The sequence below is a fragment of the Agrobacterium sp. B1(2019) genome (genome assembly GCF_008274755.1).
Taxonomy (GTDB): Bacteria; Pseudomonadota; Alphaproteobacteria; order Rhizobiales; family Rhizobiaceae; genus Agrobacterium; species Agrobacterium salinitolerans.
In genome coordinates, this window is sequence record NZ_VTPB01000001.1 from 792,806 (window position 1) to 847,072 (window position 54,267).

Consider the following 54,267-nt stretch of genomic DNA (forward strand, 5'->3'; position numbering starts at 1 on the left):
AGAAGTTTGCTATTCTTCACTTGGCTGCTAGCCGAGGTCGGCGTAGGCGTGCTGACGCACTATTTCGTCTGTTTCGGCCGGTCGACGATGTATTCGGCTGGGAGTTGATTGCGGTATTTTCTGGCCAGTCTCGCAGCCATCGGACGTAGGATCGAAGATATGATGACACGCTATGTTGGCCACATCGCCAGATTCGCCTGGAAACTGAATCCGATGCGAAAACCCTCTGCCGTTGGCGATTGTAGCGTGATCCTCACCTTGTCAGGCCAGCCACTGCACGGCCCTATGAGCCCGTACCAACGCCGCCAGGTCGTCACAACGTGACAGCTTTCACACGAGATTCAAAACTCGAATAATTCGTTTCTGTTTTATGGAGTAATGGGGGGAGTGCTCTTCAAGCGGCTTCGTCATCGTAGTCCTCATCGGCATAGGCATATGGTTGATCGTCGGGCTCCTCAATCAGGTGGATATCAGGCGCATCATCCCAATCGAGAGGGTCCGCGCCATAGGGCGCAGGTCCTATTAGGAAGCGCCTACGGTCGCCCTCAGTGGCGTCCGGATGTCTCTGAATCATCTGCAGGTAATAGATACGATTGGCGACCCTGCGCTGCGCTGCGGCCTCCACAGTAGCCCGATCAAGGACCCTGTTAACAGCCTTAGCGTCGTCTATAGACTTCCTAACCAGTCCCTGCACCGCCATACCTTCCAAGGTCGCAGCAACGAGCTGCCCTTCCTTGGTGCCAGTATCCAGAGACGCCTCGATATACCGGCTCAAAGCCGCTGACAGTGCAGTGTCGACGGCATCCGTCTCCTGCTCGCCTTTTTCTGCTAGTCGAGCACGATACTCGATCATGCGATGACGCTGCGCTTCGCAATTTCCTGAAATTGGTCTCGGCATTTCTGTCTCCATGTGTCACTACGTGAATTATGTCGTCACTACGTGCGGCGCTGAGATGAGCGTAAGCAACGTCTATGCAAGAAACCCACAGTTTCCCGTCGGACAATTCGAAATAACCGGCAAAACAGGTATGTTAATTTGTTTTAGTTTATTTTAACCTGGGTTAAGCACGCCGGAAAACGGCAAACATCAAGCAAATCAATGTCTTTGACAATGTTGAAATTATGGAAATTTACTGCCGGTGACGCAAACAGGAGCATTTGATGAACGAGATATTGGATGTCCGTTGGGAAGATCAGGAAATCGAACCGATCTCCGGCGGCGGTACTGACAAGCTCCTGGACCTCGGCAGCAGCATTCCCGTGGAAGGTGCTTGGTTGGTTTCTACCCTGGACGAACTGGTCGCATTCGGTGAGTACAAGGGCGTCACCATGACTGCGGTAGAAGCCATTCTGCTGGTCGCTGATAAGATCGAACAGAACGGCGTTGCCCCTGAAGGCCAGAAAGCTGTTGCCGACCTGCTGAGGTATCTGAGCCAGTTTGCACTGCATCGTCCGATCCCGATGAGCTGAGACGATAATGACAACCTGAGTCAGCACGCCTATCATTAACAGCTGACTATTTCGGCTTCTATAGGTACCGGCCTTACGTATTAGATGCCTGATCCATGTATTAGGTAGCGGCCCTGTAACGGAATCGGACTTCACCAGTTCTCGGATCACCGACCAGGCTATGTCTGTTGCCTCTCAATAAGCCAGCCAGTGAAGTTGAGCCAGAGGCTAGATACTCATTCGTAGACCGCGTCGAAACGTGATAATCATCTGAGCATGAATAATAATGTAAGACAAGAGTTTGGGGCTAAGGCCTAGATACTCATTCGTAAACCGCGTCGAAACGTGATAATCATTATCGAAGGTTACTGGCTTCTTTGAGAGCCTTATGCATCTGACCATACGATACCTGGTACTTCACTGCCAGTTCGTGGATCGACATCCCATCTTTGATGCGCAGGTACGCAGCTTCTCGACCGATACGTAGTCTTTCAGCTCTCTGCTCATCACGATCCTTACCGCCAGCTCTAATCCGAGACTTCTTCTTCCGGACGCGTTTGCGGTCGGCCTGAATGTCTTTAGTTACCAGGACGCGCAGATCGGCACCGATCATTTCATCACGGGTGATCCCAAGCCACTCGACGATAGTGGCTGCTCTAAACATGTAGCGTGGATCGACCTTCTTCTTACCGAAATTTACAGTCTTCTTCTCAAGCGCCATCCGTGCACGCTTCACCGCCGCTGAGCAGGACGACCTCATCTCCCGTTCGTTGAAGCCGGTTGCCTCCATCAGCAACCCTTCAACCTCTCTTTCGATGGCCTCGGGCGTCGTCAGCCAGCTGACTGCGCATGCCGCTAGGAATACCCACACATTCCGCTGGCCCTTTGGTATAGCCCCTGTAGACCAGCGATGAGCCTTCAACAGTTGCAGGTCCGTGAGGATCGTCTCGTAATAGCTTTCCTTTGTAAGGACACGGGCGGGTTTAGGACCGCATTCCTGATCGCCCTGAGCAGCCTTCCGGGCAGCTTTATCAGCTCGCTTCTTTGCCCTCTCGACACGTAGGCTTTTGATCTCGGCTTGGGTAAACGGGAGGACTTCCTCGGCAATAGTATCGAATGAATGCCTGGTCGGGTTGGAAACCGAGCCCTGACACCAGATCATCCTCACCTGTCTGCCGCTTTTCGAATTCGTTGACCCGCAAAGTCGGAAAAGCCGGGCAGCATCGACTGCATTACGGTCAGAACCGAATTCCGTCAGCATGCCACCAATGTGGCGTTGCACTGCCATCCATCGTGGTAGCGCTTGCCGGGGCAGCAAATCGTGAAGCCAGATACAGAGCATGCCTTGGCCGGTGGAGATTATGCAAGAAGGGAACGGAATCCGCAGATCGTCCATCCGTTCCAGAACTGCCTGCTCGACCATCTCTATCGGTTTATCAAACCAGTCCGGTGCCTTTTTCTTATCGTGATAATCTATGTCGCAATGTACGGCTCCTAGAGAAACAAGGTTGGCAACGCATCGATGCCCCTTGAACGTCTGCTGACTGATGAACAGATCGACAGCAGACCCCGAAGCAAGTGCCGTCTTAGCGGCCGAAGGACCTTTGGTTGCTAAGACTGACCATTCGTCCCAACCGCCCTCGGTCGGAGTTGCGAAGGAGAACACCCCGACACGATGGGAGGGGTGAAGAACTGTAACGTGAGCAACAGCGTCAAACTCGGTATAATCGAAAGATTTATCTGTTAAATATAACTTGTGAAGGGCTCCGCCAATGGCCATAATAACAACATCCTTGATAGACCGGCGGTAGGGATTGCAGTCCCCATGATCCGTCGGTCTTTTCATGTTTGCTGTCGGCTATTACGACATCAAGACGCCGAGAAATGTTGACTCTACAATTCCGTTGACGAGCCGTTAACTTTACTAATCCTTCTGAGGAAAAATTTATTTTCAGGAGTCGGTACCACTTGCGGTACCCATTAGGTACCGCTACATTCTGATCAACGCCAACCGCTCACTGGAGCAATTCAATGAAGGCCTTCACGATCAATCTATGACGCAACCGCGTTGTCCATCCGTTCGCACACGGGTGGCTGGGATTTATCGTGTCTGGAAAGGACCTTCAGGTGGCGTTCACCCAGCAATATTTCACGGCCGACCAGCATTTCGGGCACGCTCGCATGCTCGAATTCAGGCCCTTCGTATCCACCGATGAGATGGATCGTTTAATCATAGAAGCACACAACAGCGTCGTGAAGGATCACGATATCGTCTGGATGTTAGGCGATTTTTCAGCGCACCAAGACAGCCGTACCGCCCAGATTTTCAGTCAGCTCCGTGGTCGTAAAAGGCTGATCCTGGGTAATCACGACCTGGACCATTCCGGCAACGTACGCAAAGGCATTGCTGCCCTGGCATGGGATCAACCTCCGACACACTATGCCGAGTGCAAAATCAACGGCGAGCGCATCATCTTGCATCATTACGCCATGCGCACTTGGTCGGCATCGGTGCATGGGTCCTGGCACTTTTATGGCCATAGCCACGGTCGCCTCCCGGCTTATGGGCGGTCGCGTGACTGCGGTGTCGATTGCTATGACATCAGTTATGCGCCTCAGACATTTCAGGCACTGACGGCCTTGATGAGGGATGCGGAGGTCGTATCGTGAAGAGGGAAATCGTCGACCAATTGATGGCGGATTTTCCGTTTTACGCCGACCTCAAGCTGCTAGCATTGCCGGACGGCTGGACCGACATCGTGAGCGATCTGCTCCATGATCTCTACGATCTCCAAAAGCTTTCTCCTGGCTTTATGGAGTGTGATCTGCCCATTCAAATAGTCGCCATCACCTGGCACCTCTACCCCTCAACGGGATACGTCCTCTATGCGCGTCCTCTGGCACATCATCGCCACTGGACTGGAGAAATGGCGCTGCGGCTGGTGCAGATCGTCAGTCGCTTCAATGACTCCTCCCGACACACTTGCGAAGTGTGCGGTGACCAGTCTGTCGGCACCCTGAAGTACCAGGATCACCGTCGCCAAGAGCTGTTGTGCCAGCAGCACATGGACGAAAGGAAGTGGTCGTGAGCCCGGATCAGATCAATTTCCTCAAAGATACCTATCCGCGTTTTTGGCATGAGGTGCTGCTCCAGGTGCCAGCGGGTCACTGGAATCTTGTCGCAAGCCTCTTTCATCAGTGCTACCTGATCGCCGCTGATCAAGGTGATACGTCGCCTTGGGTCACCCTTCATTTTGAGCGGCTGGACGATGGGCTTTTCCGCGCATACGCCGCGCCCCTGGTCGATTTCGAGAAATGGACGGATGGTAACTCTCTCGCAGTAATAATCGCTCTCCAGTTTTTCAACGAGAGACAAAAAATCATCTGCGAAGTCTGTGGGCTGCCGGGTGGTCGATATTGCATCTCGCCGGAATTTTGCAGTCGCAAAAAGGAGAAGTGGCATGGCGATTGATGGTCTCCGCGCACGTCAGCGCCAAGCTCTGGAAAAGGCCGGACACCGCACCCTGTGGCTGGCACTCTCTGAATCCATGTCGATGCAGCAGGATAACTTCCATCGCCTGGAGGCACTGCATAGCCGGTATTGCCACGGCACTGTCGCAACTCTGCCCGATGGCTGGACTTATATTGTCGGTCTATTCCTGGGAATGATAGACGATCTCGGTGACCTTGCCGACGCTGTGTCTCTGCGCTTCGAGCGTTGCCCGGACGGCGCAAGGGCGTTTGCGTTTCCAGAAATGTCGCGGTGGCATCCGCACCAGATGAATAGCCTACGCATCGCACAGCGTGGACTGTTGCACGCTTCTCGCGAAACCTGTGAGGCCTGCGGAAAGGACAATGCTGTCCCTATGTCCGTCGGCGATGGTAGCTTCTTCTTGTGCCAGGAACATCAAGCATCGGTCCAGGAGAAGCTGGACAAGCTGACCGAGGATATGGACGAACGCGCGCAATTCCGTGAACAGGTTTCCGACATTCTGCCTCCGACGACCGCGCTCCTCTTGCCTATGACCGACTACAACACGCGGATCATGCGCAAGGCACTGCTGGATATTAAAGCAATTGCCGAAGCCCAAGCTCTGACGGGACATGTGATCGTGACCAAAGTCATTGAATCTGACGGCCAACTTTTTTTGAACGTCCGGTGCGGGCCTCAGGTCGATCCTGCAACGCAATTTGAGATCGCCGACATCGTCAAACATGCGGAGTGGGAGAGCGATCAATCTGAAATCGGGGAAGGAGAACGGCGATGACGCATGACGAAGAAATGACGCGGAAGGTCGCTATCCTGGAAGCCGCTCGCAGGCGCATTGAAGCCGCCCGCGCTACCGTGCACCCTCACGATGATGTTTTCGCTGAATTCAGGCCCGGATTCTTTGCCGACAAGGACGTCGGATGGATCGAAACATTTCATGCGATCCAACGCGAGCACAAAGGTAATATCGACGCTTGGGCGAGAGCCTTTCTTGATTTTCATCCCGTCGGGGATCAGCGCACGGTAGAGGCTGTTCGAGCATGGGCCGATCAACTTCCGTGGCCGGATGATCGGGCTGGCATCGAGCAGGCACGTATGAGCGTCCGGATCGCGATAGCAATGAGGATGGCATATTCGACAGTTGATGAGATCAAGCGCGACGCCATACGCAACGAGATCGAAATGGTAATGAATGGAGAGCAGTTATGATCGCTAACGACAACCGGATCGACGGTCGTACCGTCGATTACACGCGCACCTTAGAGTTCCTGGCTCACCATTTAATGGCACCGGGTTGTAGGGTTGTGCTCGATGAACAGCAGTTCGAGGTCCTCAAAGCCTATCTGACCCACATTGAAACTGTTGGCGACGATACCAATTTTCAACTTGAAATTTGCGTCGATTATCGGGACTCCGAAAACACTGGCGGATACAGCGTCAGCTGGGACAACGATGGCACAGCATATCAAGACGACCTTATCGACGCGATCATGGTTGATATGGTCCAAAATCTGGGCTTTGTGGCGGGCTCGATCTTTCGCGAAGGCCACATCACCAACCTCGAAGATATCGATGCCAGGATCGCTGACATCCGCACTAGGGTAGCCGCGAAACACAATATCTGACTTTGATAGCTAAGCCGTTTTCAGTTCAACTGCTTCACCCAAGATGCGGGTTTCCTGAGGGTTTCCGGCACCTCTTTGCCGTCCAGTATCAGCCGCATCATCTCTATCTGTCGGATTTCCTCGACAGGATCGGGCTCCGGCTTTTCAACATCGTATGCGATCAGCATCTCGTAAAAGGTGCCGACGTAGTCGATCCCGAGACCGGTCATCACATCGTCGCGGTCGACGTCAGGACTCGCATAATAGCGCTCGATCCAATCGATAATGATCTCGTCGCCATACCGGTCCCGAATAGCTTGGATGTCAGCTTTGTAGTCGTCGCGGACCCGGTCCGGATGGAAATCCGACATAGGACAAAATTCCTTTTACGGCCGACGAGAATGGACCGCACACTGATCAAAAAGATTGGTGTGAGACTACCATGGGACGGCTGACAGAGACAGAAAAATGGACAAATGAGGAAACGCAGAAGCTAATTGATCTGGCTAAAGCCGGACACACGGCATCTGAGATTTGCAAGGAGCTTGGCAGGACCTACGGCGCTATTGCTACCAAAGCGACCCGCATCAAGCTCCAGTACAGAAACGCCAAGTCACCTCCAGACTTCGACCCATCAAAGCAAAAGGACATGCCTTGCATGACGTGCCGGTCGCCAATGATTTCGGAGTGGATTGGCAATCGGATTTGCGAGGAGTGTAAAGATAGTAACGCCTTTCGTGAGATCGCGAGTTCAGCAGTAGGCGGCAGCACAGGTGGACGCCGAACGCCCGTCAGTGGCGCACCTTGATCTATACAAGTTTCCAGGACCATGTATAGCTCAAGCGATTTCAATAAGTTCAGCAATCCCGATGATTCAGAACCAGAAGTGCTGAAAGATTATCCAGCCTTGTAGGCACCCTGCAGACAGCTGATGCATATCCGCTGTTTAGCCGACAGCGACGGATCAGGCTCGTCGCAGCTAAAACATAACTGCTTATCTCGCCGTTTGCCCGTTTCAACATCAGCATTGTCAACAACGAGTACAGGCCTCGCAGTTACCTTCTGCGCGTCGGCAATACCCTTGGCCTGATACTCCGCCCGTTTGACAGGATCGGTCAGGCCTTCGCAGTACATGCGGTAGCCTTCCATAAGATAGTCCTGCCACTCTTTCAGCAGGATTTCCTTGACATCCAGAGCTTGGCTGCGGTCGTAGATCAAAGATGCCGTGCCTTCTTTACCTTCGTTCGCATGCGTGATGATTTCGATATCTTTGAAAGCCAGACGACGACCATCGATGACGAAGCGATGCATCTGATTGCCCATGCGTGTGATAAATGCGTATCGGAGATCATGAGATGACGGGGGATTGGGGTGTCCATGGAAAACCCCACCTTCTTCGCGCATCCTTTCAATGGCAGCCGACAGGGTGCGCTTGTTCACGTGACCCTGAACAGGGTCACCATCCTCACCCGATTTTTTTGACACTGGAAAGAGATAGACATTTCCATAGTCTTTATACCGGTCGAGGGTCTCGTATACCCGTGCCGCAGCTTCTTCAGTCAGTGGTATCAGTCGCCAGTGTCCGACTTTATCTTTCAGTCGCCACACCAGGCCGTAGTGAGGGTTTTTCTGGAAACTTGAACGGATGGCAGCACAAGCCGTAAAGCGACGCTGTCCGTGGCTTAGCTGGAGCCAGAGAGCCGATTTAATAATTGGGTTCCCAATCTGCTCCAGACCATAGATGTATGCACCCAGATCATACTGGGTCATGGCGGCAGATGCTGCTCCGGAATTTGCTTCAAGAGTGTTATTCGGGGGCCGGTCCTGGGTGTTCTCTAACTTTTCGGCGACATTGGATTTTAGTCCATAAATTTCCGGGTGCATTTTAAAGTGTTTGAAGGCGGATGAGAGCGGCGGTGGAAAAGTCGGCCACGGTAGCGGCGGAATAGTCCGTCCGCGGGCGGAGTAAAATCCGGCCACCTATTTCCTTTCTGCAATGATCGCAGGAGGGACAGGGGATCTACACCGTGGAACTTTATTTGAGGGTTCGCCTGGCTGTTTCCGAAGGGATGACGCAGCGTCAGGCAGCAAAGCATTTCAACGTATCGCGCGACAGCGTGGCCAAGATGCTGTCGTATTCGACACCGCCCGGCTATCAGCGACGTTCGCCGATCCGGCGTCCGAAGCTGGATGCATTCGTTTCGACGATCGAGCAGTGGCTGGAAGCTGACATGGTGATGCCGCGCAAGCAGCGGCATACTGCCAAACGGGTGTTCGACCGGCTTCGTGACGAGTGCGGCTTCACCGGCGGCTACACGATCATCAAGGATTATATGCGCGAGCGGGATCAACGCCGCCAGGAGGTGTTTGTGCCGCTGTCGCATCCACCGGGCCATGCGCAGGCCGATTTCGGCGAGGCGACGGTGGTGATCGGCGGCGTCGAGCAGAAAGCTCGCTTCTTTGTGCTGGATCTTCCTCAGAGCGACGGATGTTATGTGCGTGCCTATCCGGCGGCAGTGGCCGAAGCCTGGGTGGATGGTCATGTCCACGCCTTTGCGTTCTTCGGGGCCGTGCCGCAGTCGATCGTCTATGACAACGACCGTTGCCTTGTCGCAAAGATCCTGCCCGACGGCACACGCAAGCGGGCAGCGCTGTTCAGCGGCTTCCTGTCCCACTACCTGATCCGGGATCGCTATGGGCGGCCGGGAAAGGGCAACGACAAGGGGAATGTCGAGGGTCTTGTCGGATATGCCCGACGCAACTTCATGGTGCCGATCCCGCGGTTTGCGACATGGGATGCGTTCAATGCTTTTCTGGAAGAGCAGTGCCGCAAACGCCAGCGCGACAAGCTGCGGGGCGAGAGCGAGACGATTGGCGAACGGCTGCAGCGCGATCTTGCGGCCATGCGTCCCTTGCCGGCGTCGCCGTTTGATGCCTGCGACCAGGCCAGCGCTGTTGTGACAGCCCAGTCGCTGGTGCGCTACAAGACGAACGACTATTCCGTACCGGTCGCCTACGGCCATCAGGACGTCTGGGTCCGGGGCTATGTCGATCAGGTGGTGATCGGCTGCCGCGGCGAGATCATCGCGCGTCATCCGCGATGCTGGGAACGGGAAGACGTCGTCTTCGATCCCGTCCATTACCTGCCGCTGATCGAGCGGAAGATCAATTCTCTGGATCAGGCGGCTCCATTGCAGGGCTGGGATCTGCCAGACGAGTTCGCGACGCTGCGCCGGCTGATGGAAGGCCGCATGGCCAAACATGGGCGGCGAGAATACGTGCAGGTTCTGCGCCTGCTGGAAAGCTTCGACCTTGCCGATCTACATGCAGCGGTGAAGCAGGCGATACAGCTCGGCGCGATCGGCTTCGATGCGGTCAAGCATCTGATCCTGTGCCGGGTCGAGCGCCGGCCGCCGCGGTTGGATCTGGCGATCTATCCCTACCTGCCGACGGCGACTGTCGAGAAGACGTCAGCAAAGGCGTATATGCGCCTCCTGTCATCTGATGCGGGAGAAGCGGCATGAGCAGCGACGCGCCAGAGATCCTGCTTGGCCACTATCTCAAAACCCTCAAGCTGCCGACCTTCCAGCGCGAGCACCAGAAGCTGGCCCGGCTATGCGCCACCGAAGGCGTCGATCATGTCGGCTACCTGTTCCGGCTTGCTGAACGGGAGATGATCGAGCGGGACCGCCGCAAGGTCGAACGTCGGATCAAGGCGGCCAAGTTCCCGGTCGTCAAAAGCCTCGACAGCTTCGACTTCACAGCCATCCCCAAGCTGAACAAGATGCAGGTGCTAGAGCTTTCCCGTTGCGAATGGATCGAGCGCCGCGAGAACGTCATTGCGCTGGGCCCGAGCGGCACGGGAAAGACGCATGTCGCACTCGGTCTCGGCCTGGCCGCCTGCCAGAAGGGCCTGTCCGTCGGCTTCACCACGGCGGCGGCCCTGGTCAGCGAGATGATGGAGGCGCGTGACGAGCGGCGTCTGCTCCGGTTCCAGAAGCAGATGGCCGCCTACAAGCTGCTGATCATCGATGAGCTGGGATTTGTGCCACTATCAAAGACCGGGGCGGAATTGCTGTTCGAGCTGATCTCGCAACGCTACGAGCGTGGTGCCACCCTGATCACCAGCAATCTGCCTTTCGACGAATGGACGGAAACACTGGGGTCCGAACGTCTCACCGGCGCACTGCTCGATCGCATCACCCACCACGTCAACATCCTCGAGATGAACGGCGAAAGCTATCGTCTCGCTCAAAGTCGCGCCCGAAAGGCCTGCTAAAACTCCCCTCAAAAAATCGCCGCGCCGGCCTAAGACCCCCGCTCGGGCTACGCCCTCCCGGCCGTCTCAGGCCGGCGCCATAGTGGCCGACTTTTGCTCCGCCCCATGGCCGGTTTTTACTCCGCCGTTGACAGGCGGATCGAAGTGCCGCCACAGTCAGGTTTGCAGCTCGGAGACCGTACTCATTGCCGATTACGACTTCCTTCTTTGCCTTTTTTGCAGCCGCGATCTTCTCCTCAACCCGCTGCTTGCAACGAGCGACAATGTTATTTCGGATCGTGTCCAGGTCGCCTTCGACGATATTTACCAGTGCCTTACCGGCTATTGGTGCGAAGTCGTTAGCCAAAGCCGAATTTTTCACCGCTCCCAGAGCTGACCGATATCCTTCCCATGTTGCGTGACGACGGTTCTTGAAACACCAGGCGAGATACTGATCGCGAGCAATTTCCCAAGTCATGATCTGAGGGTCGACACGACCATGCCACGCCATGGCTACCGACAGGTCTTTGTGCTCGCGGAACATTGCGAAGAATTGGTCAGGCTTTCCGCCACTCGCTACGATTGTGCGGGCAAAGTCGACGGCTTCACGCAGTGTTGGAATTCGGTCGGCGGTATTGAAGTCTTCGAAGTCTGCGATCCGCGCATTACAGTCGCGGGTACGCATGTGCCAGCTAGCCTTTTTCACTCCCACAGTGATCGTGAGCCCCTGACAAATGGTGTCTCTCCATACCGCCTGGGTCGGTTTTCCACGCGAATAAAGATTGTTGATTTTTCGGATTGTGTTTCCGTCGAAAAACTCGTTCGACATGCGTAACTGCCTGCATTTTCTAGCCTCGTTAACAAAATGGTGAGTCGAAAAAACAGAGTTGTAAAGGGACCCTCTGACAGAATCTTTTCACTGAGGCGTCGAAAATGGGCGTGATCGATTTTGAAAATATCGGTCACGAGGCAGAAAGTTTGGTAGGTTTGGAAAATGCTGATCCAGTCAACAAAATTGGCAAGTTTTTGATTTTCCAAATTTGTTGACGAGATTTGAAAAAATCAGGTGAAACCCCCATTCACAACTCTTGATTTGTAATCAGGGGGTCGCGGGTTCGAACCCTGCCGGGGGCACCAGTAAAATCAATCCCTTAATCTTGAAATCTATTTGCTTGAATGCGCCGCGTGACGGGCGGGCTTTACGTCTGTCGTTGATGGTGCTTGAACCTTGATGAAACTGAAATTCGCCGCTTCCCTCCTGCCAGTCCCGGGGGGGGGCTTTCGCTTCAGGAAACCGGTCCTTCCCACTATAAGGCGAGATCGGCAGGGGCGGGGCGTCCGCCAGAGTTGTAACGCCTGAAGGTTTAAGCATATTGTTCGGCGGATAAGTTGAGCAACAGCGGGCGCTTTCAATGGATGCATATGGTCATTTGCGGATATTGGTAAGCCTCATCCTCGGTCTGGCCATTACCAGGGTGTTGTCCGGCCTTTCCAGAAGGCTGCAGGAGCCGCAGAAAACCGACCGTATGCATGCGCAGATCGTATGGTCGATTGCCCTTCTTCTTGGAGCTGTCCATTTCTGGTGGTGGGAGTTTGCCCTGCGGCTCATCCACAACTGGAATTTCTGGATTTACATCTTTGTTCTGGTCTACACGTCGCTTTTCTTTTTGATGTCGACGCTGCTTTATCCCGATCACATTCAGGAATTGTCCGAACGGGAAAGTTTTTTCGTGCGCAGGCGACATGCGTTCTTTGCCCTGTTTGCGGCCTCGTTCGTCTTCGATCTGGTAGACACCTACATCAAGGGCAGGGAACACTTCGAACAGCTTGGGCCATGGTATCTGGCAAGGATAGTCGGCGGTCTGCTTGTCGCGATTGTGGCGATGAGAACCGATAGCAGCCGCAAAATCATGTGGCTCGGTGTTATCTGGCTCTTCTTTAACGCCCTCTGGATAACGGCGATCTACAGCGACCTGTTCTAGTTCTTTCAGCGGCAGAATAACCGGATCGCGAGCCAGTGCGGCGAGTGGAATGCGCAAGCGCACAATGCGGGGTGGCGGTTTCGATGATCGCCTACGGCTTTATGTGATAGAGCTTGTGCACGATAAACCAGTTGCCGTCGCGTTCCAGCAGGGAGAGATATTCGTAAAAATCCGTACCGTCGAAACGGGTCGTCAGCTTCACAGAAGCGCTGTCGCCTTCCTTGTCGATGCCCATGATTTCAAAAGCGGGATCTTGATCGGGCAGGCCGCGTTCGCTTTTGCGCAACTGGTCGACAAAATCCTCCAGGGACAACCATTCGATTTCGCCTTCGAAGGTTCCGACGATGCTGGCGCGCGGGTCGAAAACGTCGCGCATCAGGCTCTCATCCGCATAGGCCATGGCATGGACATAGTCCGTGACGGTCTGGGTAATCGTTTGCGGCATCGGATCGTCCTCCCTTCCAATCCAAAAGCCAAGCTTACACCCGTTGGCGTCTTTCCACCATAACCCCCTGAAAACGCGCCTGTTACGCTTCTGCCCATGGTGTTTTTCGGCCGGTTGCGGCAGGCGCGGTGCGGAACCGTGCGGCATGTTTTGCGCCGCTTTCCACAATTTTGTCCCGCCTGTCATTATAGTCGCCTTGGGTCCGACAAATTTCGGCATCAAGGGCTTTTTCGCCCGCTGCGATGCGGCGCGCCGCGAGGCTTTGTGTGGGCTTTGCCGGTTTAACCGCAGGGGCGGGGTGCCGCGCCGGGGAGAATTGGCCTATGATCCGCCCGCGTGCCAGACGGTAGCGGTGTTGGGCATGCGGGTAACAGTTTGCGTTTGAAGGTGTTTTTGTGATTGATCCCTATGTTTTGCTTGGCGTGGAGCGCGATGCCGACGAGGCGGCGATCAAGTCGGCCTACCGCAAGGTGGCCAAAGCCGCGCATCCCGATAGCGGCGGCGATGCCGAGCAATTCGCGCGCCTGCAGACGGCCTATGAGCTGCTGAAGGATCCGGTGCGCCGTAAGGTATTCGACGATACCGGCTACGATCCGCAGCTTGCCGACGCCAAGGACCTCAAGGGCCTGCTGATGCTGGAAACGCTGGTGAACGAATTCATTCTGGATGAACGCGAACCCGGCAGTTTCGACCCCGTGGCCGCCATGCGCCGCAAGCTCACCGACGATATTCTGAAAAGCCGTTTCCATATTCTCGAGCTGGAACGGCACCGCACCCGGGTTCGCAAACATATGGACCGTCTCGGCCGCAAGCCGGAAACCGATGTGCTGAGTTCCATGCTGCGCGCCCGCAGCCAGTCCATCGCCGAAGCCATCCGCAATGCCGAAACCCAGATCGAGGCGATCGAGCAGGCCTATACGATGCTGGAGGGTTATTCCTACGAGTTGGAGACCGTGACGCTGGCCGAGCCCCTGCTGAAAGGCGAGGCGGCGGAATAGGCGGCGGCCATTCAGGGGCCGTTGACGAGGGCGAGGATGAGCTGGTGGACCCGCCCGCCGGGAGAAAGCTCGTCCCGGTCGAAATCGCGGCCGCGCTGGCGCTGCTCGTTGGAAAGCTCACCCAGACGCTGTTGCAGAACGGCGCGCACCTTCTGGCATTTGGCGTCGTTCTCCGCCCTCAGCCCGGTGCTGAAGGCTTCGATCTTTTTCACCATGTCGAGAATATGGTCACCATGGACGCGTTCATGGGTTTCCACGCCGGAAATGAAAGTCCTCCAGCTGGCGGCGACGGCGGGCGGCAGGTTGGCGGGCGCTTTCGGCCAAGTGTAGATGATGGTGAGATTGGGCCTTGCGGTGGCCAGCACGCAGGCGCCATCCGGCTGCGGGCGATAATCCCGCCGCCATGTGAGCTTGAAGGTGGTGTGGGCAATCGCCTGCACACCGGCGGTCGGGCCGCGTTCGCCAATCGATTGATAAAGCGCACCGCCGGTATTGCCGCTGATGGCATAAGTTTTTATCTGCTCGGCCGGTTTCCAGTCGGCCGCCTGCGCTGAAAGCGGCAGGGCGCTGAGCGTGATGGCGGTGCTGATGGCAAAGGAAAAGAGGCTATTGGCGGACACGCAGCGATCCTTGGTGATTTGCGCGTCGAAGATAGGCGAGAGGCGCGCCGTCAGGCAAGTGCCCTCCGGCGGGGAGCGCGGGTTTTCCGATAGCTTGCCACATATGAAAACCCCCGCGACAGGGCGCGGGGGACAAGCTTGCGGACTGCAGGGGTAATCAGTCGTCCAGCTTGTCGTAATCGAGCTTCGGGGCGTTCTGAAGCGATTCCTTGGTGGTATCGACATAGGCCTTCCAGGTGCCGTTGTCGTTGTGGACCGCGACGGAAGCCGGGTCGAGTACCACATAGCTCTTGTCGATGCCGAGGAAGCCGCCGACGCTGGCCACAAGGCCGATCACCGACTTGCCGTCGCCGATGACGACATCCTCGATTTCGCCGATGTTTTCGTTCTGCGCGTTATAGATGTCCATGCCATCGAGCTGGGAGGCGGTAAGGTCGGTCTTCTGGACATTGACGAACTTCAGCGGGGCGCTGGCCTTGGTGCCCATGGTGATACCGGGGCCGGACAAAGCGGCGTCCGCGCCGGCAGCAGGAGCAGTCGTGGCCGTCTGGGCAAAAGCCACGGAAGAGGAGAGCGCTGCTGCCGCAGCGAGAGCGATGACATTGATTTTCATGATGTTTCTTCCCTTTGTATGCTGAACGTTGCGTTCGGGGAGGAAACGTTGGGGGGCGGATTTTGTTCCTCATGGGAGGACAGGAAAATTTCGTCTATGCTGAAAGCCGGAACAGAGGCGCAGCAGGTCGGGAGTGGCCTCGCGGCGAAATAAGGAGGGCATCATGGCAAAAAAGGTTACGGAAAAAAACGCGGTGGAGATCGCGGCCTCCGACCTCATTGACCGAAAAATTGCGGAACTGGCCGACTGGCGCGGCGATATACTCTCACGCATCCGTGCGGTGATCCTGAAGGCTGATCCGGAGGTGATTGAGGAAGTGAAATGGCGCGGCGTGCCGGTCTGGTCACATGCCGGAATCCTCTGCACGGGTGAAACTTACAAGAGCGCCGTGAAGATGACATTTATGAAGGGCGCTTCGCTTGAAGACCCGGCGAGCCTGTTCAATTCCAGCCTGGAAGGCAATACGCGGCGGGCGATTGATTTTCACGACGGGGATGTCGTGAATGAGGAGGCGTTGGCGGGGTTGATCCGGGCTGCGGTGGCGTTGAACCTTGCGGAAAAGAGCGGGAAGAAGCGGCCCGTGAGATGATCGATCCGTCTCGATGGCGCTTGCTTCTATGAGCTTGTTCGATATTGCCGAGATCACGCCAGCCGTTTTCGGGCGGCGTGCCGTCCGGCCGGTAGATGTTGACGGGAAGCGGCGCGTTGAGGGCGGCGCTGTGGAAGGTGGCGTCTTCGATCTGTCCGGAGAAGGCCGAACCGGAGGACATGAACAGACAGAAGGCCATAAGGTTTTTCGATACATATGGGTCTCCCGTCATCATTCCCGAAAACGATCAACGTTCCCGGGGGCCCTGATTTCATAATGTTGCGGCAATGTGGTTCGCGCAAGTTTGTGTGCGGCTTGGCGACTTCGACGCCGCAAACGTTGTTTGGCAAGCCCCTTTCACTGCGCTGCTTTTTTCAGGTTCCAATATGATGACATTGCAATTATCGCGTTTTGCCTGCCTGTCTGTTTTTCTCCTCTTCCTCGCCGGTTGCATGACCGTACCGATTTCCAGCATTCCCAAGCTGATGCGGCAGGATTTTCTGACGATGGATTTCGAGCATGTGCGGGTCGGATTGCAACTGCCAGCCAATCTTTCCCTCCGGTCCGGTGATGCCGTGATGATCACCCGCAGCAAGACGGACGGCGCGACCGAGGAAACTGTTGAGACCTACGCGCTGGTAGCGGATACGGATGCGGCCGCGCTCGCGAAATTCCGGCCGGAAAAACGGGATGGTATGTTGGCGAGCGTATGGCGGGTTAAACCCGAAGACGTCGGAAGGCTCGCGGAGCTACAGGAGCGCGTGCGACGTTCCCGCGCTCAGGGTCCACGTATCAGGGGCAGTACCGCGATCAAGATCGTGAAAGCCTGCTTCAAAGGCACGTTTCCCGCCGGCCCGATCTATTCCTCGATCTATATGAAACCTGCGGAAAACGAAGACTATATTCCCACATCACTTGATGCGGATCTGGTCAAGCTGTTCGGGCCAACCGCGGTCAGGTCGCTGATCACGCCTTGTGAAGGCTGATAGGTGCCGCCGGCATGCGCAGACGGCGCTGACGTGAACGATGGGGTGCCTTAGCTGCTGTTCATGTCAGGCGGGCCTTGCACAGAGCGCATCAGCGACCCGGACGGCCGGTCTTGCCCTTGGTTCGGCTTTTGCGCTTCTGCTCGCCGGCATCCTCATAGGAACCCGCGCCAATCTTGCCGCGGACCAACGGTCTCGGATCGTCCGTCGCACGCTCCGCCTGGCCCTCCAGCAACGGTGAGAAGCGTTTTCCGGCCTCGGTTTCGGGCCTGTCGGGCACCGCGCCGCGTACGGGCTTTTCGGTTCTTCCCACCGTCATCTCGTCCAGCGTGTTCCTGCGGAACAACGGCTTTCCGGCGTCCGAGCCGGGGCCCATTTCGTCCAGAGAGGGTTTGGCGAAGAGGGAGTTGAAAGTTGCCGGGTGCGGCTCACCCCCCTCTGTCCTGCCGGACATCTCCCCCTCAGGGGGGGAGATCGATTCGTGGCGGGCGCTCGTTCCACTTTTCCTGGTCTTGCCGCCACTCTCAAGAGATTTTGCCTCTTCCTTGGCCATGGGGTCATCCATGGTGGCGAGTTCGGCGGCCTTGAGGCGCTTGATTTCGTCGCGCAGGCGGGCAGCCTTTTCGAAGTCGAGGTCGGCGGCGGCGTCGCGCATGGATTTTTCCAGCGCGTTGAGATGTGCCTGCAGATTGTTGCCGACCAGATGGCCGCCATCGGCGAAGCCCTTGCCGGAAACGCCAGAAATATCGGCTCTTACGTGGTCGCGCTCATAAACCGAATCAAGAATATCGGAAATCTTCGCCTTGACCGATTCGGGCGTGATGCCGTGTTCTTTGTTATAGGCCATCTGCTTTTCGCGGCGGCGGGAGGTTTCCTCCATCGCCCGCTTCATCGAGCCGGTGATATTGTCGGCATAGAGAATGACCTTGCCGTCGACGTTACGGGCGGCGCGGCCTATGGTCTGGATCAGCGAGGTTTCCGAGCGCAGGAAACCTTCCTTGTCGGCATCGAGGATCGCGACGAAACCGCACTCGGGAATATCGAGGCCTTCGCGCAGTAGGTTGATGCCGACGAGAACATCGAAAGCGCCGAGGCGCAGGTCGCGGATGATCTCGATGCGCTCCAGCGTGTCGATGTCCGAGTGCATGTAACGGACGCGCACGCCCTGTTCGTGCAGATATTCGGTCAGGTCCTCGGCCATGCGTTTGGTCAGCACGGTGCAGAGCGTGCGGTAGCCCTTGGCGGCGGTTTCGCGGATTTCGCCGAGAACATCGTCCACCTGGCTGCGGGCGGAGCGCACTTCCACTGGTGGATCGATGAGGCCGGTCGGGCGGATGACCTGTTCGGCGAAGACGCCGCCGGACTGCTCCATTTCCCACGCGCCGGGGGTGGCCGAAACCGCCACGGTGAGCGGGCGCATCGCGTCCCATTCCTCGAAACGCAGTGGACGGTTGTCCATGCAGGAGGGCAGGCGGAAGCCATATTCGGCCAGCGTCGCCTTGCGCCTGAAGTCGCCGCGATACATGCCGCCGATCTGGCTGACGGAGACATGGCTTTCGTCGATGAACAGCAGAGCGTTGTCAGGGATATATTCGAACAGCGTCGGCGGCGGCTCGCCGGGATTGCGGCCGGTGAGATAACGCGAATAGTTTTCGATACCGGCGCAGGAGCCGGTGGCCTCCAGCATTTCGATATCGTAGCGGGTGCGCTGCTCCAGCCGCTGGGCTTCCAGCAGGCGTCCGGCCTTCTCAAGCTCGGCGAGGCGGCCCTTCAACTCTTCCTTGATCGACTTGATCGCGCCGTTCAGGGTCGGGCGCGGGGTGACATAGTGCGAGTTGGCGTAAATCTTGACCGATTGCAAATCGCCTGTTTTCTGGCCCGTCAGTGGGTCGAATTCCGTGATCGAATCGATCTCGTCGCCGAACATCGAGATGCGCCATGCGGCATCCTCAAGGTGGGCGGGGAAGATTTCGATGGTATCGCCGCGCACGCGGAACGAACCGCGCTGGAAATCCATGTCGCGGCGTTTGTATTGCTGGGCCACGAGGTCGGCGAGAAGCTGGCGCTGGTCCAGCCGATCGCCCACCTGCATCTGGAAGGTCATGGCGGTGTAGGTTTCCACCGAGCCGATACCGTAGATGCACGACACGGAGGCGACGATGATGCAGTCGTCACGCTCCAGCAGCGAGCGCGTGGCGGAGTGGCGCATCCGGTCGATCTGCTCGTTGATTGAGGATTCCTTCTCGATGAAGGTATCGGAGCGCGGCACATAGGCCTCCGGCTGATAATAATCGTAGTAGGAGACGAAATATTCCACCGCATTGTCGGGGAAGAAGTTCTTGAACTCAGAATAGAGCTGCGCGGCCAGCGTCTTGTTGGGGGCGAGGATGACAGCCGGGCGCTGCGTCGCCTCGATCACCTTGGCCATGGTGAAGGTCTTGCCGGAGCCGGTGACGCCGAGCAGGACCTGGCTGCGCTCACCGGAATTGATGCCCTCCACAAGGTCGGCAATGGCCGTCGGCTGGTCGCCGGCGGGCTTGTAGTCCGAAGCCATGCGGATGGCGACGCCGCCTTCGGATTTCGGCGGGCGGGCAGGGCGGTGGGGCGTCCACAGCTTGCCGTCCTTGAACAGCGGATTGCCGCTCTCGATCAGCTTCGACAAGGCATCCACGGTTGCGGTGACGGCGCCCGGCGCGAGGTTGGCCGCGTCCTCCAGCGATACGTCCAAGCCGGCGACCGGATTGAGACCGGCGGCGGCGCGGGTTTTCGGATCGCTCGATGCGCCGATCGATACGCCGCGGGCTGTCTTGGAGGCCGTGGTCTTCTTGGCCGTCTTCGGCGCGGCTTTCTGCGCTTCCTTGCGCGCCTCGATCTCGATCTTTTTGCGGTGCTTGCCCGCTTTCGAAGCGATTTCGCGCTGGGTTTCCACCGAGCCCGCCTCGGCTTCAGCCTCGAGCTGCTTCACCCAATCGGCGACGCTGCCGCTGAGCGGCGCACCTTCGAATGACGATTGCGGAGCTTCCTCGAAGCCCGAGGGCGAGGAGGTGGAGTTTTTCGGTGATCTGGCCATGGGCGAAATATGGAGGGAGTCCTTCGCAAAGTGAAGGGGAGACGATGAAAAAATGAGTACAAAAAGGAAACGAAGCGCGCGGAACAAAATTCGACCGGATACGTTGCGTAGCGGCTGAAGACGGTTCTGCTAAAATCCGTAGAAAATCGATTTCGGTTTTCTGGCGGATAAGCTAGAGCAAATCCATACGGGCGGAATGAGGGTTCCCTTCTGACTGCCTTCTCCTGCCACATTTCATAACATCCCTCCCTTTTTCCCAGGACCCATCATGCCGTTTTCGATCAGCCCCGCCCATATCTGGCCTGTCCTGATGCTCATCGCCTCCAATGTTTTCATGACCTTCGCCTGGTACGGCCACCTCAAGCACAAGGGCAGCGCGCTTTTCCTGGCGATTGTCGCCAGCTGGGGTATCGCCTTCTTTGAATATATGCTGGCCGTTCCCGCCAACCGCATAGGGTCGGAGGTCTATTCCACCGCGCAGCTCAAGACCATTCAGGAGGTCATCACGCTCGCGGTCTTCGCGCTGTTTTCGATCTTCTGGCTGAAGGAAAGCATCACCATCAATCACGTGATCGGTTTCGCTCTGATCGCTTTCGGTGCGTCCTTCATATTCCGCTCCTGAAAGCGAACGAATGGACCGGCGTCCCTGCAGGCCCGGAACCGACCGCAACGAATATGAGATGATGTATCGATGAAAATACGGTCTGCACAAGTTGACGATGCAATGGCGATGGCGGCGGTTCAGAACGAGATATTCTCGGCCGGCCTGCGCAAAGCGCCGACGGACGTCACGGCGGTGCTGGCGAATTACATCCAGCACGCTGACCGTATCGAATGCTCGGTTGCCGAGGACGATGACGGGCGTATTCTGGGCTTCCAGTCGCTGCGTTATGCGCGCAGGGACAATGCCTATGGCGTGGCGGAAGGCTGGGGCATCATCGGCACCCATGTGAGCCCGCAGGCGGCGCGACGAGGTGTGGGATCCGCGCTCTTTGCGGCGACGCGCAGGGCTGCGGAGGCGCGGGGCCTTCAGAATATCGACGCCAGCATCGGCGCGGACAACATGCTCGGGCAGAGTTATTACGACGCCATGGGATTTACAACCTATCGCCAGCCGGAAGGGCTGGTCTGCAAGGTTTACCGGCTGGGCTAGACGCGGCCTGCTTCCGGTCAGCCGCGATTGTCGTTTTCGGAATATTGCAGACGCGCCTTGCAGATGCGAACGTGGTTCTCGTCAGCCCATTGCACCAGCAATTGCATCGGCACCAGAAACGAGCGGCCGAGATTGGTCAGCTCATATTCCACGCGTGGCGGCACCTCGGCATAAAGCGTACGGCGGATGAAGCCGTCCTCTTCCAGCCGTTTCAGTGTGCGAGACAACATCTGTTTGGAAATATCGTCGATCCTGCGGTTCAGTTCGTTGAAGCGCAGCACGCCGCCCTGCAGGGCTTCCAGAACCAAAAGGCTCCATTGATCGCCAATACGGTCAAGCACATCGCGGATGGGGCAGGGCTGGTCGAAGGCAAAAGCTTCTTTCGTCTGCGTATCCGCCATGTCCTTACCCTTTGCCCTTTTTACCCTAGCAGGTCATCGCCATGTGACCAGATCAGCCGCCGCTGACTTCTTGCGGCTATGGTTGCGATACCATAGCTCTTCTTCGCGGTCTATAATTTAGACCGATAATGATTGTGACAAGAGGAAAGAAGCCATGGCTAAAATCGCGCTCATCGGCGCTTCCGGCAATGCCGGGTCCCGTATTCTGAAGGAACTTTCCGACCGGGGACATCAGGTGACGGCAATTGCCCGCAATCCCGAAAAGATCGCCAGCCTGCCGAATGTGGTGGCAAAGAAGGGCGATGTTTTCGATCAGGCAGGGCTTTCGGAACTGCTGAAGGGTCACGATGCCGTGATTAGTTCGGTGCATTTCACCGCCAGCGATCCGGCAACGCTGATCGAGGCCGTGCGCGCCTCCGGCGTTCAGCGCTATCTCGTCGTCGGCGGCGCCGGCAGCCTTGAAATCGCGCCGGGAAAGCGTGTGGTCGATCTGCCGGATTTCCCGACTGCCTACAAGGCCGAAGCGACCAAGGGTGCGGAGTTCCTGGACCGGCTGAAACAGGAAAAGCAGCTCGACTGGACCTTCCTGTCGCCCTCCGCCGAGTTCGTGCCGGGCGAAAGAACCGGCAAATTCCGCATCGGCAGGGATAATCTCCTCAGCAATGGTGAGGGCAGCCGCATTTCCTTCGAAGACTACGCCATCGCACTTGTCGATGAAATCGAGAAGCCGCAGCACTCCCGCCAGCGTTTCACCGTCGGTTATTGAGAGGTATCGCCCATGAATTTCATGACACGCCGTCTTGTCATCGCCGCTTTCGCCCTCGTGCCCGCCTTGATGGCGGCACCCGTTCTGGCGCAAACTGCAGCACGGGACTTCGCGCAGGAAGAAGCCAACCGCAAACTGGTGATCGAGTTCTACGATACGGTCTTCAACAAGCATGATGTGGCGGAAGGCGCCACCGTCCTCGTCGACAGCTACAAGCAGCACAACCCGATGGTGCCGGACGGCAAGAAGCCGTTCGTGGATTATTTCACCGGCTTCTTCAAGGAGAATCCGCAGTCGAAGGCCCGTATCGTGCGCAGCGCCACGGATGGCGATCTGGTCTATCTGCACATCCATTCGACGGAAAATGAAGGCGATCGCGGTAGGGCCATCGTCGATATCTTCCGCGTCACCGATGGCAAGATCACCGAGCACTGGGACGTGATCCAGCCCGTTCCAGAAACGGCGGCGAACAATAATACAATGTTCTGAGGGCCGTTGCCGTCGCATTGCCGATAACAGGGGAACAGCCGGGATTTTCGCCCGGCTGTTTTCATTTTCAGATCGCGCGTCGTTTCTGGCGCGACTGTACGACCAGATCCAGCGCCAGCATGGCCAGCAGGCTCGCGCCCACCAGCGGGAAAATGATGCCGCCGATGGCGAGTATGGCGAGCAGACCGTACAGGACGCGTTTTTCCTGCGGCAAAGGCGGCACGCCGAGCGACCCTTTCGGGCGGCGTTTCCACCACATGATGCCGGCAGACACGGCAAGCAGCACAATGCCGATACAGGCCGCCAGAAGCACGATCTGGTTGGCAAGGCCATATTGCTGGCCCAAATGCACGTTGATGCCCCATTCCAGCGCCTTGCCAAGCGGACCGTAATCAGCATAGCTCATATCGATCAGCGGTTTACCGCTATATTGATCGAGATGGACGACTCGTTGCTGCGCCAGATCGTCGGGATAGACGGAGCCGCTATAGACGCCCGTCGGTTTTCCCGGCAAGGCGACAGCGTAACCGGCGGCAAGGCCGAGCGCGTCGAAACGTGCTATCGCCTCGTCGATCCCGATTGGCTGGCTTTCGGTGGAATGCGTGGATTCCGGTATTTTCGCCTGCTCCAGCGACCAGCTCGTCTTCGCCACGTGGTCGAGATGGTCTCCCGACATCGGAACATCGGTGCGAATGCCCGCCGGATATCCGAAGTTGCTGCCATTCGCCCATTCATTGACCTTCGCACCCCAGACGCCCGACCAGGGCATGCCGGTGACCGCAAGGAAAACGATGAAAAAACCGACGAAGATGCCGGTGACGGCATGGGTATCGCGCCAGAACACCCGCTTTTGCGGCGTGCCGCGCACGGTCACGACACCGCCGGTCTGTTTTCGCGGCCACCAGAGATAGATGCCGGTAGCGACGAGAAGAATGGACCAGCCGGCGGCGATTTCGATCAGATAACGGGCATAGGTACCGAAATATTTCAGGCTGTGGAGATAACGGATCGTCCACATGACGGTGCCGCGATCCGGGAGGGAACCGGCCACCTCTCCGGTATAGGTGTTGACATAGACGGCCCGCTTTCCATCCGCCGTATTGACGGTGATTTCCGTCGACGCGCCCGGATCGGCCGGGGTGGTATATTTGACGGCTGTGCCGGGAACGGCGGCAAGCGCTGCGGCCACGATTTCGGAAGGCAGGGCTTTCGGCGCGTTTTGCACCACCTCCACGCGCTTCAGGTCCGCATGGATGAGATTATCGAACTCATCCCGGAAGAGATAAAGCGCACCGGTGACGGCGAGCGATATCATGAAGGGCAGGACGAGAAGACCGGCATAAAAATGCCAGCGCCATACGGCGCGGTAAAGATTTATGGACGAGGAATGCGCAGGCGCACGCTCGCCCTCGAAAGAGGTCGTAACGGACATGGATGTCTCCGCAAGAGAATTGATTTTCCGGCAGGCCGGACAGTGTTCTAGCGCTGCGGAGCGGAGGGAGGTGCGCGTGGGCGCGATTCCAGATTGGGCGGCGATGGCGGCAACGCCGCGTCGACGTTCAGGAAGGCGACTTCGACCGCGGGGAGAATATTGTCCGCGCGCTCGATGGGAATAACCGGAAGAGCGGCGGCCGTGGCCGAAGCCAGACGGCAGAGCGTGCCGCAGCAATCGTCGGCTATCTTGCCGGCCGGGTTCTGTTTGCCGGAGCCGCCTTCCGGCATATGGCTGGAGCAGATGATTTCATCCGCTGCGAGCGCGGCCATCGCCATGTTGCCGCTGGTCAGACCGTTGGCGAGACCCTGCAAAAGGAAAAGCAAAACCGCCAGCATGGCGATGGCGCCAGCCGAACTTCTGTCCTGCATGATCCTGCGAATGAATCCCATGCAGTCGCAATGTCACATTTGCGGCGAAATGTCACCGCGACACAATGACGGCAGGCTGCTGGCGCGCTTGCCGAGCGTGCGGAGCGGCGCTGGACCCAGCGCCGCTCCGCCAATCATTCCGCTGCCGGAATGGGCGTGGGTTGTCCGTTCTCGTCCATCGCCACCATGATGAAGGTTCCGGCGGTGACTTTTTCCAGCTTGTCATAACGCGACCGCTGCGCCCAGGCTTCCACCGTCAGCGTGATGGAGGTGCGGCCAACGCGGGCGATATCCGTATAGATCGACAGCGTGTCGCCGATCTTCACCGGCAACTCGAAAGCCATTTCCTTGACCGCCGCTGTGACCACGCGACAGCGGGAACGCTCCGCGGCGCGGATACCGCTCGCCAAGTCCATCTGCGACATGACCCAGCCGCCGAAAATATCGCCGGCCGGATTGGCGTCGGCCGGCATGGCGAGCGTTCTGAGCGTCAGCTCGCCGGTCGGTTTGATGGTCGGGTTGGTCATGTTGAGATTTGCTCCATGCGAATGACAAAGGCGCAGCATGCGTTGCGCTTTGCCATTTCGCAAGGAAGGCAAAGCGTCAGGACGACGCTTTGCCCAGAAATTGCTGCGTTGCATAAAGGGCGATGGCTGCCGCATTCGACACGTTGAGCGATTTGATCTCGCCGGGCATATCGAGACGGGCGAGCGCCGAGACGGTTTCACGCGTTTTCTGGCGCAGGCCCTTGCCTTCGGCGCCCAGAACCAGCGCGATTTTATCACCGCTGAAGGTTTGTTCGATAGGGGCGGGGCCTTCGGAATCCAGGCCGACGGAGAAGAACCCGAGCTTGTGCAGCTCGCCCAGCGCATCGGCCAGATTAGTGATCTGGATATAGGGAATGAGTTCCAGCGCACCGGAAGCCGATTTCGCCAGCACGCCCGACTCGGTCGGGCTGTGGCGCATGGTGGTGATGACGGCGCCGGCGTTGAAGGCGACCGCCGAGCGCATGATGGCGCCGACATTGTGCGGATCGGTGACCTGATCGAGCACGAGGATGAGCGGGCTGTCCTTCAGCGCGCCGAGACGCTTGACCGGCAGCGGCCGGGTTTCCAGCATCACGCCCTGGTGGATGGCCTCGGGGCCGAGCACACGGTCGATATCCTGAGGGGAGACCATCTCGACCGGGAAGGGCTGGGCATCCGCCTCGCCGATATCCAGCCGCGCAAAGGCGTTCTGGGTGACGGAGAGCTTGACGATCTGCCGTTCGGGATTGGCGAGTGCCGCACGCACGGTATGCAGGCCGTAAAGATGCACCTGATCGGGTGCAAGCTGCGGCGGCTTCCAGTCGTCTGCGCCGCGGTTCTTGCGCTTCGGCTGCTGCGGGGTCGGAATTTCGCCGCGCTCGCGCTTGGCGTCGCGCACGGCGCGGCGCAGGTTGGCATAGTGCGTGTCGCGGGTGGATTTGTTCTTGGGATCGTCTTTGCTCATGGCGCCTTATATCTCCGGGACGAGGCGCGCACCAGCCCCCGCGATAATCCACAGGGCGGTAAAGAGGTTTGAATTTTTTCCCGAAAATTCGTGAATGGGCGTGTTGACAGAAACGAACGAGGCCGTCATATACGCGCCACAGACGACGCAACGGCGCTTCGCCGCAGCGAAATCTGAAGAGCTTGGTCGCTCGATCCTAGCAGAAAGCTGGAGGGATGCCCGAGTGGTTAAAGGGGACGGACTGTAAATCCGTTGGCTACGCCTACGTTGGTTCAAATCCAACTCCCTCCACCATTCTGCACGGATCGAAATCACCACCGCGGGTATAGCTCAATGGTAGAGCAGCAGCCTTCCAAGCTGAATACGCGGGTTCGATTCCCGCTACCCGCTCCAGCGACTGTTCCCATCATCACTCGATTTTCTTTGGCGCTTATTTCGTGGCCTTGTTTGTTTCGGCGGAAACATGCGCCCGTCTTTTGGCACTTTTCAACTGTGGGATGGCGTTCCGTCTGCGCTTTGCGATGGGGCCTGACTGTATCTGTGGGTTCTGGCCCTGCGCAATCGTCTTCAGAATGCCTCAAGGGTAGACTGGATTCGCGGTTTTTCCGCGTCCAGCTCGCTCAACCGTTCCATATGGGCCGTGATTTCCTTAAAGAGCGAGGTCCGGTCCGTTTGCGACAGGCGCTCAACGCGGCGCAGGGCGGCAATCACCTTGATCAGGTCAAGTCGCTCCTGCTCAAGCTTTTCCAGATTCCATGACATCGCGTTTTCCCCGTTGGCAGGCGCATGAACGGCTTGCGGGGATAAAGGTTCAGATCAATAGAATTTAAGGTAAATTTTATCTTCCCGGCAGCGGCCCGGCTGGAGATCCAGCCCAGGCCTCAGTCGATTCAGTAGGGCGAGCGGCATTGCGTTCGTGTACCGGCAGGCGCCCTATAGCTGTTGTCCGTGGGATGGTAGGATGCGTAACGCGCCGCACACCATTTTATATGGTTGATCTCGGCTGGCGACAAGGCGTAGCCGTTGGACACGGCCTCTTCGCCTTTCCCCGCCGCAAAGGCAGAGGCGGGATAGCCTCGCTCATCTGAAGCCTGCGCCTGTGTTTTGTAGGCTGGCGGTATGAGGCTCAGCGCGTTGGCGGGAACGACCGCAGCGGCAGATATCGCGACGCCAAGAGCGAGCGCGGAGATGGTCTTCGGCATCCTCAACATCGATAAATCCTCGTTATTCGTTCGGTATGCTAACGAAAACTTAGGAAATTCGTTCCGCTGGAGGCTTGACGCCACACGAAGACGTGATTCTGCGACGTCGGCTTCATCGGGAAAACGCTGTGTGCGATGAGTGCGTTTTACGCCCGATCAACAGGACTTTGTATCCCTGCCGCACTGCTCGTTGACAAGTGCAAAATCCGGTCAGATAGTCGCCCGGCAATCATGCAAACGGGAGCCTTCAATGTTTAACAGGGTTGTCATTCTCTCATCCTTTGCGCTGCTGACATCGGCGGCGTTTGTCTCCCCCGCAGCCGCACTCACCATGAAGGAGTGCAGCGCGAAATATCAGGCGGCGAAAGCCGACGGGTCTGCCAAGGACGTCAAGTGGAACGACTATCGCGCCAAGTTCTGCGGCAGCGAGGCGGCCGCCGAGGATGCGGCCGACGACAAGCAGGTCGCGGCCACGACAGAAAAAGAACCTGAAAAAGCGACGATAAAAGCTCCCAGGGGCGTCGCTTTCCCGCGTGCGGTCGATAAGAAATATTCAAGCGAGACGCCCGCAAAAGCGCGCCTGAAAACCTGTGCCGACTCTTACCACAAGAACAAGAATGACGGCACGCTCGGCGATCTGAAATGGATCCAGAAGGGCGGCGGCTACTGGAGCCTGTGCAACACGGCCCTGAAGAGCTGAGACAGGGTGGCCAAGTACCTCCGGCATTGGCGCGTTATCCGACACGACTTTGGATAACGCGTGAGTCGTTCGGTCGTGATCGTTTCACCTGCCGCCATTCGCCGGCAGATGCGCATATCTCGCTTTGTCCGCGATCAAGGCTTGTCGCGGATCAGTCCGTTCCTTGATGGTTGGAAATCCGTGGCTGGGAGCAACCCCGTTTTCGGGCGGGTAAAATCTGCGAATGGCTTGCGATTCAGTCTCTTGATAGAAAGACCTGATACTGCGGATTGATCCGCAGCCAGCAATTCAACGGCTGCGGCTGTCCGATGACGGTTCGCTGGCAATGTGGGCTGATGACCAGACGATTTCGAAACTATCTCACCGTGCTGGCCATATCGCTGTTGATGTGGACGGTGATCCTTGGCGTGGTTTATTGGCTGTTTCGATAGTTTTTACCAGGCTTGCCGGCCTGAATGAAACTGCCGCAAGGCTTGTTTGGCGAGAAAGCCCCAGGTTCGCCTATGAGGCTGATATTCCCAAAAAATTTGAGGTGTTGAGAGACGGCCGCCCCATTTCGGCTTTGCTGGCGTGACCCTATGGTTCGGTGAAATCAGGAAAGGGTCATCATGAAAAAATCCGTTGCCACGACCTGGCTTGCAGCTTTTTCCATGTCGATTGCGACCGGCGCCATGGCTGAAGAGCTGGTGATTCCGCTTCCAAATGACACGACGGTCGAAAAGGTGGAGACAGTCTACCAATGCGCTGCCGACAAGGTGGAGGTCGTCTATTTCAATGCCGGGGAGATCAGCCTCGTACGGCTGGGGCTGAAGGATGGCGTCACCGTTGCCGCAAATGTCATTTCCGGGTCGGGAGCCAAATATCAGGGCGGCATTTATGTCTGGTGGTCGAAGGGCGAGGAGGCGGATCTTTACGATCTGATGGCCGATCCGCAGATGAAGCAGCCGGTTCATTGCATCGAGACCAAAAAATCCTAAACGTTTGCTCGTTTCCGCAAAGGAGCGGCGGCAGGGCGGTTTGTGACAACCTTGCCATGCCGCCGGTCAGCGTGGAAGTGCGCGCGCGGCGCGTTCAGCCAAGAACGAGCGACGCAAGAAGCGCCAGCAGGATGAGAGAACTGGCGACAACGCCGAACCTCACCCTGCGAAGGCGGCGGGTACGTCCGCCGCTCCAGTCATAAGCCATTGGCAGCTTTACCTTTCTTTTTATTGTTATGACTTATTGATTAGCTCCCTAGGCTTGCCCGTGCCTGACCTCAATTGCCAGAATCAATCTGCGAAAATTTACGATTTCCCTGTTCTCTCCCGATGTTGCAGCAAGTGCTGCGGTTGATTCTTCCTGTCCCGCGACGGTGGGGCGGCTTCATCGGCGCAAGTCATGGAAAAGGCCCGGAAACGGCTGTCTCCGGGCCTTCTGTAGAAGCGTTTCTGGTGGCTGTTTCAACTCAGATAGGTCTGGAGATGGGGCAGAACCTCGAGCGTACCGTGATACAGCATGTTAAGGGCCACATAGATGATGACCATCAGGCCGAGATAGGAAATCCAGCGATAGCGGTGCAGCAGCTTGGCGACGAAGTTGGCGGCAAGGCCCATGAGCGCAATTGAAACGACGAGGCCGATGATAAGCACCGTCACATGTTCCTGCGCAGCGCCGGCGACGGCAAGGACGTTGTCCAGCGACATGGAAACGTCGGCGATGACGATCTGGGTCGCGGCCTGGAAAAAGGTCTTATGACCCTTGGTCAGGTCGGCCTCTTCGTCCGTGACCTCGTCTTCGATAGAGCCTGCGGCCTCACGCAGTTCGACCCACATCTTCCAGCACACCCAGGCAAGAAGCAGGCCGCCGAACAATTGCAGGCCGACAATGGCGAGAAGCTGCACGGTGACGGCGGCAAAGCCGATGCGAAGAACCGTGGCGGCGATGATGCCGACCAGGATCGCCTTGCGGCGAAGGTGAGCGGGCAGACCGGCTGCGGCAAGGCCGATGACGATGGCGTTGTCGCCCGCCAGCACGAGGTCGATTGCGATGACCTGTAGGAATGCCGTGAAGCCGGCGGCTGTGAAGATTTCCATGGGATGGTCCTGAGGCGGTGCAGAGGTCGCGAAGGAGGCGACGGATCGAGATATGGCATGGACGGCGCGCCCGCGACGGATTCCAGTCGCCCGCCTCTCCCCGGCGATGACATGTCCTTAAGCCATCATGCCGGTGCAGGTAAAGAAGTTGTGATGGAAATATCTTATTTAGTGATCGACTATTGCGCAGAAGGGAGCCGCCGGGCCGGCGCCGGCTTCGCCCTCGTGACGGTTTGAATGTCGCAGATCAGATACCATATACAGGCCTCAAGGCACGCTTTGGGCGCGCGCGAAGACGCTTTCACAATTAAGTCTTGCGCATTCGCTTACAAAGCCTTAAACGGCGACACCAAACCGGTGCGCCGGGGAAACTACTTCACGTTCACAGGAAGCAATTCACATGGCAAAGAGCAAGTTTGAGCGGACGAAGCCGCACGTCAACATTGGCACGATCGGTCACGTTGACCATGGCAAGACGTCGCTGACGGCGGCAATCACGAAGTTCTTCGGCGAGTTCAAGGCGTATGACCAGATCGACGCCGCTCCGGAAGAAAAGGCGCGTGGTATCACGATTTCGACGGCGCACGTTGAGTATGAGACGCCGAACCGTCACTACGCTCACGTTGACTGCCCCGGCCACGCCGACTACGTGAAGAACATGATCACGGGCGCTGCGCAGATGGACGGCGCGATCCTGGTTTGCTCGGCCGCTGACGGCCCGATGCCGCAGACCCGCGAGCACATCCTGCTTGCCCGTCAGGTCGGCGTTCCTGCGATCGTCGTGTTCCTGAACAAGGTCGACCAGGTTGACGACGCCGAGCTTCTGGAGCTCGTCGAGCTTGAAGTTCGCGAACTTCTGTCGTCCTACGACTTCCCGGGCGACGATATTCCGATCATCAAGGGTTCGGCGCTTGCTGCTCTTGAAGACAGCGACAAGAAGATCGGTGAAGACGCGATCCGCGAGCTGATGGCTGCGGTTGACGCCTACATCCCGACGCCTGAGCGTCCGATCGACCAGCCGTTCCTGATGCCGATTGAAGACGTGTTATCGATCTCGGGCCGTGGTACGGTTGTGACGGGTCGCGTTGAGCGCGGTATCGTCAAGGTTGGTGAAGAAGTCGAAATCGTCGGCATCCGTCCGACGTCGAAGACGACTGTTACCGGCGTTGAAATGTTCCGCAAGCTGCTCGACCAGGGCCAGGCCGGCGACAACATCGGCGCACTGGTTCGCGGTGTTAACCGTGACGGCGTCGAGCGTGGCCAGATCCTGTGCAAGCCGGGTTCGGTCAAGCCGCACAAGAAGTTCAAGGCAGAAGCCTACATCCTGACGAAGGAAGAAGGCGGCCGTCATACGCCGTTCTTCACGAACTACCGTCCGCAGTTCTACTTCCGCACGACGGACGTGACGGGCATCGTGACGCTTCCTGAAGGCACGGAAATGGTTATGCCTGGCGACAACGTCACCGTTGACGTCGAGCTGATCGTTCCGATCGCGATGGAAGAAAAGCTGCGCTTCGCTATCCGCGAAGGCGGCCGTACCGTCGGCGCCGGCATCGTTGCCTCGATCGTCGAGTAATCTTTTCCCGCAAGGGATTTGAGAAAACCCCGCTGGAGACAGCGGGGTTTTTTGTTTTGTGCCACGCGGTTCAGAGGGAAGAATAGCTTTCGTTCTTCTGTCCGGGCTGCTACTTCATTGCCGGGGAGATAATGAGGAGTATCATGAAAAAGCGCATTCTATTTACCGGCGGTTCCGGCAAGGCGGGAAGGCATGTAATTCCTTGGCTTATCGACAAAGGGTATGAGGTTCACAACATCGATCTCGTGCCTCTCGACAGGCCGGGCGTGACCAATCTCATCGTCGATATCAGCGACAGCGGGCAGGTCTTTAATGCCCTGTCGATGCATAGCAACTTTGCCGAGCTTGAAAGCGGGAAGGGCGTTCTGCCCTATGACGCGGTGATCCATTTTGCCGCCGTTCCCCGCATTTTGATAAAGCCTGATAACGAGACGTTCCGCATCAATACGATGGGAACCTACAATGTTATCGAAGCCGCGGTGAAGCTTGGTATTCGCAAGATCGTCATCGCATCGAGCGAGACCACGTATGGCGTCTGCTTTGCTGAAGGTGATAAGGACTTCCATCATTTCCCGCTTGAGGAGGACTACGACGTCGATCCGATGGATTCATACGGACTGTCGAAGGTGGTGAATGAAAAGACCGCGCGGGCCTTTGCAGAGCGGAGCGGATACGACATTTACGCGCTGCGAATCGGTAATGTCATCGAACCTCATGAATATGAGAAATTTCCCGATTTCTTTGCCCGTCCGGAGACGCGTAAACGCAATGCCTGGGGTTACATCGACGCGCGTGATCTCGGTCAGATCTGTCATTTGTGCGTCGAGAAGGACGGTCTCGGCTATCAGGTCTTCAACGCCGTCAATGATACTGTGACGGCGACGGTTCCCACGCGAGAGCTTGCGCGGACATATTTCCCTGACGTGCAATTTCGTCGCGATATCGGGGATCATGAGGGATTGATCTCCAACCGCAAGATTCGCGAAGTTCTGGGTTTCAGGGAAGAACATGACTGGCGGAAATACGTCAAACCCTGACGGGTGCACGATTTTCGGGGGCGGAGTGGAAAAAACAAAAAACACACTTGCCATTCTTTCCCCTGCACCTTAAAGGAGCGCATACCGAATTGGCCAAGCGATTTTCGCTGCCGGTTCAGGTGATCAAGGGGTATAGCTCAGTTGGTAGAGCGGCGGTCTCCAAAACCGCAGGTCGGGGGTTCGAGCCCCTCTGCCCCTGCCACTTTCCATTCGCAAGCGCGGGTTCTCGCTGCATGGCAGATGGGTGCCGGATTTCCGGCGAATTTCGCGGAATGTCGATTTCCTCTTGTTAAAAAGGGAATCGGTGTTTATGTAGGGTCAAAACAGACACGCGGTGCGTGGGGCTGATCAGTATCGGCTTTACGCGCCGTAATTGCGTGGGCAGTCAATGGCATCCAAAACCAATCCGTTTACGTTTCTGCAGCAGGTTCGCGCCGAAGCGTCAAAAATCACCTGGCCGTCGCGCCGCGAGACCATGATTTCGACGGCTATGGTGCTGGTGATGGTCATTTTTGCGGCTCTGTTCTTCTTTGCTGCGGACCAGCTCATCGGCTGGCTGCTCAGCCTGGTGCTGAGTGTAGGCCGGTAACGGCACGCTCAAGGACCCGGTAGAAGGATCGAACGGAGAATAAAAATGGCAGCGCGCTGGTATATCGTTCACGCATATTCGAATTTTGAAAAGAAGGTCGCCGAGTCGATCGAGGAGAAAGCCCGTCAGAAGGGTCTGGATCATCTTTTCGAGAAAATCCTCGTGCCGACCGAAAAGGTGGTCGAGGTGCGTCGCGGCCGCAAAGTCGATAGCGAGCGCAAGTTTTTTCCAGGTTACGTGCTGGTGCGCGCCAACCTGACGGATGAGGCCTATCACCTCATCAAGAACACGCCGAAGGTTACCGGTTTCCTCGGTTCGGACAGCAAGCCTGTTCCGATTCCCGATTATGAAGCCGAGCGTATCCTCGGTCAGGTTCAGGAAGGTGTCGAGCGTCCGAAGTCTTCGGTTTCGTTCGAGATCGGCGAGCAGGTTCGCGTTTCCGACGGTCCTTTCGCGTCGTTCAACGGCGTGGTGCAGGATGTCGACGAAGAGCGGTCGCGACTGAAGGTGGAAGTTTCGATTTTCGGCCGCGCTACACCGGTCGAGCTGGAATACAATCAGGTCGAAAAGGTCTGATTGGCGGGGCGAAGCCCCAAGCGCGTGGAAGGCTAACTGGCTCTTTAAGCCGGGGCAGGGCGCCGCACCACGCAACCGCAGCCGCCGGAGCAATCCGGCTTGAGAGAAGCCGGGAAACCGGTTTGAATTGAAGGGCAGAGAGATATGGCTAAGAAAGTTGCAGGCCAGCTCAAGTTGCAGGTAAAGGCCGGGGCGGCCAATCCGTCCCCGCCGATCGGTCCGGCACTTGGTCAGCGTGGCATTAACATCATGGAATTCTGCAAGGCGTTCAATGCCGCCACGCAGGAAATGGAAAAGGGTATGCCGATTCCGGTCGTCATCACCTATTACCAGGACAAGTCCTTCACCTTCGTCATGAAGCAGCCGCCGATGACGTATTGGCTGAAGAAGGAAGCTAAGATCACCTCCGGTTCCAAGACGCCCGGCAAGGGCGCCAAGGTCGGTTCCATCACCAAGGCTCAGGTCAAGACGATCGCTGAAGCCAAGATGAAGGATCTGAACGCAGCCGACATCGAAGGCGCAATGGCGATGGTTGAGGGCTCTGCCCGCGCCATGGGCCTGGAAGTGGTAGGTTGATCATGGCCAAGGTAGCAAAGCGCATTCAGAAGATCCGCGAAGGCGTGGATTCCAACAAGCTCTACGTTCTCACCGACGCCATTTCGATGGTCAAGGAACGTGCAGTCGCCAAGTTCGACGAAACCGTTGAAGTTTCGATGAACCTCGGCGTTGACCCGCGCCATGCGGACCAGATGGTTCGTGGCGTTGTCAACCTGCCGAACGGCACCGGCCGTGACGTTCGCGTCGCCGTCTTCGCACGTGGCGCCAAGGCTGATGAAGCCACGGCTGCTGGTGCTGACGTTGTTGGTGCGGAAGAGCTGGTTGAAATCGTTCAGGGCGGCAAGATCGACTTCGATCGTTGCATCGCGACCCCGGACATGATGCCGCTCGTCGGCCGTCTCGGCAAGGTACTCGGCCCGCGTGGCATGATGCCGAACCCGAAGGTCGGAACCGTGACCATGGACGTTGCCGGTGCTGTCAAGGCATCCAAGGGCGGCGCTGTCGAATTCCGCGTCGAAAAGGCCGGTATCGTACACGCTGGCGTTGGCAAGGCTTCGTTCGACGCCAAGGCTCTTGAAGAAAACATCAAGGCTTTTGCCGACGCCGTCATCAAGGCAAAGCCGACTGGCGCCAAGGGCAACTACGTCAAGCGTGTGGCGATCTCCTCGACCATGGGTCCGGGCGTCAAGATCGACCCTTCGTCGGTCACCGCTTAATAAATTCTCGCGCTTCGTCATGAGGCGTGAATAAAAGAATTTCCGGCTCCCAGGGAGCCGGAGATTTCCGGGGAAACCCGGAACTCCTGTCCGAGATTGCGGGTGGCCTTGTCTTTCGGGATTTGGCCTTAATCATTTAGCCTGCATGAGACGGGTGAGGCTGGATTTGAGGCATCTTTCGATGTCTGACTGTCCGGTTCGAACCTGGTGTGCCTGTGCCTGAAGCCGTTTGCGGCGACAGAGCGGGGGACAGGATCCTCGAGCGTCGCTCGGGATCTTTGTAAAAAGGTCCCTTGGGGCAAAGGCAAACCCGACGGGTTCACAATCATGTGGTCCCGTCTACTGGAGACAGACAGTGGAAAGAGCGGAAAAACGCGAATTCGTCACGGAGCTGAACGAAGTCTTCAAGGCTTCCGGTTCGGTTGTCGTGGCCCACTATGCTGGTGTCACCGTTGCGCAGATGAACGACTTCCGTTCGAAGATGCGCGCTGCCGGAGGCACCGTCAAGGTCGCGAAGAACCGCCTGGCCAAGATCGCTCTTCAGGGTACGGAGTCGGAAGGGATGACCAATCTCTTCAAGGGACAGACGCTGATTGCATACAGCACTGACCCGATGATCGCTCCGAAAGTCGTCATGGACTTCGCCAAGACCAACGACAAGGTCGTTGTTTTGGGCGGCGCCATGGGCGCAACCACGCTCAACGCCGAAGCAGTCAAGTCGCTTGCGACCCTGCCTTCGCTCGACGAGCTGCGTGCAAAGCTGCTGGGCCTTCTCAATGCCCCGGCAACTCGCGTCGCAACGGTTGTTGCAGCACCGGCAAGCCAGCTTGCCCGCGTGTTCTCGGCTTACGCCAAGAAGGACGAAGCCGCTTAAGGCGGTTTTTCGCTGTAAATATTCAAACTGGTTCGAACTGAACAAAAGGAACTATCAAAATGGCTGATCTCGCAAAGATCGTAGAAGACCTCTCCTCGCTGACCGTTCTGGAAGCTGCAGAACTGTCGAAGCTTCTTGAAGAAAAGTGGGGCGTTTCCGCTGCTGCTCCGGTAGCTGTTGCTGCTGCTGGCGGTGCTGGCGTTGCTGCTGCTGTTGAAGAAGAAAAGACCGAGTTCGACGTTATCCTGGTTGACGCTGGCGCCAACAAGATCAACGTCATCAAGGAAGTTCGCGGCATCACCGGCCTCGGCCTCAAGGAAGCCAAGGACCTCGTCGAAGGCGCTCCGAAGCCGGTCAAGGAAGCTGTTTCCAAGGCTGAAGCTGCTGATCTCAAGAAGAAGCTTGAGGACGCAGGCGCCAAGGTTGACGTTAAGTAATCTTGCGATTGCTGGCGGGAAGGGGCTTTATGTCCCTTTCCGTCGTTATCGTTTTTAAAACTCATTACCCAAAAGCCGCGTGAAAATGGCTTTTGGGTAATGGGTTCTTCAAGAGAATGGTTCCGAACCGGCTCATCTAGGCAATCCGGCCTGATCGATCCGGGATGTGGAACGAGATTGATGATACCCATTGCTTGACGGGATCGACTGGCCATCGGTTCCCGTCCGTTGCAGGCCCGGATGCAATTTTAAAGGAGCGACGATGGCTCAGACCCTTTCGTTTAACGGTCGCAGGCGCGTACGCAAGTTTTTCGGCAAAATTCCAGAAGTAGCGGAAATGCCGAACCTCATCGAGGTTCAGAAGGCTTCGTATGACCAGTTTCTCATGGTTGACGAGCCCAAGGGTGGCCGTCCCGACGAGGGATTGAATGCCGTATTCAAATCCGTATTCCCGATCACCGATTTCTCGGGCGCGTCCATGCTTGAATTCGTGTCCTACGAATTCGAAGCGCCGAAGTTCGACGTCGAGGAATGCCGTCAGCGCGATCTGACCTATGCAGCGCCGCTGAAAGTGACGCTGCGTCTCATCGTGTTCGATATCGATGAAGATACGGGCGCGAAGTCCATCAAGGACATCAAGGAACAGTCCGTCTACATGGGCGATATGCCGCTCATGACCAATAACGGTACGTTCATCGTCAACGGCACCGAGCGCGTCATCGTTTCGCAGATGCACCGTTCGCCGGGCGTGTTCTTCGATCACGACAAGGGCAAGAGCCATTCTTCCGGCAAGCTGCTCTTTGCTGCCCGCGTCATCCCGTATCGCGGTTCCTGGCTCGACATCGAGTTCGACGCCAAGGACATTGTCTATGCGCGTATCGACCGTCGCCGCAAGATCCCCGTGACCTCGCTGCTGATGGCGCTTGGCATGGATGGCGAAGACATTCTGTCGACCTTCTACACCAAGGCTTCCTATGAGCGCGACGGCGACGGCTGGCGCATTCCGTTCCAGCCAGAGACGTTGAAGAACGCCAAGGTCATCACCGACATGATCGACGCCGATACCGGCGAAGTCGTGGTCGAAGGCGGCAAGAAGCTGACTCCGCGCCTGATCCGTCAGTTGACGGAGAAGGGCCTGAAGGCGCTGAAGGCGACCGACGAAGACCTTTACGGCAACTATCTGGCCGAAGACATCGTCAACTACGAGACGGGTGAAATCTATCTCGAAGCCGGCGATGAAATCGACGAGAAGACCCTCGGTCTCATCCTGCAGTCCGGCTTCGACGAGATTCCGGTCCTCAACATCGACCACGTCAATGTTGGCGCCTATATCCGCAACACGCTGTCTGCCGACAAGAACGAGAACCGTCAGGAAGCCCTGTTCGATATCTACCGCGTCATGCGTCCGGGTGAGCCGCCGACCATGGAATCGGCGGAAGCGATGTTCAACTCGCTGTTCTTCGATGCAGAGCGTTACGATCTGTCGGCCGTCGGCCGCGTCAAGATGAACATGCGCCTCGACCTCGATGCGGAAGACACCGTGCGCACGCTGCGCAAGGAAGACATCCTCGCGGTTGTGAAGATGCTGGTCGAACTGCGCGACGGCAAGGGCGAAATCGACGACATCGACAACCTCGGCAACCGTCGTGTCCGTTCTGTCGGCGAACTGATGGAAAACCAGTATCGTCTGGGCCTTCTGCGCATGGAACGTGCGATCAAGGAACGTATGTCCTCGATCGAAATCGACACCGTGATGCCGCAGGACCTGATCAACGCGAAGCCGGCGGCCGCCGCTGTTCGCGAATTCTTCGGTTCCTCGCAGCTTTCGCAGTTCATGGACCAGGTGAACCCGCTTTCGGAAATCACCCACAAGCGCCGCCTTTCGGCTCTTGGACCGGGTGGTCTGACCCGCGAGCGCGCAGGCTTTGAAGTCCGCGACGTTCACCCGACCCACTACGGCCGTATTTGCCCGATCGAAACGCCGGAAGGCCCGAACATCGGTCTGATCAACTCGCTTGCAACCTTCGCCCGCGTCAACAAGTACGGCTTCATCGAAAGCCCGTACCGCAAGATCGTCGAAGGTAAGGTGACCAATGACGTGATCTACCTCTCCGCGATGGAAGAGGCCAAGTATTACGTCGCGCAGGCCAACGCGCCGCTCAATGAAGACGGTTCGTTCTCGGAAGAGTTCGTCGTCTGCCGTCACTCGGGCGAAGTTATGCTCGCACCGCGTGACAACATCAACCTGATGGACGTTTCGCCGAAGCAGCTCGTTTCGGTCGCAGCGGCGCTCATTCCGTTCCTGGAAAACGACGACGCCAACCGCGCTCTCATGGGCTCGAACATGCAGCGTCAGGCCGTTCCGCTTCTGCGCGCCGAGGCGCCGTTCGTCGGTACCGGCATGGAGCCGATCGTCGCCCGTGACTCCGGCGCTGCCATTGCGTCCCGTCGCGGCGGTGTCGTCGATCAGGTGGATGCGACCCGTATCGTTATCCGCGCCACGGAAGACCTCGATGCCGGCAAGTCCGGTGTTGACATCTATCGTCTGCAGAAGTTCCAGCGTTCGAACCAGAACACCTGCGTCAACCAGCGTCCGCTGGTTTCCGTCGGCGACATCATCTCCAAGGGCGATATCATCGCGGACGGTCCGTCGACCGACCTCGGCGATCTGGCTCTCGGCCGCAACGCGCTTGTCGCGTTCATGCCCTGGAACGGCTACAACTACGAAGACTCGATCCTGATGTCGGAGCGTATCGTTTCCGACGACGTGTTCACCTCCATCCACATTGAAGAATTCGAAGTGATGGCGCGCGACACGAAGCTTGGTCCGGAAGAAATCACGCGCGACATTCCGAACGTTTCGGAAGAAGCGCTGAAGAACCTCGACGAAGCCGGTATCGTGTACATCGGTGCGGAAGTTCAGCCGGGCGACATCCTCGTCGGCAAGATCACGCCGAAGGGCGAAAGCCCGATGACGCCGGAAGAAAAGCTTCTGCGCGCCATCTTCGGTGAAAAGGCTTCCGACGTTCGCGACACCTCCATGCGCATGCCTCCGGGCACGTTCGGTACGGTCGTGGAAGTCCGCGTCTTCAACCGTCACGGTGTGGAGAAGGACGAGCGCGCGATGGCTATCGAGCGCGAAGAGATCGAGCGTTTAGCGAAGGACCGCGACGACGAGCAGGCGATCCTCGACCGTAACGTCTACGGCCGTCTTATCGACATGCTGCGTGGTCAGGTTTCGATTGCCGGTCCGAAGGGCTTCAAGAAGGGCGTCGAGCTCTCCAACGCCGTCGTCTCCGAATATCCCCGCTCGCAGTGGTGGATGTTCGCTGTCGAAGACGAGAAGGCTCAGTCCGAGCTGGAAGCGCTTCGCGGCCAGTACGACGAATCCAAGTCGCGCCTTGAACAGCGCTTCATGGACAAGGTCGAAAAGGTCCAGCGCGGCGATGAAATGCCTCCGGGCGTGATGAAGATGGTCAAGGTCTTCGTTGCCGTTAAGCGCAAGATCCAGCCGGGCGACAAGATGGCCGGCCGTCACGGTAACAAGGGCGTTGTCTCGCGCATCGTTCCGGTCGAGGACATGCCGTTCCTCGAAGACGGCACGCATGTCGACATCTGCTTGAACCCGCTCGGCGTGCCTTCGCGCATGAACGTCGGCCAGATCCTCGAAACCCACCTCGCATGGGCATGCGCAGGCATGGGCAAGAAGATCGGCGAGATGCTCGAAGAGTATCGCAAGACGATGGACATCAGCGAGCTTCGCAGTGAGCTGACGGAAATCTACGCGTCTGAAGCCAATGACGAGGTTCAGAGTTTCGATGACGACTCGCTTGTCAAGCTTGCCGAAGAAGCCAAGCGCGGTGTTTCCATCGCGACCCCGGTCTTCGACGGTGCGCATGAGCCTGACGTCGCCGCGATGCTGAAGAAGGCAGGTCTGCATGAATCCGGTCAGTCCGTTCTTTACGACGGTCGTACCGGTGAGCCGTTCGACCGCAAGGTCACTGTCGGCTACATGTACATGATCAAGCTGAACCACCTTGTCGACGACAAGATCCACGCTCGCTCGATCGGTCCTTACTCGCTTGTTACCCAGCAGCCGCTGGGCGGTAAGGCGCAGTTCGGCGGTCAGCGCTTCGGGGAAATGGAAGTCTGGGCTCTGGAAGCATACGGCGCGGCTTACACGCTGCAGGAAATGCTCACCGTCAAGTCGGACGACGTGGCGGGCCGCACCAAGGTCTACGAAGCGATCGTCCGTGGCGACGACACCTTCGAGGCCGGTATTCCGGAGAGCTTCAACGTTCTCGTCAAGGAAATGCGGTCGCTGGGTCTTTCGGTCGAACTGGAAAACTCGAAGATCGAGAACCAGCCCGAAGACCAGCTGCCCGACGCGGCGGAGTAAGACGATAGAGGCGGGCGCCTGCAAGGGCGCCTGCCGGTTTCCCGGACGGTATTGGCCGGTTCGGGACACTTTCGCCGCATTATGCGGTTAATCCGTATTTAAAGCTCTGGACGGCGACCCGGGAAGAAGCCGGTCCGGATGCAAACAGGGGCAGCAGCTAGCCTCTCAAGGAGACAAGGCATGAACCAAGAGGTCATGAATCTTTTCAATCCTCAGGTGCCTGCGCAGCATTTCGATTCCATCCGGATTTCGATCGCTTCGCCGGAAAAAATCCTGTCGTGGTCCTACGGCGAGATCAAGAAGCCGGAAACCATCAACTACCGTACGTTCAAGCCTGAGCGTGACGGTCTTTTCTGCGCGCGTATCTTCGGACCGATCAAGGACTATGAGTGCCTGTGCGGCAAGTACAAGCGCATGAAGTACAAGGGCATCATCTGCGAAAAGTGCGGCGTCGAAGTGACGCTGTCGCGCGTTCGCCGTGAGCGCATGGGCCATATCGAGCTCGCAGCGCCGGTTGCCCACATCTGGTTCCTGAAGTCGCTTCCCTCGCGTATCTCGACCCTGCTCGACATGACGCTGAAGGATGTCGAACGCGTTCTCTATTTCGAGAACTACATCGTCACCGAACCCGGCCTTACCTCGCTCAAGCAGAACCAGCTTCTGTCTGAAGAAGAGTACATGATTGCCGTCGACGAGTTCGGCGAAGACCAGTTCACCGCCATGATCGGCGCTGAAGCCATCTATGAGATGCTGGCTTCGATGAACCTCGAAAAGATCGCCGGCGACCTGCGTGCCGAACTTGCTGAGACCACGTCTGATCTCAAGCAGAAGAAGCTGATGAAGCGCCTGAAGATCGTCGAGAACTTCATGGAATCCGGCAACCGTCCGGAATGGATGATCATGAAGGTCGTTCCTGTGATCCCGCCGGACCTGCGTCCGCTGGTTCCGCTGGATGGCGGCCGTTTCGCGACGTCCGACCTCAACGATCTCTATCGCCGCGTCATCAACCGTAACAACCGTCTGAAGCGCCTGATCGAGCTTCGTGCGCCGGGCATCATCATCCGCAACGAAAAGCGTATGTTGCAGGAATCCGTCGATGCGCTGTTCGATAACGGCCGTCGCGGTCGCGTCATCACGGGTGCCAACAAGCGTCCGCTGAAGTCGCTCTCCGACATGCTCAAGGGCAAGCAGGGCCGCTTCCGCCAGAACCTTCTCGGCAAGCGCGTCGACTATTCCGGCCGTTCGGTCATCGTGACCGGTCCGGAACTGAAGCTGCACCAGTGCGGCCTGCCGAAGAAGATGGCGCTCGAACTGTTCAAGCCGTTCATCTACGCCCGCCTCGACGCCAAGGGTTACTCCTCGACCGTCAAGCAGGCCAAGAAGCTGGTTGAAAAGGAAAAGCCCGAGGTCTGGGATATCCTCGACGAGGTGATCCGCGAACATCCGGTTCTCCTGAACCGCGCACCGACGCTGCACCGTCTGGGCATCCAGGCTTTCGAACCGATGCTGGTCGAAGGCAAGGCCATCCAGCTGCACCCGCTCGTCTGCACGGCCTTCAACGCCGACTTCGACGGTGACCAGATGGCTGTTCACGTTCCGCTTTCGCTGGAAGCCCAGCTGGAAGCGCGCGTGCTGATGATGTCGACCAACAACATCCTGCATCCGGCAAACGGCCACCCGATCATCGTTCCTTCGCAGGACATGGTTCTCGGCCTGTATTACCTGTCGATCATGAACCAGAACGAGCCGGGCGAAGGCATGGCCTTCTCCGACATCGGTGAACTGCATCACGCGCTTGAAAACAAGGTCGTGACGCTGCATGCCAAAATCCGCGGCCGCTTCAAGACCGTGGATGCCGATGGCAAGCCGGTTTCGAAGATCCATGAGACGACCCCTGGCCGTATGCTCATCGGCGAACTTCTGCCGAAGAACGTCAACGTGCCTTTCGACGTCTGCAACCAGGAAATGACCAAGAAGAACATCTCCAAGATGATCGACACGGTCTATCGTCATTGCGGCCAGAAAGACACGGTCATCTTCTGCGACCGCATCATGCAGCTCGGCTTCAGCCACGCCTGCCGCGCCGGCATTTCGTTCGGCAAGGACGACATGGTCATTCCGGACAGCAAGGTGAAGATCGTTGGCGACACCGAAGCTCTCGTGAAGGAATACGAACAGCAGTACAATGATGGTCTCATCACCCAGGGCGAAAAGTACAACAAGGTTGTCGACGCCTGGGGCAAGGCGACCGAAAAGGTCGCCGAAGAAATGATGGCACGCATCAAGGCTGTCGAGTTCGATCCGGAAACGGGCCGCCAGAAGCCGATGAACTCCATCTACATGATGTCCCACTCGGGTGCCCGTGGTTCTCCGAACCAGATGCGTCAGCTGGGCGGCATGCGCGGCCTGATGGCGAAGCCGTCGGGTGAAATCATCGAGACGCCGATCATCTCGAACTTCAAGGAAGGCCTGACCGTTAACGAGTACTTCAACTCGACCCACGGTGCCCGTAAGGGTCTTGCAGACACCGCCCTGAAGACGGCGAACTCGGGTTACCTTACCCGTCGTCTCGTCGACGTCGCGCAGGATTGCATCGTCAACTCCGTGGATTGCGGCACCGACAAGGGCCTCACCATGACGGCAATCGTCGATGCCGGTCAGGTTGTTGCCTCGCTCGGCGCACGTATCCTCGGCCGTACGGCTCTTGATGATATCGATCATCCGGTTTCCGGCGAGAACATCGTCAAGGCCGGTACGCTTATCGATGAGGCCGATGTGGCCGCCATTGAAAAGGCGGGCATCCAGTCCGTCCGCATCCGTTCGGCGCTTACCTGCGAAGTGCAGATCGGCGTCTGCGGCGTCTGCTACGGTCGTGACCTTGCACGCGGTACGCCTGTCAACATGGGCGAAGCCGTCGGCGTCATCGCCGCACAGTCGATCGGTGAACCGGGCACGCAGCTCACCATGCGTACGTTCCACCTTGGCGGTACGGCGAACGTGGTCGACCAGTCGTTCCTCGAAGCGTCGTATGAAGGCACGATCCAGATCAAGAACCGCAACATCCTGCGGAACTCCGAAGGCGTTCTCATCGCCATGGGCCGTAACATGTCCGTTACGATCCTCGATGAGCGTGGCGCGGAACGTTCCTCGCAGCGTGTCGCTTACGGTTCCAAGATCTTCGTGGACGATGGCGACAAGGTAAAACGTGGCCAGCGTCTTGCAGAATGGGACCCCTACACCCGTCCGATGATGACGGAAGTGGAAGGTACCGTTCACTTCGAAGACCTCGTCGACGGCCTCTCCGTTCTGGAAGCGACCGACGAATCCACCGGCATCACCAAGCGTCAGGTCATTGACTGGCGTTCGACGCCGCGCGGTTCGGACCTCAAGCCCGCGATCGTCATCAAGGACGCGTCCGGTGCTGTTGCGAAGCTTGCCCGTGGTGGCGAAGCCCGCTTCCAGCTCTCTGTTGACGCCATTCTGTCGGTTGAGCCGGGTTCCAAGGTCTCCCAGGGTGACGTGCTTGCACGTTCGCCGCTGGAAAGCGCCAAGACGAAGGACATCACCGGCGGTCTGCCGCGCGTTGCCGAACTGTTCGAAGCCCGTCGTCCGAAGGACCACGCCATCATCGCAGAGATCGATGGTACGATCCGCCTCGGCCGCGACTACAAGAACAAGCGTCGCGTGATGATCGAGCCTGCGGAAGACGGCGTCGAGCCGGTCGAATACCTGATCCCGAAGGGCAAGCCCTTCCACCTTCAGGAAGGCGACTATATCGAAAAGGGTGAATACATCCTCGACGGTAACCCGGCGCCGCACGACATTCTGGCGATCAAGGGCGTGGAGGCTCTGGCTTCTTACCTCGTGAACGAAATCCAGGAAGTCTACCGACTGCAGGGCGTTGTGATCAACGACAAGCACATCGAGGTGATCGTTCGCCAGATGCTGCAGAAGGTTGAGATCACCGATGCTGGTGACAGCCAGTATATCGTCGGCGACAATGTCGACCGTATCGAACTGGACGACATGAATGACCGTCTGATCGAAGAGGGCAAGAAGCCGGCTTATGGCGATCCTGTTCTGCTTGGTATCACCAAGGCTTCGCTGCAGACGCCGTCCTTCATTTCGGCCGCATCCTTCCAGGAAACCACCAAGGTTCTCACGGAAGCTGCGATTGCCGGCAAGACGGACACGCTGCAGGGCCTCAAGGAAAACGTCATCGTCGGCCGTCTCATCCCGGCCGGTACCGGTGGCACCATGACGCAGATCCGCCGCATCGCCACCTCGCGCGACGACCTCATTCTCGAGGAACGCCGCAAGGGTACGGGCGCAGGTTCTGCGAACCAGATGCTGCAGGACATGACGGACCAGGCTCCGGCCGCCGAATAAGGCGGGAAGGGGAGGGGCTTTGCGAAGCCTCGCCACGGTTCAAAATAGACGCCCGGAGCAATCCGGGCGTTTTTGTTTGAGCGGAATTCGGGGTTTGTCATCCCTTGTCGGTGAGCTCGGATATTCATCCAGGCGCGATGGGTTAACCATGTCCGCGGATGTTATAGCGGGTGAGAACGGAAAGCCGGCGAACGAGATCGGTCTTACCGGTGCTGCCGGTCTTTGCATAGATCGACTTCGCGTTGCTTCGAACGGTTTCGTGGGAGACTTTCAGTTGCTTCGCCACTGCTGGAAGTGAAAGCCCCTTCATGATCTCCAAAGCTACTCGGGCTTCGCCATTGGTGAGATCGTAGAGACCCTTCAGCAATGTGTTCGCGTCGGCAATGGCGCCCGTCGGTTGCGATACGAGCACGATGGCGTTGCCGTTGGGTGAAAAATCCAGTGCGCTCTTGCGCAGCGGTATGAGGTGGAGAATGCAGGCGCCGTCAGCGCTGGCGGGGAGAGGGAAGGAGCCGGCGTCTTGCCCAGAGAGCGCCTTGTAGAGCAACCGGTTCACTCTCTCATCGGCAATGGTGATCCTGTCGCGCGTGCGGGCGGAGAAGCATTTTTGTAATGACAGGAACAGGTCGTTGGCCGAGAGGATGCGGCCGCTCGTCTGCAGCACTGCGGCCGGCGCGCCAATGGCGTTGAGACCAAAGGTCATCGCATCAGCCTTCTGACGCTGCAACTGTGTTGCGAGGGTGAGGCTGCGGGCGATATGCGGCCTCAGTCCGCCGAGTGCAGCCATGGTCTCAGGTGTGATGACGCCGGCCTCGATCCTGCGTTCAAACAGCACTGTCATCTCCGGATGGCCGGGTGGTGCGACCTGTGTCGCCGCGCCGTACCCCAGACCGCGGGGCATGAGAAAGTCACGAACGATCGGCAACTCGGCCCATTCCTCATGGTTGAAGACGTCCAAATCCTGCGCGAAAGAGAATTGGCCTTCCCGCGCGATACGGCTGAGGCGATCATTGCGGTGGTTCCAGCCGCCCGCCACGAAGTCCTTCATCAGTTCCTGAAAGCTGGGCGTGTAAAGCCAGACCTGGTCTTCTCCCTTGCCCCAGGTAATCGCGCCGCCCCAGAAATTGAGATGGCGGCAAACAGCTACCAGAACCTGCATCCAGCGGTCAGGAAAAAGCGCCGCTTCATAAATGTCATCGATAATGTCTGCCGACGATATAGTATCCAACCCGCCACCGAAAATTTGCGTCGGAACTATTCTAAGCTGATGTCGGCTATATGTTCAATGTATAAAGAATTAATACTATTGTATCCAAAGTATATAATCTATGAGTGACTTAATATATTGATGAGTTTGCCGAAGGGGTCGCGCACGAACAGGCGGCGTACACCCCACGCCTCGACTGCGGGGCCGTATTCGATCGGCAGCTCGGCCGTCAGGATTCGGGCGTGGACCTCGTCGAAATCATCGACCTCGATGGAGAGGTCCGGCACATCCGTGCCGGAGCCACCTTCGCGTGCGAAACTCACCTGAGCCCGCGCTTCGAGCGGGCTGGCATGGGTGACGATCCAGCCATGATCCATGGCGACGGGCATGCCGAGAATGTCACCGTAGAACGCCTGAGCCCGCGCGGGGTGTGGCGTTGCTATATTGGCGACGACACGTCTGACCGCCATGGCTTGAACCTCAAGTGAAGCGGATGATGGCGACTTCGCCTTCGAGAGCACCCTGATAGGCGGAGGCGTGCGGCTCTTCATCCGGGATATCGGTCAGCATGCCGATCTGGTCGAGATCGGCTTCGATGAAGCCTTCCTCGGAAAGCGCGTTCAGCGTTTCGCGCACGGCGGTATCGTCGTCCGGCGCCCTGAGGATGACGTGAATGTCGATACCCTCGGAGTTGTCGGTCTCATAGGCCTTGCCGATGACGATGAAGACCATCGGCTCGTCGCGTCCGTTGTCGTTGTCGGGGAGGGTGCTCATGACGCGTTCCTTGATCTTTCGTTGCTGTCATGCGGGCCGATGGAATCGGCCCCGCGGGTGGCGAGACCGATCCGGCCCGCCCTGAGGGAATCAATAGACGGATTTTATGAAAAGCCAAAGCGCGGAGGTGAAAATCGCTGCCTTCTGCGCAGACTTATGTTAAAGCGCGTTGGAAATGGCCCGGGCGTGGGCTTTGCGGCCAGGGGTGGCGGCGCAAAATGTGGATTCACCCTTGACGAAAGCTGGCTAAAACAGTAGTACGCCCGCCATCGGAGCCTCTGTGGGTGCTGGCCGTTCGGTAAGCTTTTTCCCGAACATCATCTCAAACGGGTCTCCATTGCACGTAGAAGACACGAATGTTGCACGCAAGACGCCTCATCCGGTGTCCTCTGCTCTTGGTGGTCCATCCGTGAAAACGGATCGGGCCACGTTTTGCGCATGAGGATATATGCGTGCATCGTCGCCGGCAACGGCATAGCCGCCACCCGTGAGGGTGGCTAAAGTAGTTTTTGCAAGGGATGGTTATATGCCTACCGTAAACCAGCTGATCCGCAAGCCTCGCCAGGCACAGGTAAAGCGCAACAAGGTTCCTGCTCTTCAGGAAAACCCGCAGAAGCGTGGTGTTTGCACCCGCGTTTACACGACGACCCCGAAGAAGCCGAACTCGGCTCTGCGTAAGGTTGCCAAGATCCGCCTCACCAACGGCTTTGAAGTTATCGGCTACATTCCGGGCGAAGGTCACAACCTTCAGGAACACTCCGTGGTCATGATCCGCGGCGGCCGCGTAAAGGACTTGCCGGGTGTGCGTTACCACATCATCCGCGGTGTTCTCGATACCCAGGGCGTCAAGAACCGCAAGCAGCGCCGCTCCAAGTACGGTGCGAAGCGTCCGAAGTAATTCGGTTTAAACAAATTCCGGCGCTGCGCGAGGTTCTCCGCGTGGTTTAGCGTCAATAACATTGAGAGACAAAGAATATGTCCCGTCGCCATAGTGCAGAAAAGCGTGAGATCAACCCGGACCCGAAGTTCGGCGATCTGGTCGTCACCAAGTTCATGAACGCCATCATGCTTCACGGCAAGAAGTCGGTCGCAGAAAGCATCGTTTACGGCGCGTTCGACGTCGTTCAGGGCAAGACGAAGCAGGAGCCGCTCGGCGTGTTCCACTCCGCCCTCGACAACGTTGCTCCGCACGTTGAAGTGCGTTCACGCCGCGTTGGTGGTGCTACGTATCAGGTCCCGGTTGACGTTCGCCCCGAGCGCCGTCAGGCCCTCGCTATCCGCTGGCTGATCACGGCTGCCCGCAAGCGCAACGAAACGACCATGGTCGATCGCCTTTCCGGCGAACTCATGGACGCTGCGAACAACCGCGGTTCCGCTGTCAAGAAGCGCGAAGACACGCACAAGATGGCTGACGCCAACCGCGCATTCTCGCATTACCGCTGGTAATCTTAACCGGTCGCATATCGAAAGGCAGTCCATTATGGCTCGCGAATATAAAATCGAAGACTACCGCAATTTCGGTATCATGGCGCATATCGACGCCGGCAAGACGACGACCACCGAGCGTATTCTTTATTACACCGGTAAGTCGCACAAGATCGGCGAAGTTCACGATGGCGCAGCCACGATGGACTGGATGGAGCAGGAGCAGGAGCGTGGTATCACCATCACGTCTGCTGCGACCACGACCTTCTGGAAGGGCCGTGACGACAAGACCCGCCGCTTCAACATCATCGACACCCCCGGCCACGTTGACTTCACCATCGAAGTCGAGCGTTCGCTGCGCGTTCTCGACGGCGCGATCGCGCTGCTCGACGCCAACGCCGGTGTTGAGCCGCAGACGGAAACCGTCTGGCGTCAGGCTGAGAAGTATCATGTTCCGCGCATGATCTTCTGCAACAAGATGGACAAGACCGGTGCTGACTTCTACCGCTCGGTAGAAATGATCAAGACCCGTCTCGGCGCTACCGCCGTCGTCATGCAGCTGCCGATCGGCGCTGAGACCGAGTTCAAGGGCGTCATCGACCTGGTCGAAATGAATGCTCTCGTATGGCGCGACGAATCGCTCGGCGCCCAGTGGGACGTCGTCGAAATCCCCGAGGACATGAAGGCCAAGGCTGAAGAATATCGCGAAAAGCTGATCGAGACCGTTGTTGAGATCGACGAAGAAGCGATGGAAGCCTACCTCGAAGGCAACTATCCGGATAACGACAAGATTCGTGAACTGGTTCGCCGCGGCACCATCGACGTGAAGTTCCACCCGATGTTCTGCGGTACCGCGTTCAAGAACAAGGGCGTTCAGCCGCTGCTCGACGCCGTCGTCGACTACCTGCCTTCGCCGCTGGATATTCCGGCGATCAAGGGCATCGATGCCAAGACGGAAGCCGAAATCGAGCGTCACGCTGACGATTCCGAGCCGCTGTCGATGCTGGCCTTCAAGATCATGAACGACCCCTTCGTCGGTTCGCTCACCTTCGCACGCATCTACTCCGGCAAGCTCGAAAAGGGCACGTCGGTCATGAACACGGTCAAGGACAAGCGCGAGCGCGTCGGCCGTATGCTGCAGATGCACTCCAACAGCCGTGAAGACATCGAAGAAGCCTATGCAGGCGACATCGTTGCTCTGGCCGGTCTGAAGGAAACCACCACGGGTGACACGCTCTGCGATCCGCTGAAGCCGGTTATCCTCGAGCGCATGGAATTCCCCGAGCCGGTCATCCAGATCGCGATCGAGCCGAAGACCAAGGGCGACCAGGAAAAGATGGGCCTTGCGCTCAACCGTCTGGCTGCAGAAGATCCGTCCTTCCGCGTCAAGACCGACGACGAATCCGGCCAGACCATCATTGCCGGCATGGGCGAACTTCACCTCGACATCATCGTCGACCGTATGCGTCGCGAGTTCAAGGTTGAAGCTACCGTCGGTGCGCCGCAGGTTGCCTACCGCGAAACGATCACCCGTCAGCACGAAGAAGACTACACGCACAAGAAGCAGTCCGGTGGTACCGGCCAGTTCGCCCGCGTGAAGATTATCTTCGAACCGAACCCCGAAGGCGAAGACTTCAAGTTCGAGTCGAAGATCGTTGGCGGTGCTGTTCCGAAGGAATACATCCCGGGCGTTCAGAAGGGTATCGAAAGCGTTCTGTCTTCCGGTCCGCTGGCTGGCTTCCCGATGCTCGGCGTCAAGGCGACGCTGGTTGACGGTGCGTTCCACGATGTCGACTCGTCGGTTCTCGCCTTCGAAATCGCATCGCGTGCCTGCTTCCGTGAAGCGGCGAAGAAGGCTGGCGCACAGCTTCTCGAGCCGATGATGAAGGTCGAAGTCGTAACGCCGGAAGACTATGTCGGTGACGTTATCGGCGACCTGAACTCCCGTCGTGGTCAGATCCAGGGCCAGGAAAGCCGTGGTATCGCCGTCGTCATCAACGCGCATGTTCCGCTCGCGAATATGTTCAAGTACGTCGACAACCTGCGCTCCATGTCGCAGGGTCGCGCTCAGTACTCAATGACGTTCGACCACTATTCGCCGGTTCCGTCGAACGTGGCGCAGGAAATCCAGGCTAAGTACTCCGGTCAGAAGTGATCGGGGTACGCCCCACCGAATTTTGAAGATTATTCCCGTCAAGGGACAAGAATGGAGAGCCACTAATGGCAAAGAGCAAGTTTGAGCGGACGAAGCCGCACGTCAACATTGGCACGATCGGTCACGTTGACCATGGCAAGACGTCGCTGACGGCGGCAATCACGAAGTTCTTCGGCGAGTTCAAGGCGTATGACCAGATCGACGCCGCTCCGGAAGAAAAGGCGCGTGGTATCACGATTTCGACGGCGCACGTTGAGTATGAGACGCCGAACCGTCACTACGCTCACGTTGACTGCCCCGGCCACGCCGACTACGTGAAGAACATGATCACGGGCGCTGCGCAGATGGACGGCGCGATCCTGGTTTGCTCGGCCGCTGACGGCCCGATGCCGCAGACCCGCGAGCACATCCTGCTTGCCCGTCAGGTCGGCGTTCCTGCGATCGTCGTGTTCCTGAACAAGGTCGACCAGGTTGACGACGCCGAGCTTCTGGAGCTCGTCGAGCTTGAAGTTCGCGAACTTCTGTCGTCCTACGACTTCCCGGGCGACGATATTCCGATCATCAAGGGTTCGGCGCTTGCTGCTCTTGAAGACAGCGACAAGAAGATCGGTGAAGACGCGATCCGCGAGCTGATGGCTGCGGTTGACGCCTACATCCCGACGCCTGAGCGTCCGATCGACCAGCCGTTCCTGATGCCGATTGAAGACGTGTTCTCGATCTCGGGCCGTGGTACGGTTGTGACGGGTCGCGTTGAGCGCGGTATCGTCAAGGTTGGTGAAGAAGTCGAAATCGTCGGCATCCGTCCGACGTCGAAGACGACTGTTACCGGCGTTGAAATGTTCCGCAAGCTGCTCGACCAGGGCCAGGCCGGCGACAACATCGGCGCACTGGTTCGCGGTGTTAACCGTGACGGCGTCGAGCGTGGCCAGATCCTGTGCAAGCCGGGTTCGGTCAAGCCGCACAAGAAGTTCAAGGCAGAAGCCTACATCCTGACGAAGGAAGAAGGCGGCCGTCATACGCCGTTCTTCACGAACTACCGTCCGCAGTTCTACTTCCGCACGACGGACGTGACGGGCATCGTGACGCTTCCTGAAGGCACGGAAATGGTTATGCCTGGCGACAACGTCACCGTTGACGTCGAGCTGATCGTTCCGATCGCGATGGAAGAAAAGCTGCGCTTCGCTATCCGCGAAGGCGGCCGTACCGTCGGCGCCGGCATCGTTGCCTCGATCGTCGAGTAATTTCGACCTTTGAAATTCTGACTGGCGGCGGTGTGAACAACACCGCCGCCGGACTTTTGGTAAAAAGCCTGGCGGCGTTGCATTTTTAGTGCTTGAAAAATTCGGTGAAAGCGCGTAAACGCGCACTCACAATCACCGCTGGATTCGTAAGCGATTGCGAAACGCGGTTTTTTTAGCAATACAGACTACCGAAATGATTGGGGTGTGACGCGCATCCCTCTCGATTTTTGAAAATCTGCGGCGCCACGATCAATAGAAGTTCATGTGTTTCCGCGTGCGGAAACGAATAACAAAGAACAAGGACAAGACGAATGAACGGCCAGAATATCCGTATCCGCCTCAAGGCGTTCGATCACCGGATCCTCGATGCCTCTACCCGTGAAATCGTGTCGACCGCAAAGCGCACCGGCGCCAGCGTTCGCGGCCCGGTTCCGCTCCCCACCCGCATCGAAAAGTTTACCGTCAACCGCTCTCCTCACGTTGACAAGAAGAGCCGTGAACAGTTCGAAATGCGGACGCACAAGCGTCTTCTCGATATCGTTGATCCCACCCCGCAGACTGTCGATGCCCTGATGAAGCTCGACCTTGCTGCTGGCGTTGACGTGGAAATCAAGCTCTAAGACCCGGCCCGAACCGTCCAAGGTGAGGGCTGAAGTAACAAGGCCGGACCTCACTTTTGGGTGAGGGCCAATAACAAGGAAGGTACGTGGAGCAATCCAACGACTTCCAAACCGGAGACCGGAAACATCGTGAGATGTCGAAGGGCACTCCTTAACAAAGGCCAGAGAGGGTTTTCCCTTCAAGGCTCGCAAGAGGATGAACCAATGCGTTCAGGTGTGATTGCACAGAAAGTGGGTATGACACGCGTCTATAACGACGCAGGTGAACATATCCCTGTAACAGTATTGCGACTGGATAACGTACAAGTCGTTGCCCAGCGCACGGAAGACAAGAATGGCTACACCGCAGTTCAGCTCGGTGCCGGCCAGTCCAAGGTCAAGAACACGACGAAGGCTCTTCGCGGTCACTTTGCCGCCGCCAATGTCGAACCGAAAGCAAAGCTCGTCGAGTTCCGGGTTTCCCCCGAGAACCTGATCGACATCGGTGCAACACTGACCGCAAATCATTTTCAGTCCGGCCAGTTGGTCGATGTCACCGGAACCACGATCGGTAAGGGTTTCGCCGGTGCTATGAAGCGTCACAACTTCGGTGGTGGTCGCGCTTCGCACGGTAACTCGATCTCGCACCGTGCACACGGTTCGACCGGTTCCAACCAGGATCCGGGCCGCGTCTGGAAGGGCAAGCGCATGGCTGGTCATATGGGCCAGACCCGCGTTACGACCCAGAACCTCGAAGTCGTTTCGACTGATGAAGACCGTGGCCTCATCCTCGTGAAGGGTGCAGTTCCCGGCTCGAAGGGTTCCTGGATCATCGTCCGCGACGCCGTCAAGTCGGCTGCGAAGTAAGGGAGCCTTATCATGGAATTGAACGTCAAGACCCTCGAGGGAAAAGACGCCGGCAAGGTTTCTCTGTCGGATGAGATCTTCGGCCTCGACCCCCGCCAGGACATTCTGGCCCGCATGGTTCGCTGGCAGCTTGCAAAGAAGCAGCAGGGAACGCACAAATCCAAGAACCGGTCGGAAGTTTCCCGCACCGGCGCGAAGATGTACAAGCAGAAGGGTACGGGCCGTGCTCGTCACCATTCGGCTCGCGCACCGCAGTTCCGCGGCGGCGGCAAGGCCCACGGCCCGGTCGTTCGCAGCCACGCCCATGACCTTCCCAAGAAGGTTCGTGCGCTCGCCCTGCGTCACGCCCTGTCTGCAAAGCTGAAGGCTGAAGAACTGATCATCGTCGATCAGCTCGTCGCGTCCGAAGCAAAGACCAAGGCTCTGCTGGGCAGCTTCGCTTCGCTTGGCCTGACCAACGCTCTCGTAATCGGCGGCGCCGAACTTGATGGCAACTTCAAGCTCGCTGCTCAGAACATCCCGAATGTGGACGTTCTGCCGGTGCAGGGCATTAATGTTTACGACATCCTGCGCCGTGGCAAGCTGGTGCTTTCCAAGGCTGCTGTAG

Annotated in this window: 57 protein-coding genes, 3 tRNA genes and 1 pseudogene (1 of these 61 running past the window's edge); 40 read left to right on the plus strand and 21 right to left on the minus strand. The window is 57.7% G+C overall.

The window, feature by feature from the left end:
* Nucleotides 1-394 precede the first annotated feature (394 nt).
* Nucleotides 395-898 (minus strand): hypothetical protein, encoded by a 504-nt coding sequence (locus AGR1_RS03820; RefSeq protein ID WP_149146247.1) that lies wholly within the window; start codon nucleotides 896-898, stop codon nucleotides 395-397.
* A gap of 263 nt (nucleotides 899-1,161) precedes the next feature.
* On the opposite strand from AGR1_RS03820, the gene AGR1_RS03825 reads away from it, so the two are divergent.
* Complete coding sequence (locus AGR1_RS03825; protein ID WP_149146248.1) at nucleotides 1,162-1,470, plus strand: hypothetical protein; 309 nt, start codon at nucleotides 1,162-1,164, stop codon at nucleotides 1,468-1,470.
* Between the two features lie 334 nt (nucleotides 1,471-1,804).
* Here AGR1_RS03825 and AGR1_RS03830 read toward each other — a convergent pair whose 3' ends face one another.
* Entirely contained in the window at nucleotides 1,805-3,295 is a 1,491-nt protein-coding gene (locus AGR1_RS03830) for a hypothetical protein (RefSeq protein ID WP_149146249.1), read from the minus strand.
* Nucleotides 3,296-3,576: 281 nt separating this feature from the next.
* Between AGR1_RS03830 and AGR1_RS03835 the strand changes: the two genes are divergently transcribed.
* Genes AGR1_RS03835 through AGR1_RS03860 form a run of 6 tightly spaced genes read left to right on the plus strand, consistent with a single transcriptional unit; the run spans nucleotide 3,577 to nucleotide 6,564 of the window.
* Nucleotides 3,577-4,119: a metallophosphoesterase family protein gene (locus tag AGR1_RS03835; protein ID WP_149146250.1), complete on the plus strand. Its 543-nt coding sequence runs from the start codon at nucleotides 3,577-3,579 to the stop codon at nucleotides 4,117-4,119.
* Complete coding sequence (locus AGR1_RS03840; RefSeq protein ID WP_149146251.1) at nucleotides 4,116-4,538, plus strand: hypothetical protein; 423 nt, start codon at nucleotides 4,116-4,118, stop codon at nucleotides 4,536-4,538. The genes AGR1_RS03835 and AGR1_RS03840 overlap by 4 nt, the downstream gene beginning before the upstream one ends.
* Complete coding sequence (locus AGR1_RS03845) at nucleotides 4,535-4,921, plus strand: hypothetical protein (protein ID WP_149146252.1); 387 nt, start codon at nucleotides 4,535-4,537, stop codon at nucleotides 4,919-4,921. Before AGR1_RS03840 ends, AGR1_RS03845 begins: the two co-directional genes overlap by 4 nt.
* Nucleotides 4,911-5,717 carry a hypothetical protein gene (locus AGR1_RS03850; RefSeq protein WP_149146253.1) on the plus strand — a complete coding sequence of 269 codons (807 nt, stop codon included), beginning with the start codon at nucleotides 4,911-4,913 and terminating at the stop codon, nucleotides 5,715-5,717. The genes AGR1_RS03845 and AGR1_RS03850 overlap by 11 nt, the downstream gene beginning before the upstream one ends.
* Nucleotides 5,714-6,148 (plus strand): hypothetical protein, encoded by a 435-nt coding sequence (locus tag AGR1_RS03855; protein WP_149146254.1) that lies wholly within the window; start codon nucleotides 5,714-5,716, stop codon nucleotides 6,146-6,148. Before AGR1_RS03850 ends, AGR1_RS03855 begins: the two co-directional genes overlap by 4 nt.
* The gene (locus tag AGR1_RS03860; RefSeq protein WP_149146255.1) at nucleotides 6,145-6,564 is read left to right on the plus strand and encodes a hypothetical protein; all 420 of its coding nucleotides are present in this window, start codon (nucleotides 6,145-6,147) and stop codon (nucleotides 6,562-6,564) included. Before AGR1_RS03855 ends, AGR1_RS03860 begins: the two co-directional genes overlap by 4 nt.
* A gap of 20 nt (nucleotides 6,565-6,584) precedes the next feature.
* Here the strand turns inward: AGR1_RS03860 and AGR1_RS03865 are convergent, their stop codons facing one another.
* Nucleotides 6,585-6,914 (minus strand): hypothetical protein, encoded by a 330-nt coding sequence (locus AGR1_RS03865; RefSeq protein ID WP_149146256.1) that lies wholly within the window; start codon nucleotides 6,912-6,914, stop codon nucleotides 6,585-6,587.
* 526 nt (nucleotides 6,915-7,440) lie between these two features.
* Entirely contained in the window at nucleotides 7,441-8,523 is a 1,083-nt protein-coding gene (locus AGR1_RS03875) for a tyrosine-type recombinase/integrase (protein ID WP_149146258.1), read from the minus strand.
* 47 nt (nucleotides 8,524-8,570) lie between these two features.
* On the opposite strand from AGR1_RS03875, the gene istA reads away from it, so the two are divergent.
* Both istA and istB read left to right on the plus strand, forming a co-directional pair.
* Nucleotides 8,571-10,067 (plus strand): IS21 family transposase, encoded by a 1,497-nt coding sequence (gene istA, locus AGR1_RS03880; protein WP_149146259.1) that lies wholly within the window; start codon nucleotides 8,571-8,573, stop codon nucleotides 10,065-10,067.
* A complete protein-coding gene (gene istB / locus AGR1_RS03885) occupies nucleotides 10,064-10,822 on the plus strand; it encodes an IS21-like element helper ATPase IstB (protein ID WP_035226016.1) in 759 nt (252 codons plus the stop codon). The genes istA and istB overlap by 4 nt, the downstream gene beginning before the upstream one ends.
* On the opposite strand, the gene AGR1_RS03890 is transcribed toward istB, so the two are convergent.
* Entirely contained in the window at nucleotides 10,755-11,630 is an 876-nt protein-coding gene (locus tag AGR1_RS03890) for a hypothetical protein (protein ID WP_149146260.1), read from the minus strand. The genes istB and AGR1_RS03890 overlap by 68 nt on opposite strands.
* Nucleotides 11,631-12,213: 583 nt before the next feature.
* Between AGR1_RS03890 and AGR1_RS03895 the strand changes: the two genes are divergently transcribed.
* Nucleotides 12,214-12,783: a hypothetical protein gene (locus AGR1_RS03895; protein WP_149146261.1), complete on the plus strand. Its 570-nt coding sequence runs from the start codon at nucleotides 12,214-12,216 to the stop codon at nucleotides 12,781-12,783.
* Nucleotides 12,784-12,874: 91 nt separating this feature from the next.
* Here the strand turns inward: AGR1_RS03895 and AGR1_RS03900 are convergent, their stop codons facing one another.
* Complete coding sequence (locus AGR1_RS03900) at nucleotides 12,875-13,228, minus strand: nuclear transport factor 2 family protein (RefSeq protein WP_149146262.1); 354 nt, start codon at nucleotides 13,226-13,228, stop codon at nucleotides 12,875-12,877.
* Nucleotides 13,229-13,623: 395 nt separating this feature from the next.
* Between AGR1_RS03900 and AGR1_RS03905 the strand changes: the two genes are divergently transcribed.
* Nucleotides 13,624-14,226 carry a J domain-containing protein gene (locus AGR1_RS03905; protein WP_149146263.1) on the plus strand — a complete coding sequence of 201 codons (603 nt, stop codon included), beginning with the start codon at nucleotides 13,624-13,626 and terminating at the stop codon, nucleotides 14,224-14,226.
* A gap of 11 nt (nucleotides 14,227-14,237) precedes the next feature.
* On the opposite strand, the gene AGR1_RS03910 is transcribed toward AGR1_RS03905, so the two are convergent.
* Complete coding sequence (locus AGR1_RS03910; RefSeq protein WP_080790385.1) at nucleotides 14,238-14,846, minus strand: DUF922 domain-containing Zn-dependent protease; 609 nt, start codon at nucleotides 14,844-14,846, stop codon at nucleotides 14,238-14,240.
* 157 nt (nucleotides 14,847-15,003) lie between these two features.
* The gene (locus tag AGR1_RS03915; RefSeq protein ID WP_077981745.1) at nucleotides 15,004-15,459 is read right to left on the minus strand and encodes a PRC-barrel domain-containing protein; all 456 of its coding nucleotides are present in this window, start codon (nucleotides 15,457-15,459) and stop codon (nucleotides 15,004-15,006) included.
* 163 nt (nucleotides 15,460-15,622) lie between these two features.
* On the opposite strand from AGR1_RS03915, the gene AGR1_RS03920 reads away from it, so the two are divergent.
* Nucleotides 15,623-16,048 (plus strand): DUF1801 domain-containing protein, encoded by a 426-nt coding sequence (locus AGR1_RS03920; protein WP_149146264.1) that lies wholly within the window; start codon nucleotides 15,623-15,625, stop codon nucleotides 16,046-16,048.
* Nucleotides 16,049-16,109: 61 nt separating this feature from the next.
* Here AGR1_RS03920 and AGR1_RS29845 read toward each other — a convergent pair.
* Nucleotides 16,110-16,247 (minus strand): annotated as a pseudogene (locus AGR1_RS29845) (esterase family protein); the annotation flags it as partial.
* Between the two features lie 88 nt (nucleotides 16,248-16,335).
* On the opposite strand from AGR1_RS29845, the gene AGR1_RS03930 reads away from it, so the two are divergent.
* Nucleotides 16,336-17,034 (plus strand): hypothetical protein, encoded by a 699-nt coding sequence (locus AGR1_RS03930; protein ID WP_246669626.1) that lies wholly within the window; start codon nucleotides 16,336-16,338, stop codon nucleotides 17,032-17,034.
* A 91-nt stretch (nucleotides 17,035-17,125) separates the two neighbouring features.
* Here the strand turns inward: AGR1_RS03930 and uvrB are convergent, their stop codons facing one another.
* Nucleotides 17,126-20,104 (minus strand): excinuclease ABC subunit UvrB, encoded by a 2,979-nt coding sequence (gene uvrB, locus AGR1_RS03935; RefSeq protein WP_136902929.1) that lies wholly within the window; start codon nucleotides 20,102-20,104, stop codon nucleotides 17,126-17,128.
* A gap of 268 nt (nucleotides 20,105-20,372) precedes the next feature.
* Between uvrB and AGR1_RS03940 the strand changes: the two genes are divergently transcribed.
* Together AGR1_RS03940 and AGR1_RS03945 are read left to right on the plus strand one after the other, a co-directional pair.
* Nucleotides 20,373-20,726: a DMT family protein gene (locus AGR1_RS03940; protein ID WP_035223996.1), complete on the plus strand. Its 354-nt coding sequence runs from the start codon at nucleotides 20,373-20,375 to the stop codon at nucleotides 20,724-20,726.
* 108 nt (nucleotides 20,727-20,834) lie between these two features.
* The gene (locus AGR1_RS03945; RefSeq protein ID WP_080792824.1) at nucleotides 20,835-21,257 is read left to right on the plus strand and encodes a GNAT family N-acetyltransferase; all 423 of its coding nucleotides are present in this window, start codon (nucleotides 20,835-20,837) and stop codon (nucleotides 21,255-21,257) included.
* 17 nt (nucleotides 21,258-21,274) lie between these two features.
* Here the strand turns inward: AGR1_RS03945 and AGR1_RS03950 are convergent, their stop codons facing one another.
* Nucleotides 21,275-21,658: a helix-turn-helix domain-containing protein gene (locus tag AGR1_RS03950; protein ID WP_080790388.1), complete on the minus strand. Its 384-nt coding sequence runs from the start codon at nucleotides 21,656-21,658 to the stop codon at nucleotides 21,275-21,277.
* A 154-nt stretch (nucleotides 21,659-21,812) separates the two neighbouring features.
* Here AGR1_RS03950 and AGR1_RS03955 point away from each other — a divergent pair, with 154 nt between their 5' ends.
* Both AGR1_RS03955 and AGR1_RS03960 read left to right on the plus strand, forming a co-directional pair.
* Nucleotides 21,813-22,424, plus strand: coding sequence for an NAD(P)-dependent oxidoreductase (locus tag AGR1_RS03955; protein WP_149146265.1), 612 nt, complete (start codon nucleotides 21,813-21,815; stop codon nucleotides 22,422-22,424).
* 12 nt (nucleotides 22,425-22,436) lie between these two features.
* Complete coding sequence (locus AGR1_RS03960; RefSeq protein ID WP_149146266.1) at nucleotides 22,437-22,913, plus strand: nuclear transport factor 2 family protein; 477 nt, start codon at nucleotides 22,437-22,439, stop codon at nucleotides 22,911-22,913.
* Between the two features lie 67 nt (nucleotides 22,914-22,980).
* Here AGR1_RS03960 and AGR1_RS03965 read toward each other — a convergent pair whose 3' ends face one another.
* The 4 genes from AGR1_RS03965 to AGR1_RS03980 form a co-directional block, all read right to left on the minus strand.
* Complete coding sequence (locus tag AGR1_RS03965; RefSeq protein WP_149146267.1) at nucleotides 22,981-24,345, minus strand: PepSY domain-containing protein; 1,365 nt, start codon at nucleotides 24,343-24,345, stop codon at nucleotides 22,981-22,983.
* A gap of 47 nt (nucleotides 24,346-24,392) precedes the next feature.
* Nucleotides 24,393-24,797 carry a DUF2946 family protein gene (locus tag AGR1_RS03970; protein WP_080790392.1) on the minus strand — a complete coding sequence of 135 codons (405 nt, stop codon included), beginning with the start codon at nucleotides 24,795-24,797 and terminating at the stop codon, nucleotides 24,393-24,395.
* Between the two features lie 113 nt (nucleotides 24,798-24,910).
* Nucleotides 24,911-25,303 carry an acyl-CoA thioesterase gene (locus AGR1_RS03975; protein WP_003507645.1) on the minus strand — a complete coding sequence of 131 codons (393 nt, stop codon included), beginning with the start codon at nucleotides 25,301-25,303 and terminating at the stop codon, nucleotides 24,911-24,913.
* Between the two features lie 76 nt (nucleotides 25,304-25,379).
* Nucleotides 25,380-26,267 carry an RNA methyltransferase gene (locus AGR1_RS03980; protein WP_077981755.1) on the minus strand — a complete coding sequence of 296 codons (888 nt, stop codon included), beginning with the start codon at nucleotides 26,265-26,267 and terminating at the stop codon, nucleotides 25,380-25,382.
* A gap of 209 nt (nucleotides 26,268-26,476) precedes the next feature.
* On the opposite strand from AGR1_RS03980, the gene AGR1_RS03985 reads away from it, so the two are divergent.
* Nucleotides 26,477-26,561 (plus strand) — tRNA-Tyr (locus AGR1_RS03985).
* A gap of 25 nt (nucleotides 26,562-26,586) precedes the next feature.
* Nucleotides 26,587-26,660, plus strand: a tRNA-Gly gene (locus AGR1_RS03990).
* A gap of 174 nt (nucleotides 26,661-26,834) precedes the next feature.
* Here AGR1_RS03990 and AGR1_RS03995 read toward each other — a convergent pair.
* A complete protein-coding gene (locus AGR1_RS03995; protein WP_149146268.1) occupies nucleotides 26,835-27,029 on the minus strand; it encodes a hypothetical protein in 195 nt (64 codons plus the stop codon).
* 128 nt (nucleotides 27,030-27,157) lie between these two features.
* The gene (locus tag AGR1_RS04000; RefSeq protein ID WP_149146269.1) at nucleotides 27,158-27,478 is read right to left on the minus strand and encodes a BA14K family protein; all 321 of its coding nucleotides are present in this window, start codon (nucleotides 27,476-27,478) and stop codon (nucleotides 27,158-27,160) included.
* A 241-nt stretch (nucleotides 27,479-27,719) separates the two neighbouring features.
* On the opposite strand from AGR1_RS04000, the gene AGR1_RS04005 reads away from it, so the two are divergent.
* The 3 genes from AGR1_RS04005 to AGR1_RS04015 all read left to right on the plus strand — a co-directional run bounded on the left by AGR1_RS04005 (nucleotide 27,720) and on the right by AGR1_RS04015 (nucleotide 29,146).
* The gene (locus AGR1_RS04005) at nucleotides 27,720-28,169 is read left to right on the plus strand and encodes a hypothetical protein (protein WP_149147271.1); all 450 of its coding nucleotides are present in this window, start codon (nucleotides 27,720-27,722) and stop codon (nucleotides 28,167-28,169) included.
* Nucleotides 28,170-28,494: 325 nt separating this feature from the next.
* Nucleotides 28,495-28,743 (plus strand): hypothetical protein, encoded by a 249-nt coding sequence (locus tag AGR1_RS04010; RefSeq protein ID WP_149146270.1) that lies wholly within the window; start codon nucleotides 28,495-28,497, stop codon nucleotides 28,741-28,743.
* Nucleotides 28,744-28,777: 34 nt separating this feature from the next.
* On the plus strand, nucleotides 28,778-29,146 hold the full coding sequence (locus tag AGR1_RS04015) for an MliC family protein (protein ID WP_149146271.1): 369 nt from the start codon (nucleotides 28,778-28,780) through the stop codon (nucleotides 29,144-29,146).
* Nucleotides 29,147-29,608: 462 nt separating this feature from the next.
* Here the strand turns inward: AGR1_RS04015 and AGR1_RS04030 are convergent, their stop codons facing one another.
* Nucleotides 29,609-30,241 (minus strand): TerC family protein, encoded by a 633-nt coding sequence (locus tag AGR1_RS04030; protein WP_077981759.1) that lies wholly within the window; start codon nucleotides 30,239-30,241, stop codon nucleotides 29,609-29,611.
* Between the two features lie 400 nt (nucleotides 30,242-30,641).
* Here AGR1_RS04030 and tuf (AGR1_RS04035) point away from each other — a divergent pair, with 400 nt between their 5' ends.
* The 11 genes from tuf (AGR1_RS04035) (at nucleotide 30,642) to rpoC (ending at nucleotide 45,392) form a co-directional block, all read left to right on the plus strand.
* The gene (gene tuf / locus AGR1_RS04035) at nucleotides 30,642-31,817 is read left to right on the plus strand and encodes an elongation factor Tu (RefSeq protein ID WP_149146272.1); all 1,176 of its coding nucleotides are present in this window, start codon (nucleotides 30,642-30,644) and stop codon (nucleotides 31,815-31,817) included.
* 143 nt (nucleotides 31,818-31,960) lie between these two features.
* A complete protein-coding gene (locus AGR1_RS04040; RefSeq protein WP_080790397.1) occupies nucleotides 31,961-32,854 on the plus strand; it encodes an NAD(P)-dependent oxidoreductase in 894 nt (297 codons plus the stop codon).
* A gap of 126 nt (nucleotides 32,855-32,980) precedes the next feature.
* Nucleotides 32,981-33,056 (plus strand) — tRNA-Trp (locus AGR1_RS04045).
* Between the two features lie 186 nt (nucleotides 33,057-33,242).
* Nucleotides 33,243-33,443 carry a preprotein translocase subunit SecE gene (gene secE, locus AGR1_RS04050; RefSeq protein ID WP_042618546.1) on the plus strand — a complete coding sequence of 67 codons (201 nt, stop codon included), beginning with the start codon at nucleotides 33,243-33,245 and terminating at the stop codon, nucleotides 33,441-33,443.
* Nucleotides 33,444-33,488: 45 nt separating this feature from the next.
* Nucleotides 33,489-34,019, plus strand: coding sequence for a transcription termination/antitermination protein NusG (gene nusG / locus AGR1_RS04055; RefSeq protein ID WP_003523721.1), 531 nt, complete (start codon nucleotides 33,489-33,491; stop codon nucleotides 34,017-34,019).
* Between the two features lie 144 nt (nucleotides 34,020-34,163).
* Nucleotides 34,164-34,595: a 50S ribosomal protein L11 gene (rplK, locus tag AGR1_RS04060; protein ID WP_003523723.1), complete on the plus strand. Its 432-nt coding sequence runs from the start codon at nucleotides 34,164-34,166 to the stop codon at nucleotides 34,593-34,595.
* 2 nt (nucleotides 34,596-34,597) lie between these two features.
* Nucleotides 34,598-35,293 (plus strand): 50S ribosomal protein L1, encoded by a 696-nt coding sequence (gene rplA, locus AGR1_RS04065; protein ID WP_149146273.1) that lies wholly within the window; start codon nucleotides 34,598-34,600, stop codon nucleotides 35,291-35,293.
* A gap of 355 nt (nucleotides 35,294-35,648) precedes the next feature.
* Nucleotides 35,649-36,167, plus strand: a complete 519-nt coding sequence (rplJ, locus tag AGR1_RS04070; protein ID WP_004442637.1) for a 50S ribosomal protein L10 — start codon at nucleotides 35,649-35,651, stop codon at nucleotides 36,165-36,167.
* 59 nt (nucleotides 36,168-36,226) lie between these two features.
* Nucleotides 36,227-36,604 carry a 50S ribosomal protein L7/L12 gene (gene rplL / locus AGR1_RS04075; protein ID WP_077981787.1) on the plus strand — a complete coding sequence of 126 codons (378 nt, stop codon included), beginning with the start codon at nucleotides 36,227-36,229 and terminating at the stop codon, nucleotides 36,602-36,604.
* A gap of 262 nt (nucleotides 36,605-36,866) precedes the next feature.
* Complete coding sequence (gene rpoB / locus AGR1_RS04080) at nucleotides 36,867-41,003, plus strand: DNA-directed RNA polymerase subunit beta (RefSeq protein WP_080790399.1); 4,137 nt, start codon at nucleotides 36,867-36,869, stop codon at nucleotides 41,001-41,003.
* A 180-nt stretch (nucleotides 41,004-41,183) separates the two neighbouring features.
* Entirely contained in the window at nucleotides 41,184-45,392 is a 4,209-nt protein-coding gene (gene rpoC, locus AGR1_RS04085; protein WP_080790400.1) for a DNA-directed RNA polymerase subunit beta', read from the plus strand.
* Between the two features lie 142 nt (nucleotides 45,393-45,534).
* Here the strand turns inward: rpoC and AGR1_RS04090 are convergent, their stop codons facing one another.
* From AGR1_RS04090 to AGR1_RS04100, 3 genes are all read right to left on the minus strand, one after another.
* Entirely contained in the window at nucleotides 45,535-46,620 is a 1,086-nt protein-coding gene (locus AGR1_RS04090; protein WP_149146274.1) for a helix-turn-helix transcriptional regulator, read from the minus strand.
* A 98-nt stretch (nucleotides 46,621-46,718) separates the two neighbouring features.
* Nucleotides 46,719-47,069 (minus strand): VOC family protein, encoded by a 351-nt coding sequence (locus tag AGR1_RS04095; RefSeq protein ID WP_080790402.1) that lies wholly within the window; start codon nucleotides 47,067-47,069, stop codon nucleotides 46,719-46,721.
* A gap of 10 nt (nucleotides 47,070-47,079) precedes the next feature.
* Nucleotides 47,080-47,373, minus strand: coding sequence for a transcriptional regulator (locus tag AGR1_RS04100; RefSeq protein ID WP_149146275.1), 294 nt, complete (start codon nucleotides 47,371-47,373; stop codon nucleotides 47,080-47,082).
* A gap of 526 nt (nucleotides 47,374-47,899) precedes the next feature.
* On the opposite strand from AGR1_RS04100, the gene rpsL reads away from it, so the two are divergent.
* From rpsL to rplD, 7 genes are all read left to right on the plus strand, one after another.
* Nucleotides 47,900-48,271 (plus strand): 30S ribosomal protein S12, encoded by a 372-nt coding sequence (gene rpsL / locus AGR1_RS04105; RefSeq protein ID WP_003507760.1) that lies wholly within the window; start codon nucleotides 47,900-47,902, stop codon nucleotides 48,269-48,271.
* A 77-nt stretch (nucleotides 48,272-48,348) separates the two neighbouring features.
* Nucleotides 48,349-48,819 carry a 30S ribosomal protein S7 gene (gene rpsG, locus AGR1_RS04110; RefSeq protein WP_003507761.1) on the plus strand — a complete coding sequence of 157 codons (471 nt, stop codon included), beginning with the start codon at nucleotides 48,349-48,351 and terminating at the stop codon, nucleotides 48,817-48,819.
* Nucleotides 48,820-48,853: 34 nt separating this feature from the next.
* Entirely contained in the window at nucleotides 48,854-50,953 is a 2,100-nt protein-coding gene (fusA, locus tag AGR1_RS04115) for an elongation factor G (protein WP_149146276.1), read from the plus strand.
* Nucleotides 50,954-51,018: 65 nt separating this feature from the next.
* Complete coding sequence (tuf, locus tag AGR1_RS04120; protein ID WP_065113659.1) at nucleotides 51,019-52,194, plus strand: elongation factor Tu; 1,176 nt, start codon at nucleotides 51,019-51,021, stop codon at nucleotides 52,192-52,194.
* Nucleotides 52,195-52,505: 311 nt separating this feature from the next.
* Entirely contained in the window at nucleotides 52,506-52,814 is a 309-nt protein-coding gene (gene rpsJ, locus AGR1_RS04125) for a 30S ribosomal protein S10 (RefSeq protein ID WP_003507767.1), read from the plus strand.
* A 204-nt stretch (nucleotides 52,815-53,018) separates the two neighbouring features.
* Nucleotides 53,019-53,660, plus strand: a complete 642-nt coding sequence (gene rplC / locus AGR1_RS04130; RefSeq protein WP_077983839.1) for a 50S ribosomal protein L3 — start codon at nucleotides 53,019-53,021, stop codon at nucleotides 53,658-53,660.
* 12 nt (nucleotides 53,661-53,672) lie between these two features.
* Nucleotides 53,673-54,267, plus strand: the 5' portion of a protein-coding gene (gene rplD / locus AGR1_RS04135; protein ID WP_003495173.1) for a 50S ribosomal protein L4. 26 nt of this gene lie beyond the right edge of the window; the window shows 595 of its 621 coding nt (coding positions 1-595); its start codon is at nucleotides 53,673-53,675; its stop codon lies off the right edge, out of view.

Excerpts from the sequence above, each read along its gene's own strand:
- AGR1_RS03820 (WP_149146247.1), bottom strand. The coding sequence starts at position 898 with ATGCCGAGACCAATTTCAGGAAATTGCGAAGCGCAGCGTCATCGCATG.
- AGR1_RS03825 (WP_149146248.1), top strand. The coding sequence starts at position 1,162 with ATGAACGAGATATTGGATGTCCGTTGGGAAGATCAGGAAATCGAACCG.
- AGR1_RS03830 (WP_149146249.1), bottom strand. The coding sequence starts at position 3,295 with ATGAAAAGACCGACGGATCATGGGGACTGCAATCCCTACCGCCGGTCT.
- AGR1_RS03850 (WP_149146253.1), top strand. The coding sequence starts at position 4,911 with ATGGCGATTGATGGTCTCCGCGCACGTCAGCGCCAAGCTCTGGAAAAG.
- AGR1_RS03855 (WP_149146254.1), top strand. The coding sequence starts at position 5,714 with ATGACGCATGACGAAGAAATGACGCGGAAGGTCGCTATCCTGGAAGCC.
- AGR1_RS03860 (WP_149146255.1), top strand. The coding sequence starts at position 6,145 with ATGATCGCTAACGACAACCGGATCGACGGTCGTACCGTCGATTACACG.
- AGR1_RS03865 (WP_149146256.1), bottom strand. The coding sequence starts at position 6,914 with ATGTCGGATTTCCATCCGGACCGGGTCCGCGACGACTACAAAGCTGAC.
- istB (WP_035226016.1), top strand. The coding sequence starts at position 10,064 with ATGAGCAGCGACGCGCCAGAGATCCTGCTTGGCCACTATCTCAAAACC.
- AGR1_RS03890 (WP_149146260.1), bottom strand. The coding sequence starts at position 11,630 with ATGTCGAACGAGTTTTTCGACGGAAACACAATCCGAAAAATCAACAAT.
- AGR1_RS03895 (WP_149146261.1), top strand. The coding sequence starts at position 12,214 with ATGGATGCATATGGTCATTTGCGGATATTGGTAAGCCTCATCCTCGGT.
- AGR1_RS03900 (WP_149146262.1), bottom strand. The coding sequence starts at position 13,228 with ATGCCGCAAACGATTACCCAGACCGTCACGGACTATGTCCATGCCATG.
- AGR1_RS03915 (WP_077981745.1), bottom strand. The coding sequence starts at position 15,459 with ATGAAAATCAATGTCATCGCTCTCGCTGCGGCAGCAGCGCTCTCCTCT.
- AGR1_RS03920 (WP_149146264.1), top strand. The coding sequence starts at position 15,623 with ATGGCAAAAAAGGTTACGGAAAAAAACGCGGTGGAGATCGCGGCCTCC.
- AGR1_RS03930 (WP_246669626.1), top strand. The coding sequence starts at position 16,336 with ATGTGGTTCGCGCAAGTTTGTGTGCGGCTTGGCGACTTCGACGCCGCA.
- uvrB (WP_136902929.1), bottom strand. The coding sequence starts at position 20,104 with ATGGCCAGATCACCGAAAAACTCCACCTCCTCGCCCTCGGGCTTCGAG.
- AGR1_RS03940 (WP_035223996.1), top strand. The coding sequence starts at position 20,373 with ATGCCGTTTTCGATCAGCCCCGCCCATATCTGGCCTGTCCTGATGCTC.
- AGR1_RS03945 (WP_080792824.1), top strand. The coding sequence starts at position 20,835 with ATGGCGGCGGTTCAGAACGAGATATTCTCGGCCGGCCTGCGCAAAGCG.
- AGR1_RS03950 (WP_080790388.1), bottom strand. The coding sequence starts at position 21,658 with ATGGCGGATACGCAGACGAAAGAAGCTTTTGCCTTCGACCAGCCCTGC.
- AGR1_RS03955 (WP_149146265.1), top strand. The coding sequence starts at position 21,813 with ATGGCTAAAATCGCGCTCATCGGCGCTTCCGGCAATGCCGGGTCCCGT.
- AGR1_RS03960 (WP_149146266.1), top strand. The coding sequence starts at position 22,437 with ATGAATTTCATGACACGCCGTCTTGTCATCGCCGCTTTCGCCCTCGTG.
- AGR1_RS03965 (WP_149146267.1), bottom strand. The coding sequence starts at position 24,345 with ATGTCCGTTACGACCTCTTTCGAGGGCGAGCGTGCGCCTGCGCATTCC.
- AGR1_RS03970 (WP_080790392.1), bottom strand. The coding sequence starts at position 24,797 with ATGGGATTCATTCGCAGGATCATGCAGGACAGAAGTTCGGCTGGCGCC.
- AGR1_RS03975 (WP_003507645.1), bottom strand. The coding sequence starts at position 25,303 with ATGACCAACCCGACCATCAAACCGACCGGCGAGCTGACGCTCAGAACG.
- AGR1_RS03980 (WP_077981755.1), bottom strand. The coding sequence starts at position 26,267 with ATGAGCAAAGACGATCCCAAGAACAAATCCACCCGCGACACGCACTAT.
- AGR1_RS03995 (WP_149146268.1), bottom strand. The coding sequence starts at position 27,029 with ATGTCATGGAATCTGGAAAAGCTTGAGCAGGAGCGACTTGACCTGATC.
- AGR1_RS04000 (WP_149146269.1), bottom strand. The coding sequence starts at position 27,478 with ATGTTGAGGATGCCGAAGACCATCTCCGCGCTCGCTCTTGGCGTCGCG.
- AGR1_RS04005 (WP_149147271.1), top strand. The coding sequence starts at position 27,720 with ATGTTTAACAGGGTTGTCATTCTCTCATCCTTTGCGCTGCTGACATCG.
- AGR1_RS04010 (WP_149146270.1), top strand. The coding sequence starts at position 28,495 with ATGTGGGCTGATGACCAGACGATTTCGAAACTATCTCACCGTGCTGGC.
- AGR1_RS04015 (WP_149146271.1), top strand. The coding sequence starts at position 28,778 with ATGAAAAAATCCGTTGCCACGACCTGGCTTGCAGCTTTTTCCATGTCG.
- AGR1_RS04030 (WP_077981759.1), bottom strand. The coding sequence starts at position 30,241 with ATGGAAATCTTCACAGCCGCCGGCTTCACGGCATTCCTACAGGTCATC.
- tuf (WP_149146272.1), top strand. The coding sequence starts at position 30,642 with ATGGCAAAGAGCAAGTTTGAGCGGACGAAGCCGCACGTCAACATTGGC.
- AGR1_RS04040 (WP_080790397.1), top strand. The coding sequence starts at position 31,961 with ATGAAAAAGCGCATTCTATTTACCGGCGGTTCCGGCAAGGCGGGAAGG.
- secE (WP_042618546.1), top strand. The coding sequence starts at position 33,243 with ATGGCATCCAAAACCAATCCGTTTACGTTTCTGCAGCAGGTTCGCGCC.
- nusG (WP_003523721.1), top strand. The coding sequence starts at position 33,489 with ATGGCAGCGCGCTGGTATATCGTTCACGCATATTCGAATTTTGAAAAG.
- rplK (WP_003523723.1), top strand. The coding sequence starts at position 34,164 with ATGGCTAAGAAAGTTGCAGGCCAGCTCAAGTTGCAGGTAAAGGCCGGG.
- rplA (WP_149146273.1), top strand. The coding sequence starts at position 34,598 with ATGGCCAAGGTAGCAAAGCGCATTCAGAAGATCCGCGAAGGCGTGGAT.
- rplL (WP_077981787.1), top strand. The coding sequence starts at position 36,227 with ATGGCTGATCTCGCAAAGATCGTAGAAGACCTCTCCTCGCTGACCGTT.
- rpoB (WP_080790399.1), top strand. The coding sequence starts at position 36,867 with ATGGCTCAGACCCTTTCGTTTAACGGTCGCAGGCGCGTACGCAAGTTT.
- rpoC (WP_080790400.1), top strand. The coding sequence starts at position 41,184 with ATGAACCAAGAGGTCATGAATCTTTTCAATCCTCAGGTGCCTGCGCAG.
- AGR1_RS04095 (WP_080790402.1), bottom strand. The coding sequence starts at position 47,069 with ATGGCGGTCAGACGTGTCGTCGCCAATATAGCAACGCCACACCCCGCG.
- AGR1_RS04100 (WP_149146275.1), bottom strand. The coding sequence starts at position 47,373 with ATGAGCACCCTCCCCGACAACGACAACGGACGCGACGAGCCGATGGTC.
- rpsL (WP_003507760.1), top strand. The coding sequence starts at position 47,900 with ATGCCTACCGTAAACCAGCTGATCCGCAAGCCTCGCCAGGCACAGGTA.
- rpsG (WP_003507761.1), top strand. The coding sequence starts at position 48,349 with ATGTCCCGTCGCCATAGTGCAGAAAAGCGTGAGATCAACCCGGACCCG.
- fusA (WP_149146276.1), top strand. The coding sequence starts at position 48,854 with ATGGCTCGCGAATATAAAATCGAAGACTACCGCAATTTCGGTATCATG.
- tuf (WP_065113659.1), top strand. The coding sequence starts at position 51,019 with ATGGCAAAGAGCAAGTTTGAGCGGACGAAGCCGCACGTCAACATTGGC.
- rpsJ (WP_003507767.1), top strand. The coding sequence starts at position 52,506 with ATGAACGGCCAGAATATCCGTATCCGCCTCAAGGCGTTCGATCACCGG.
- rplC (WP_077983839.1), top strand. The coding sequence starts at position 53,019 with ATGCGTTCAGGTGTGATTGCACAGAAAGTGGGTATGACACGCGTCTAT.